Annotated in this window: 58 protein-coding genes and 1 riboswitch (1 of these 59 only partly in view); of the genes, 21 read left to right on the top strand and 37 right to left on the bottom strand. The window is 69.0% G+C overall.

The features are described 5' to 3' along the window. Positions 1-361: the 5' end (the start) of an NAD(P)/FAD-dependent oxidoreductase gene (locus tag AB0E69_RS39870; RefSeq protein WP_360159238.1), read on the bottom strand. The gene continues 707 nt to the left of window position 1, outside the view; 361 of the gene's 1,068 nt are visible here — the first part of the coding sequence; the start codon lies at positions 359-361; its stop codon lies off the left edge, out of view. 42 nt (positions 362-403) lie between these two features. Next, entirely contained in the window at positions 404-955 is a 552-nt protein-coding gene (locus tag AB0E69_RS39865) for a dihydrofolate reductase family protein (RefSeq protein ID WP_360159235.1), read from the bottom strand. A gap of 155 nt (positions 956-1,110) precedes the next feature. On the opposite strand from AB0E69_RS39865, the gene AB0E69_RS39860 reads away from it, so the two are divergent. Then, entirely contained in the window at positions 1,111-1,914 is an 804-nt protein-coding gene (locus tag AB0E69_RS39860) for a maleylpyruvate isomerase family mycothiol-dependent enzyme (protein ID WP_360159232.1), read from the top strand. Between the two features lie 61 nt (positions 1,915-1,975). Here the strand turns inward: AB0E69_RS39860 and AB0E69_RS39855 are convergent, their stop codons facing one another. The 4 genes from AB0E69_RS39855 to AB0E69_RS39840 form a co-directional block, all read right to left on the bottom strand. Further along, positions 1,976-3,313, bottom strand: a complete 1,338-nt coding sequence (locus AB0E69_RS39855) for a discoidin domain-containing protein (RefSeq protein ID WP_360159229.1) — start codon at positions 3,311-3,313, stop codon at positions 1,976-1,978. 62 nt (positions 3,314-3,375) lie between these two features. Then, complete coding sequence (locus AB0E69_RS39850; RefSeq protein ID WP_360159226.1) at positions 3,376-4,287, bottom strand: carbohydrate ABC transporter permease; 912 nt, start codon at positions 4,285-4,287, stop codon at positions 3,376-3,378. Next, positions 4,284-5,162 (bottom strand): sugar ABC transporter permease, encoded by an 879-nt coding sequence (locus AB0E69_RS39845; RefSeq protein WP_360159223.1) that lies wholly within the window; start codon positions 5,160-5,162, stop codon positions 4,284-4,286. The genes AB0E69_RS39850 and AB0E69_RS39845 overlap by 4 nt, the downstream gene beginning before the upstream one ends. A 13-nt stretch (positions 5,163-5,175) precedes the next feature. After that, positions 5,176-6,471 (bottom strand): sugar ABC transporter substrate-binding protein, encoded by a 1,296-nt coding sequence (locus AB0E69_RS39840; RefSeq protein ID WP_360159220.1) that lies wholly within the window; start codon positions 6,469-6,471, stop codon positions 5,176-5,178. Between the two features lie 87 nt (positions 6,472-6,558). Between AB0E69_RS39840 and AB0E69_RS39835 the strand changes: the two genes are divergently transcribed. Further along, the gene (locus tag AB0E69_RS39835; protein ID WP_360159217.1) at positions 6,559-7,575 is read left to right on the top strand and encodes a LacI family DNA-binding transcriptional regulator; all 1,017 of its coding nucleotides are present in this window, start codon (positions 6,559-6,561) and stop codon (positions 7,573-7,575) included. A gap of 60 nt (positions 7,576-7,635) precedes the next feature. Then, entirely contained in the window at positions 7,636-8,811 is a 1,176-nt protein-coding gene (locus AB0E69_RS39830) for a glycosyl hydrolase (RefSeq protein WP_360159214.1), read from the top strand. Here AB0E69_RS39830 and AB0E69_RS39825 read toward each other — a convergent pair. Then, positions 8,802-9,518, bottom strand: a complete 717-nt coding sequence (locus tag AB0E69_RS39825; RefSeq protein ID WP_360159211.1) for a TetR/AcrR family transcriptional regulator — start codon at positions 9,516-9,518, stop codon at positions 8,802-8,804. The genes AB0E69_RS39830 and AB0E69_RS39825 overlap by 10 nt on opposite strands. 163 nt (positions 9,519-9,681) lie before the next feature. On the opposite strand from AB0E69_RS39825, the gene AB0E69_RS39820 reads away from it, so the two are divergent. The 3 genes from AB0E69_RS39820 to AB0E69_RS39810 are packed head-to-tail and all read left to right on the top strand — an operon-like array spanning position 9,682 to position 13,393. Further along, positions 9,682-10,107 (top strand): DUF1707 domain-containing protein, encoded by a 426-nt coding sequence (locus tag AB0E69_RS39820; protein ID WP_360159208.1) that lies wholly within the window; start codon positions 9,682-9,684, stop codon positions 10,105-10,107. Further along, the gene (locus tag AB0E69_RS39815) at positions 10,104-10,880 is read left to right on the top strand and encodes an ABC transporter ATP-binding protein (protein WP_360159205.1); all 777 of its coding nucleotides are present in this window, start codon (positions 10,104-10,106) and stop codon (positions 10,878-10,880) included. The genes AB0E69_RS39820 and AB0E69_RS39815 overlap by 4 nt, the downstream gene beginning before the upstream one ends. 56 nt (positions 10,881-10,936) lie before the next feature. After that, entirely contained in the window at positions 10,937-13,393 is a 2,457-nt protein-coding gene (locus AB0E69_RS39810) for an FtsX-like permease family protein (RefSeq protein ID WP_360159202.1), read from the top strand. Here the strand turns inward: AB0E69_RS39810 and AB0E69_RS39805 are convergent. Then, positions 13,379-13,876 (bottom strand): SseB family protein, encoded by a 498-nt coding sequence (locus AB0E69_RS39805; RefSeq protein WP_360159199.1) that lies wholly within the window; start codon positions 13,874-13,876, stop codon positions 13,379-13,381. The two genes, AB0E69_RS39810 and AB0E69_RS39805, sit on opposite strands and share 15 nt — an antisense overlap. An 87-nt stretch (positions 13,877-13,963) precedes the next feature. Between AB0E69_RS39805 and AB0E69_RS39800 the strand changes: the two genes are divergently transcribed. Both AB0E69_RS39800 and AB0E69_RS39795 read left to right on the top strand, forming a co-directional pair. Then, positions 13,964-14,461, top strand: a complete 498-nt coding sequence (locus tag AB0E69_RS39800) for a hypothetical protein (protein ID WP_360159196.1) — start codon at positions 13,964-13,966, stop codon at positions 14,459-14,461. 19 nt (positions 14,462-14,480) lie between these two features. Next, positions 14,481-15,155, top strand: a complete 675-nt coding sequence (locus AB0E69_RS39795; RefSeq protein ID WP_360159193.1) for a hypothetical protein — start codon at positions 14,481-14,483, stop codon at positions 15,153-15,155. Here AB0E69_RS39795 and AB0E69_RS39790 read toward each other — a convergent pair. Genes AB0E69_RS39790 through AB0E69_RS39775 form a run of 4 tightly spaced genes read right to left on the bottom strand, consistent with a single transcriptional unit; the run spans position 15,141 to position 17,923 of the window. Continuing rightward, positions 15,141-15,890 carry a class I SAM-dependent methyltransferase gene (locus tag AB0E69_RS39790; RefSeq protein WP_360159190.1) on the bottom strand — a complete coding sequence of 250 codons (750 nt, stop codon included), beginning with the start codon at positions 15,888-15,890 and terminating at the stop codon, positions 15,141-15,143. The two genes, AB0E69_RS39795 and AB0E69_RS39790, sit on opposite strands and share 15 nt — an antisense overlap. Further along, the gene (locus AB0E69_RS39785) at positions 15,887-16,327 is read right to left on the bottom strand and encodes a group II truncated hemoglobin (RefSeq protein ID WP_360159187.1); all 441 of its coding nucleotides are present in this window, start codon (positions 16,325-16,327) and stop codon (positions 15,887-15,889) included. The genes AB0E69_RS39790 and AB0E69_RS39785 overlap by 4 nt, the downstream gene beginning before the upstream one ends. A 4-nt stretch (positions 16,328-16,331) precedes the next feature. After that, complete coding sequence (locus AB0E69_RS39780; RefSeq protein WP_360159185.1) at positions 16,332-17,585, bottom strand: RNA polymerase sigma factor; 1,254 nt, start codon at positions 17,583-17,585, stop codon at positions 16,332-16,334. Positions 17,586-17,587: 2 nt separating this feature from the next. Beyond that, on the bottom strand, positions 17,588-17,923 hold the full coding sequence (locus AB0E69_RS39775) for a YciI family protein (RefSeq protein ID WP_360159332.1): 336 nt from the start codon (positions 17,921-17,923) through the stop codon (positions 17,588-17,590). Between the two features lie 95 nt (positions 17,924-18,018). On the opposite strand from AB0E69_RS39775, the gene AB0E69_RS39770 reads away from it, so the two are divergent. Further along, positions 18,019-18,939 (top strand): aldose 1-epimerase family protein, encoded by a 921-nt coding sequence (locus AB0E69_RS39770; RefSeq protein ID WP_360159182.1) that lies wholly within the window; start codon positions 18,019-18,021, stop codon positions 18,937-18,939. On the opposite strand, the gene AB0E69_RS39765 is transcribed toward AB0E69_RS39770, so the two are convergent. From AB0E69_RS39765 to AB0E69_RS39755, 3 genes are read right to left on the bottom strand one after another with little or no spacing between them, the layout of a single operon-like run. Beyond that, a complete protein-coding gene (locus AB0E69_RS39765) occupies positions 18,917-19,381 on the bottom strand; it encodes a PH domain-containing protein (RefSeq protein WP_360159179.1) in 465 nt (154 codons plus the stop codon). The two genes, AB0E69_RS39770 and AB0E69_RS39765, sit on opposite strands and share 23 nt — an antisense overlap. Position 19,382: 1 nt before the next feature. Then, a complete protein-coding gene (gene hisG / locus AB0E69_RS39760) occupies positions 19,383-20,231 on the bottom strand; it encodes an ATP phosphoribosyltransferase (RefSeq protein ID WP_360159176.1) in 849 nt (282 codons plus the stop codon). Positions 20,232-20,279: 48 nt separating this feature from the next. Continuing rightward, positions 20,280-20,543, bottom strand: a complete 264-nt coding sequence (locus AB0E69_RS39755; protein WP_360159173.1) for a phosphoribosyl-ATP diphosphatase — start codon at positions 20,541-20,543, stop codon at positions 20,280-20,282. 183 nt (positions 20,544-20,726) lie between these two features. Between AB0E69_RS39755 and AB0E69_RS39750 the strand changes: the two genes are divergently transcribed. Continuing rightward, the gene (locus AB0E69_RS39750; protein ID WP_360159170.1) at positions 20,727-21,707 is read left to right on the top strand and encodes a P1 family peptidase; all 981 of its coding nucleotides are present in this window, start codon (positions 20,727-20,729) and stop codon (positions 21,705-21,707) included. On the opposite strand, the gene AB0E69_RS39745 is transcribed toward AB0E69_RS39750, so the two are convergent. Together AB0E69_RS39745 and AB0E69_RS39740 are read right to left on the bottom strand one after the other, a co-directional pair. After that, positions 21,647-22,141: an anthrone oxygenase family protein gene (locus AB0E69_RS39745; protein ID WP_360159167.1), complete on the bottom strand. Its 495-nt coding sequence runs from the start codon at positions 22,139-22,141 to the stop codon at positions 21,647-21,649. The genes AB0E69_RS39750 and AB0E69_RS39745 overlap by 61 nt on opposite strands. Next, positions 22,141-22,779 carry an NAD(P)H-binding protein gene (locus tag AB0E69_RS39740; protein ID WP_360159164.1) on the bottom strand — a complete coding sequence of 213 codons (639 nt, stop codon included), beginning with the start codon at positions 22,777-22,779 and terminating at the stop codon, positions 22,141-22,143. The genes AB0E69_RS39745 and AB0E69_RS39740 overlap by 1 nt, the downstream gene beginning before the upstream one ends. 64 nt (positions 22,780-22,843) lie before the next feature. On the opposite strand from AB0E69_RS39740, the gene AB0E69_RS39735 reads away from it, so the two are divergent. Then, positions 22,844-23,326 (top strand): MarR family transcriptional regulator, encoded by a 483-nt coding sequence (locus AB0E69_RS39735; protein WP_360159161.1) that lies wholly within the window; start codon positions 22,844-22,846, stop codon positions 23,324-23,326. Here AB0E69_RS39735 and AB0E69_RS39730 read toward each other — a convergent pair. Then, the gene (locus AB0E69_RS39730) at positions 23,317-24,291 is read right to left on the bottom strand and encodes a transcriptional regulator (RefSeq protein ID WP_360159158.1); all 975 of its coding nucleotides are present in this window, start codon (positions 24,289-24,291) and stop codon (positions 23,317-23,319) included. The two genes, AB0E69_RS39735 and AB0E69_RS39730, sit on opposite strands and share 10 nt — an antisense overlap. 62 nt (positions 24,292-24,353) lie before the next feature. Here AB0E69_RS39730 and AB0E69_RS39725 point away from each other — a divergent pair, with 62 nt between their 5' ends. Continuing rightward, on the top strand, positions 24,354-25,313 hold the full coding sequence (locus AB0E69_RS39725) for a hypothetical protein (RefSeq protein ID WP_360159151.1): 960 nt from the start codon (positions 24,354-24,356) through the stop codon (positions 25,311-25,313). Positions 25,314-26,342: 1,029 nt separating this feature from the next. Continuing rightward, positions 26,343-27,251: an NADP-dependent oxidoreductase gene (locus AB0E69_RS39720; RefSeq protein WP_360159148.1), complete on the top strand. Its 909-nt coding sequence runs from the start codon at positions 26,343-26,345 to the stop codon at positions 27,249-27,251. Between the two features lie 753 nt (positions 27,252-28,004). Here the strand turns inward: AB0E69_RS39720 and ribH are convergent. The 7 genes from ribH to AB0E69_RS39685 all read right to left on the bottom strand — a co-directional run bounded on the left by ribH (position 28,005) and on the right by AB0E69_RS39685 (position 35,861). Continuing rightward, positions 28,005-28,475: a 6,7-dimethyl-8-ribityllumazine synthase gene (gene ribH, locus AB0E69_RS39715; protein WP_360159145.1), complete on the bottom strand. Its 471-nt coding sequence runs from the start codon at positions 28,473-28,475 to the stop codon at positions 28,005-28,007. Then, a complete protein-coding gene (locus tag AB0E69_RS39710) occupies positions 28,475-29,716 on the bottom strand; it encodes a bifunctional 3,4-dihydroxy-2-butanone-4-phosphate synthase/GTP cyclohydrolase II (protein ID WP_360159142.1) in 1,242 nt (413 codons plus the stop codon). The genes ribH and AB0E69_RS39710 overlap by 1 nt, the downstream gene beginning before the upstream one ends. Continuing rightward, on the bottom strand, positions 29,716-30,390 hold the full coding sequence (gene pnuC / locus AB0E69_RS39705) for a nicotinamide riboside transporter PnuC (RefSeq protein ID WP_360159139.1): 675 nt from the start codon (positions 30,388-30,390) through the stop codon (positions 29,716-29,718). The genes AB0E69_RS39710 and pnuC overlap by 1 nt, the downstream gene beginning before the upstream one ends. Continuing rightward, entirely contained in the window at positions 30,387-31,016 is a 630-nt protein-coding gene (locus AB0E69_RS39700; RefSeq protein ID WP_360159136.1) for a riboflavin synthase, read from the bottom strand. Before AB0E69_RS39700 ends, pnuC begins: the two co-directional genes overlap by 4 nt. Beyond that, positions 31,017-32,057: a bifunctional diaminohydroxyphosphoribosylaminopyrimidine deaminase/5-amino-6-(5-phosphoribosylamino)uracil reductase RibD gene (gene ribD, locus AB0E69_RS39695; RefSeq protein WP_360159133.1), complete on the bottom strand. Its 1,041-nt coding sequence runs from the start codon at positions 32,055-32,057 to the stop codon at positions 31,017-31,019. Between the two features lie 133 nt (positions 32,058-32,190). Further along, positions 32,191-32,324, bottom strand: a riboswitch (FMN riboswitch). A 69-nt stretch (positions 32,325-32,393) separates the two neighbouring features. Then, entirely contained in the window at positions 32,394-33,692 is a 1,299-nt protein-coding gene (locus tag AB0E69_RS39690) for a protein kinase (RefSeq protein ID WP_360159130.1), read from the bottom strand. A 96-nt stretch (positions 33,693-33,788) separates the two neighbouring features. Then, positions 33,789-35,861 (bottom strand): VWA domain-containing protein, encoded by a 2,073-nt coding sequence (locus tag AB0E69_RS39685; protein ID WP_360159127.1) that lies wholly within the window; start codon positions 35,859-35,861, stop codon positions 33,789-33,791. 149 nt (positions 35,862-36,010) lie between these two features. Between AB0E69_RS39685 and AB0E69_RS39680 the strand changes: the two genes are divergently transcribed. Beyond that, complete coding sequence (locus tag AB0E69_RS39680; protein WP_360159124.1) at positions 36,011-36,667, top strand: DNA-binding protein; 657 nt, start codon at positions 36,011-36,013, stop codon at positions 36,665-36,667. Positions 36,668-37,042: 375 nt separating this feature from the next. After that, positions 37,043-37,777 (top strand): polysaccharide deacetylase family protein, encoded by a 735-nt coding sequence (locus AB0E69_RS39675; protein WP_360159121.1) that lies wholly within the window; start codon positions 37,043-37,045, stop codon positions 37,775-37,777. 8 nt (positions 37,778-37,785) lie between these two features. Here AB0E69_RS39675 and AB0E69_RS39670 read toward each other — a convergent pair whose 3' ends face one another. Next, complete coding sequence (locus tag AB0E69_RS39670) at positions 37,786-38,538, bottom strand: HAD-IIA family hydrolase (RefSeq protein ID WP_360159329.1); 753 nt, start codon at positions 38,536-38,538, stop codon at positions 37,786-37,788. 81 nt (positions 38,539-38,619) lie between these two features. Between AB0E69_RS39670 and AB0E69_RS39665 the strand changes: the two genes are divergently transcribed. Then, positions 38,620-39,831 carry an MFS transporter gene (locus AB0E69_RS39665; protein ID WP_360159118.1) on the top strand — a complete coding sequence of 404 codons (1,212 nt, stop codon included), beginning with the start codon at positions 38,620-38,622 and terminating at the stop codon, positions 39,829-39,831. Here the strand turns inward: AB0E69_RS39665 and rpe are convergent. The 7 genes from rpe to AB0E69_RS39630 are packed head-to-tail and all read right to left on the bottom strand — an operon-like array spanning position 39,796 to position 46,079. Then, complete coding sequence (rpe, locus tag AB0E69_RS39660) at positions 39,796-40,464, bottom strand: ribulose-phosphate 3-epimerase (protein ID WP_360159115.1); 669 nt, start codon at positions 40,462-40,464, stop codon at positions 39,796-39,798. The two genes, AB0E69_RS39665 and rpe, sit on opposite strands and share 36 nt — an antisense overlap. 10 nt (positions 40,465-40,474) lie before the next feature. Then, a complete protein-coding gene (locus AB0E69_RS39655) occupies positions 40,475-41,197 on the bottom strand; it encodes a cobalt-precorrin-6A reductase (protein ID WP_360159112.1) in 723 nt (240 codons plus the stop codon). Continuing rightward, positions 41,194-41,934, bottom strand: coding sequence for a precorrin-4 C(11)-methyltransferase (gene cobM / locus AB0E69_RS39650; protein WP_360159109.1), 741 nt, complete (start codon positions 41,932-41,934; stop codon positions 41,194-41,196). Before cobM ends, AB0E69_RS39655 begins: the two co-directional genes overlap by 4 nt. Further along, on the bottom strand, positions 41,931-43,154 hold the full coding sequence (gene cbiE / locus AB0E69_RS39645; RefSeq protein ID WP_360159106.1) for a precorrin-6y C5,15-methyltransferase (decarboxylating) subunit CbiE: 1,224 nt from the start codon (positions 43,152-43,154) through the stop codon (positions 41,931-41,933). The genes cobM and cbiE overlap by 4 nt, the downstream gene beginning before the upstream one ends. Then, the gene (locus tag AB0E69_RS39640) at positions 43,144-43,524 is read right to left on the bottom strand and encodes a PPOX class F420-dependent oxidoreductase (RefSeq protein WP_360159103.1); all 381 of its coding nucleotides are present in this window, start codon (positions 43,522-43,524) and stop codon (positions 43,144-43,146) included. The genes cbiE and AB0E69_RS39640 overlap by 11 nt, the downstream gene beginning before the upstream one ends. 60 nt (positions 43,525-43,584) lie before the next feature. After that, positions 43,585-45,177: an ABC transporter permease gene (locus AB0E69_RS39635; RefSeq protein ID WP_360159100.1), complete on the bottom strand. Its 1,593-nt coding sequence runs from the start codon at positions 45,175-45,177 to the stop codon at positions 43,585-43,587. Beyond that, a complete protein-coding gene (locus tag AB0E69_RS39630) occupies positions 45,174-46,079 on the bottom strand; it encodes an ABC transporter ATP-binding protein (RefSeq protein WP_360159097.1) in 906 nt (301 codons plus the stop codon). Before AB0E69_RS39630 ends, AB0E69_RS39635 begins: the two co-directional genes overlap by 4 nt. A gap of 80 nt (positions 46,080-46,159) precedes the next feature. On the opposite strand from AB0E69_RS39630, the gene AB0E69_RS39625 reads away from it, so the two are divergent. Then, positions 46,160-46,669: a MarR family transcriptional regulator gene (locus AB0E69_RS39625; protein WP_360159094.1), complete on the top strand. Its 510-nt coding sequence runs from the start codon at positions 46,160-46,162 to the stop codon at positions 46,667-46,669. Here AB0E69_RS39625 and AB0E69_RS39620 read toward each other — a convergent pair. Beyond that, positions 46,657-47,316 (bottom strand): NBR1-Ig-like domain-containing protein, encoded by a 660-nt coding sequence (locus AB0E69_RS39620; protein WP_360159091.1) that lies wholly within the window; start codon positions 47,314-47,316, stop codon positions 46,657-46,659. The two genes, AB0E69_RS39625 and AB0E69_RS39620, sit on opposite strands and share 13 nt — an antisense overlap. Positions 47,317-47,441: 125 nt before the next feature. Here AB0E69_RS39620 and AB0E69_RS39615 point away from each other — a divergent pair, with 125 nt between their 5' ends. After that, positions 47,442-48,125 carry a CHAP domain-containing protein gene (locus AB0E69_RS39615; RefSeq protein ID WP_360159088.1) on the top strand — a complete coding sequence of 228 codons (684 nt, stop codon included), beginning with the start codon at positions 47,442-47,444 and terminating at the stop codon, positions 48,123-48,125. 63 nt (positions 48,126-48,188) lie between these two features. Here the strand turns inward: AB0E69_RS39615 and AB0E69_RS39610 are convergent, their stop codons facing one another. From AB0E69_RS39610 to AB0E69_RS39600, 3 genes are read right to left on the bottom strand one after another with little or no spacing between them, the layout of a single operon-like run. Then, entirely contained in the window at positions 48,189-48,743 is a 555-nt protein-coding gene (locus AB0E69_RS39610) for a hypothetical protein (protein ID WP_360159086.1), read from the bottom strand. A 7-nt stretch (positions 48,744-48,750) separates the two neighbouring features. Then, positions 48,751-49,509, bottom strand: a complete 759-nt coding sequence (locus tag AB0E69_RS39605) for an alpha/beta hydrolase (RefSeq protein WP_360159083.1) — start codon at positions 49,507-49,509, stop codon at positions 48,751-48,753. 9 nt (positions 49,510-49,518) lie between these two features. Beyond that, positions 49,519-50,496, bottom strand: coding sequence for a LacI family DNA-binding transcriptional regulator (locus tag AB0E69_RS39600; RefSeq protein ID WP_360159080.1), 978 nt, complete (start codon positions 50,494-50,496; stop codon positions 49,519-49,521). Positions 50,497-50,628: 132 nt separating this feature from the next. Here AB0E69_RS39600 and AB0E69_RS39595 point away from each other — a divergent pair, with 132 nt between their 5' ends. From AB0E69_RS39595 to AB0E69_RS39585, 3 genes are read left to right on the top strand one after another with little or no spacing between them, the layout of a single operon-like run. Further along, positions 50,629-51,531 carry a sugar ABC transporter permease gene (locus tag AB0E69_RS39595; protein WP_360159077.1) on the top strand — a complete coding sequence of 301 codons (903 nt, stop codon included), beginning with the start codon at positions 50,629-50,631 and terminating at the stop codon, positions 51,529-51,531. Beyond that, positions 51,512-52,420, top strand: a complete 909-nt coding sequence (locus tag AB0E69_RS39590; RefSeq protein WP_360159074.1) for a carbohydrate ABC transporter permease — start codon at positions 51,512-51,514, stop codon at positions 52,418-52,420. The genes AB0E69_RS39595 and AB0E69_RS39590 overlap by 20 nt, the downstream gene beginning before the upstream one ends. Before the next feature lie 11 nt (positions 52,421-52,431). Next, positions 52,432-53,733 (top strand): extracellular solute-binding protein, encoded by a 1,302-nt coding sequence (locus AB0E69_RS39585; RefSeq protein ID WP_360159071.1) that lies wholly within the window; start codon positions 52,432-52,434, stop codon positions 53,731-53,733. The last annotated feature ends 339 nt before the right edge of the window (positions 53,734-54,072 follow it).

Raw genomic sequence — 54,072 nt, 5'->3', positions numbered from 1 at the left:
AGCCCCAGCGGATCATGCCCGCCGGGAGGCTGTTGATCAGCAGCTCGCGGAGATCGCGCCGGTGGACCTCTGGCCGGCCGCCGGTCCCGTCGTCGTCGGCGTGCCGGAGTACGCCGTACCGGTCGTAGACGCGCATCTCCTCGCCGCCCGGGAGGACCAGGCGGCGGAAATCGTCGTAGAGCCCGGCCGCCTTGAGCGCCGCCTGGCCGGATTCCTCGTGGATATCGAGCATCCCGCCCTGGGTCCGGGCGTCCGGCGACTCGTCGAGCTCGTGGACAACGGCATCCACACCGTTGACCTGCAGGATCCGGGCCAGCGTCAGACCGCCGAGCCCGGCACCGATGATCGCGATATTCGTCATGCTTCGAGACTAACGAACATGTTCGTCACGAACAAGTTCGTCTCAATCGCGAGTGTACTCCAGCTTCACGACGTTGCCGTCGAAGGTTTGGGCGGAGCGCAAGGTGAGGCCCCGCCGGAACGGCAGCATCGGGCGACCGGTGCCGAGGACGACCGGGTGGACGTAGATCTCATAGGTGTCGACCAGGTCGCGCTCGGCCAGCGCGGCGATCGTCCGGGGGCTCCCGAGCAGGTAGAGGTCGCCGCCCGCTGTCCGCCGGTGCTCCTCGAGCTCGTCCACGGTTCGCACGACGGTGGTGTCCCAGCCGGCGGACTCCAGCGTCGTCGAGAGCACCAGCTTCGGCATCGATTTCCAGAGTTTGCTGTACGCGATCAGGAACTTGTCGCCGGCCGGATCCGCGTCCGCCGTCGGCCAGTACGCCGCCATCCCCTCGTACGTACGACGCCCGTACGCGAACATGCCGGCCGTGCGGTGCAGCTCGACGAAGTGCGCGTGCAGCTCGTCCTTCACCTGCAGCCAGTCGAGTCCACCGTCCTCGGCCGCCACTCGACCGTCCACCGATGCCTGCACCGAGACCACGATCCGGTTGCTCATTTCCATCTCCTTCAGCCTCCTTCAGCTCTGTCCGACACCCGGTAGTCGGAGCCGACGCGGAGCGTTTGACACGGTGGTCGGCGAATCGTCGAGGCGGGCGACCCGATGGATCGAGATGATCAGCCGCACAAGCTGACGACCGATAGGACGATCGAATGAGCGAGCTGGACCCGGAATACGCGCGGCGGGCGATCGTCGAGCACACCGAGCGGCTGGCGGAAGCAGCCGGCGCGGCTGGGCCTGACGCCGGCGTGCCGACAGCGCCGGAGTGGACGATGAAGGATCTGGTCGAGCACCTCGGGCAGACCCAGAACTGGGTGGCGGAGATCGTCGAGCGGCGGATCACCGATCCCACTCAGCTGCCCGCGGAGGTGGTTCCGCTCCCGGCCGATTCTGGTGAGTGGTCGGCGTGGCTGGCGGAGTCGTCGCGGCGGGTTGCGGATGCGCTTTCTGATGAAGCGCTCGACGCGGCCGTGTTCAACCCGGCAGCGGATGCGCGGACCGGGGGGCGGTTCTGGTTGTCCAGTTCGCTCAACGAGGCGGTGGTGCATGGGTTCGATGCGGCTAACGCTGCGGGACGGCCGGCCGAGATCGAGGCGGAGATCGCGGCGGCGCTGATTACCAACCACCTGACGATGCTCACGTCTCCTACCTGGGCGATGCAGCGGGCCGAGTCAGCTGACGCCATTCGCGGTGACGGGGAGACCTTGCAATGGGTGGCGACTGATACCGCGGACGGATCGGGTGCGTGGTTCGTCGTACGGCGGCCTGAGGGTGCTACCTGGCAGCCCGGAGCTCAGCCGGCCGACGTGACGGTCAGCGGCCCGGCGCGTTCGCTGCTACTGACCTTCACCCGCCGACTCCCCTTCACTGATCGCGACGCGCTCAACATCACCGTCGACGGTGACACCGCTCTCGCCGAGCACTGGCTGAACAACACCGCCCACGTCGCCGGCTGACCCCACCGACGGGAGTTGCTCGCCACCACCGACGAGCAACTCCCGGGCACCAGCCTTGGTGTTAGAAGGCTTTTAGTTCGTAGATTCGGGTGGCTGGGTCGGTGGTTTGGGTGGGGGTCGTGATGTTGAGGCGGAGGTAGCGGGTGGTGACGCCGGAGAGGGTGTGGGTGGTGACGGCGGCGGTGTTGTTGGTGACTGTGGCTCGGGTGGTCCAGGTGGTGCCGTTGGTGGAGGTTTGCAGGGTGTAGGCGCGGGTGTTGTACGACGCCGACTCGCCGCCGGCCGAGGCGTGGGAGATCTCGACCGAGCTGACCGGGACCGACGAACCCAGGTCCACCTGCAGGAACTTCGAGGCGGCGAGGGAGCAGAACTTGTCGGAGTTCCCGCCGGTGACTGATCCGTTGACGGCTTTGGCGGGGGTTTCGGATGTGTTGCAGGACGCGGAGCCGGTCGCGGGCTTGTTGAGCGCTAGGTCGACGGGCCCGGTCGAGCCGGACATCGCCGACGTCATCTCCCGCGCCCACTGCCACGGCGCCGTCGTACCGCCGGGGTCGGAGTTGAAGTACTCCCAGCCGTCCACGCCGCCGAAGGTCGGGTACTTCGCGACCAGCGAACCCAGCGTCGACTTCAACGTGGACAGCGGCACGTACCCCGAGCAGTTGGCCGAGTTGGTGACCACGCCGGCGACGACCTTGGACGCCGGGAACAGACCGCGGCTGATGATGTTGTCGTAGCCGGTGGTCGACGACATCGAGCCCCACCCGCAGTAGAACTGCGCGTTGTACCAGTCGATCTTCGCGCCGCGGTCGCGCTCCAGGGTCTCGTAGTTGAAGCCGGACAGGTTCCCGCCACCGCTCAACGCGGGAGCCACCGGCGCCAGCGTGATGATGAAGCCGGTGCCGAAGTCGGTCGTCAGCTGGTCGATCAGCCGGTTGATCCCGGCCTGCGACATGCTCTCCTCGACGTCCAGGTCGAGGCCGTCGAGGCCGTACGTCGTGACGAGGTTCTTCAGCCGCGGGTAGTAGGTGTCGAAGTCCGTGTCGAGCCGCTGGAAGGACCCCTGCGCGGCCCCACCGACGAAGGCCGACACCTTCACCCCCACGGCCTGCATCGCGTGCAGGTCCGCCCACATCTGGGTGAACTTCGCGGCGTCCGGCGGGTCGTCGTTCAGGTGGACGACGTCCGGGTCGAGGTGGATCGCCCCGACCAGCACGTTGGTCACACCGGTGTTGTTGTCGGTCAGTGCCTTCGGTGACACATAGACGCCGTTCACGTACTGCGTCTGGTAGTAGACGACGACCCGCTTGCTGTCGGCCGTCGTACCCGCCTGCGCCGGGGCCGCCACGACGGCGGACCCCAGCACCGCGGCGGCAACCAATGCCATTGCCTTACGCAACATCGCACACTCTCCTTCGAACCAAACCGAAATGGGCGGTAGGGCTGGTCGAACAAGCGCAGAGACTATCCCTTCACGGCGCCCTCCTCGACGCCCTTGAAGAAGAAGCGCTGCAGCGTCGCGAACACGATCACGATCGGGATGAACGCGATCATCGTGCCCGCGGCGATCAGGCGGGGGTTGTTCGTGAAGGTGCCGGACAGGTACTGCAGACCGACGGTCAGCGTGTACTTGTTCGGGTCGGTCAGCACGATCAGCGGCCAGAGGAAGTCGTCCCAGGCGCCGATGAACGCGAAGATCGCCACCACACTGATCGTCCCGCGCACCGACGGCAGGCCGATGTAGATCAGCCGCTGCCACGCGTTGGCGCCGTCGACGACCGCGGCCTGGTCGACCTCGACCGGCAGCGACCGGAACGCGTTGTACATCAGCAGCACGTTCAGCGCCCCGATCATGCCGGGCAGCGCGACCCCGAACAGGGTGTTCGCCAGCCCGAACTCCCGGACCGTGACGTACTGCGAAATGATCGTGACCTCACCCGGCAGCACGAGCGTCGCCAGGAACAGCCCGAGCACGATCCGCCGGCCCCGGAACTGCAGCCGCGACAGCGCGAACCCGGCCAGTGACGCACCCACGACGTTGCCGAAGACAACGAAGAAGGCGACCACCAGCGAGTTCCGGGCGTAGTCCCAGACCGGGATGGTGTCGGTCACCTCTTTGTAGTGCGCGAACGTCGGCTGCGACGGCAGCAGCCGCGGGACCTGGCTGTAGACGTCCTCGCCGGCCCCCTTCAGCGACGTCGACAACTGCCACAGGAACGGCCCGATCGTGATCAGCAGCACGAAGGCCAGCAGCACGTACCGCACGACCTTCTCGCGCGGCGAGACCGTGTTGAAGCCAGAAGTCCCACGACGACGGGGCGCCGGACCCGGAGCCTCGACGACGGCCGGCCGGGCCAGATCGGTGACGACGGTCATGCCTCGGCCTCCTGACGGTTCAGCCGGGCCAGCACCAGCATCGGTACGACGGTGACGAAGAACAGCACGATCGACAGCGCCGAGGCGTACCCGAGGTTGCCCTCGAAGCCCTGGCTGTACTGCTGGATCAGCATCACGACCGAGTTGTCCCGGCCGCCCGGACCGCCCTTGCCACCGCTCAGGATGAACAGCTCCGAGAACACCCGCAGCGCCGACACCGAGATCAGGATCGCGATCAGGATCATCGTCCCGCGCACACCCGGGATCGTCACGTACCGGAACCGCCGCAGCGGGCCCGCGCCGTCGACCGCGGCCGCTTCGTGCAGCTCGCGGCCGACGTTCCCGAGGGCGGCCAGGTAGATGATCATGTAATACCCGAGGCCCTTCCAGATCGTCAGACTGATTGCGCTCAGCAACAACAACCACTGGTCGGACAGGAACGGCAGCGGCCCCGCGATCACACCGAGCTTCTCGGCGAGACCGTTGATCAGGCCACGGTCGTCCAGGATCCACTGCCAGATCAGCGCCACCACGACCGCCGACGCCACCACCGGGGTGTAGAACGCGGTCCGGAAGAAGGTGATCCCGGGCAGCTTCTTCTCCACCAGTACGGCGAGCAGCAGCGGCAGGACGGTCAGGAACGGCAGGCAGACCACCATGTAGATGACGCTGTTCAGCAGCGCCCACCGCAGCTGCTCGTCGTGCAGCAGGGTTTCGAAGTTCTTCAGCCCGACGAAGTGGCCGCCGCCGATCGGCCTGGCGTTGGTGAACGACAGGATCACGGTGTTGATCGACGGCCACAGGTTGAAGACGAGCAACCACGTGAGTGCCGGCACGACCAGCACCCACGGGGTGAACCAACGGTTGTAACGCATGCTCCGCTTTCGGTTACTGGGTCAGCAGCTGGTTGGCCTTGGCCACCGCGGCGTCGAGGGCTGCCTGGGAGGTGATCTTGCCGGAGATCGCCAGCGAGATCTGCTGCCCGATGAAGTCGTTGGTCGCGCCACTGATCACCGGCGGCTGCAGGTTCTTCGCCTTGGCCAGCGACTGGAAGGCGAGCACCTTCGCGTCGCTCTCCGGCGTACCGTCGCTCTTCGAGAAGTACGGGTCCTGCGCCGAGGCCTTGGTGGACGGGAAGATGTTGACGATCTTCGCGAACGCGGCCTGGTTCTCGGCGTTGGTGACGAACCGGGCCAGCGCGATCGCGGCCGCCTGGTTCTTGGTCTTCGCCGACACCGACAGGCCCTGCACGTACAGCGGCGGGGTGTCCAGCGCGGGCGACGGGACAACCTTGCCCTTCAGCGACGGGTTGTCCTTGACGAAGTCCTGGATCGCGTTGCCACCGCCGGTGGTCCAGGCGACCTTGCCCTGGGTGAAGAGCTTGGAGTTGCCCAGGTACTCGTTGGTCAGGATGTCGCGCGGCATGTAGCCGGCCTTGTACGCGTCGCGGTACTTGTCCAGCAGCGCGGCGGCCTCGGGGGTGTTGAAGGTGAACTTCTTGCCGTCGTCGGACAGGATCTTCACCCCGGCGTTGGTGAAGTCACCGATGCCCGGCAGCCGCGACATCAGGTACTCCTTGCCGCCGGTCTTGTCGTGCATCGTCTTCGCGGCCGCGAGCAGCTCGTCGAAGGTCTTCGGCGGGTTCTTCACGTCCAGGCCGGCCGCGGCGAACTTGGTCGCGTTCCAGTAGTCGATGTCGGTGTTCAGGTACCACGGGTAGCCGAAGGTGCCGGTCATGCCCTGGTACTGGTACGCCTGCACGCCGCCCTCGACGTACTCGTCGGCGAGCTTGGAGTCGGCCGCGCCGACGTCGAGCAGCATGTTCTGCTTGGCCAGCGAGAGCGCGAAGTCGGGCGGCAGGTTGGTGACGTCCGGCAACTGGCCGGCCGACGCCTGGCTCAGCACCTTCTTGTCGTAGCCGTCGCCGGGCTGGTCCAGCCAGGTCACCTTCGTGCCCGGGTACTTCGCCTCGAAGGCCTTGATCACGCCCTCGACGTACGCCGTGAACTTCGGCTTCAGCGCCCAGGTCTGGAAGCTGACGTCGCCGGTCACCTGCGCGTTCGCGTCGACGGTCGGCTTCGAGCCACCGCTGTCGCTGCCCGAATCGGATCCGAGGCCGCAACCAGCCAGAGTGAGAGCAACGGCGGCAAGGGCGGCCACCGGCGCCAGACGGCGTCTACGCATGGAATCTCCTGGGTTTGATAAACCGGTATAGCTCCTGCACTATCCACATCGTAGAATCCGCTGTCAAGGGTGGAGGGAGGTACGACGATGGCCAGGCCGACGATTGCGGACATCGCGACCCGGGCCGGGGTGTCCAAGGGTGCGGTGTCGTTCGCGCTGAACGGGCGGCCCGGGGTCAGCGACGCGACCCGGGAGCGGATCCTGAAGATCGCCGAACAGATGAGCTGGCGCCCGCACAGCGCCGCGCGGGCGCTCGGGGCGTCCCGGGTGGACTCGGTCGGGATGGTGATCGCGCGCCCGGCCCGCACGCTCGGCGTCGAGCCGTTCTTCGCGCACCTGCTCTCCGGCGTGCAGTCCGGCCTGTCCGCGGAGTCGATCTCGCTGCAGCTGCTGATCGTCGAGGACACCGCCGCCGAGATCGAGGTGTACCGCCGCTGGGCCTCCGAGCACCGGGTCGACGGCGTGATCCTGGTCGACCTGACGGTCAAGGACCCGCGGATCGACGAGCTCAGGGCGCTCGAGCTCCCGGCCGTCGTGATCGGCGGCCGCGGCGGCAAAGGCGCCCTGGCCTCGGTCTGGGCCGACGACCGGGACGCGATGCTGGCCATCGTCGAGTACCTCGCCGCCCTCGGCCACCGCCGGATCGCCCACGTCGCCGGTACGCCGAACTTCCAGCACACCCAGCGCCGGATCCGGGCCGTCCGCGACGCCGCACCCCGGCTCGGGCTGATCGACGCCCCCTCGCTGACCACGGACTTCAGCGACGCCGAAGGCGCCGCGATCACGCGCAAGCTGCTGTCCCAGCCGCAGCGGCCGACCGCGATCGTCTACGACAGCGACGTGATGGCCGTGGCCGGCCTCGGGGTCGCGATGGAGATGGGCGTCGCGGTCCCCGGCGACCTGTCGATCGTGGCCTTCGACGACTCGATCCTGACCCAGCTGATGCACCCGGCGCTGACCGCGCTGTCCCGGGACACCTTCGAGTTCGGCCGGCAGGCGGCCGAGGTGCTGCTCGAGGTGATCGCCGAGCCGGACCGGATGATCAACCGCCGGACCGCCGACCCGGTCCTGACGGTCCGGGAGTCGACCGCACCGCCGTCCTGAGCGGCCTGATCCGGCCAGCCCGGTTGCCGGAAATCCCTAAACCGATTTAGCATCCTCGACATGCCCTCGGATACCGCCACGCCCAGGTTCGGCGCGAACTACGTCCCGTCGGCCGGCTGGTTCTACAGCTGGCTGGACTACGACCGGGACGCAGTACGCCGGGACTTCGCGGACCTGGCCGGGATCGGTCTCGACCATGTGCGGGTGTTCCCCGTCTGGCCGTGGATCCAGCCGAACCGGGCGATCATCCGGGAGCGCGCGATCGCGGACCTGCTGGACACGATCGACGCGGCCGCCGAGCACGGCCTGACCGTCGCGGTCGACCTGATCCAGGGCCACCTGTCCAGCTTCGACTTCCTCCCGTCCTGGGTGCTGACCTGGCACCGGAGCAGCCTGTTCGAGGACCGGACGGTCCGCGACGGACTCACGGCGTACGTCGACACCGTCGCGCGGGCCGTCGCCTCGAAGCCGAACGTCTTCGCGATCACGCTCGGGAACGAGGTCAACAACCTCTGGCCGGACAGCCCGACCACGCCGGCCGCGTCGACGTCCTGGGCGCAGGACCTGCTGACCACGGTCAAGAAGGCGGCTCCCGACGTACTCGCCCTGCACTCGGTGTTCGACGACGCCTGGTACAAGGCGGATCACCCTTTCCACCCCGTTGACGCTGTGGATCTGGGTGAGCTGAGCACTGTCCACTCGTGGGTTTTCAACGGGGTCTCACGGGTGGACGGTCCTCTTGGCCCGGCCACGCTCACACACGCGGACTACCTGGTCGAGCTGGCGAAGGCGACGTCGCTCGACCCGCAACGACGCGTCTGGCTGCAGGAGATCGGCGTACCCGGCCCGGACATCCCCGTCGACCTGCAGGCCGAGTTCACCCGGCGGACGGTCGAGACCGTGCTGTCGAACCCGGCGCTGTACGGCGTGACGTGGTGGTCCTCGCACGACATCGACCGTAAGCTCCTCGACTTCCCGGACCGCGAGTACGACCTCGGGCTCTTCACCGTCGACCACCGGCGCAAGCCGGCAGCGCAAGCGCTGGCGGATCTGATCGCGACCACGCGGGCGAACGGCGTACCGGCGCCGGCAGCCGCGACCACGCTCACGTCGCCGGTCAACCTCCGCACGCAGCCGGACCGCCGGCCGGAAGTTGCCCCCGGCAGCGAATTCCACCTGCGCTGGGTCGCGGCCCGGCAGGACGGCCCGGTCCGGATCCAGCTGCCTCAGGACTGACGGTCGATCAGGGCCTGGATGCCGTCGAGGATGCGGGCCAGGCCGAAGTCGAGGTCGTCGTTGAGCTCGTCCTCGTACTCCTGGTTGAGGTAGAGCGACGTCATCGTCGGGTAGTTGCCCTCGATCAGGCGCGGCACCAGGAAGGCACCGACCTCCTCCGCCTGGACCGGTAGGTCCTCGCGGGCGGTGAGCTGGCGGGCCAGGTTGGCGTAGCTACGGGCGTAGCCGTCGAGAAGCAGCAGGCACCCGAGGTTGTCATGCTGGCTGAGCCCGGTCGCGGCCAGCGCGGTCAGCAGCGCCTCGGCCCAGCGCAGCGCGTTCGGGGTGATCGGCGCGCCACGGATCGGTACGTCGAGGAGCCACGGGCGGTCCTCGAGCAGCTTGACCTCTGCCTGCACCCAGGTGATCGCCGCCTCCCGCCAGCCGGCCGGCAGCTCCGGCGGTGAGCCGAGCGCCTTGTCGTGGACCAGGACGACCAGCTCGTCCTTGGACCGCACATACCGGTACATGGCGTTGGTGGTGACGCCGAGGTGCGCCGCGATCCGCTGCAGCGACACTGCCTCGAACCCGTGGCGGTCGCCGAACTCGATTCCGGTGGCGACGATCTGCTCGACCGTGAGCGCCGGCTTCGGTCCGCGCCGCTGCACCGGTAGCACGCCCCAGGAGAGGGCCAGCCCCGGTGGCAGTTCGCCGCGGTCGTCGGTCATGACTCCCATCCTGACGCAGAACGGCCGCGCGGAGTGAGCGCTCGGCCGAAACAGGGGTGCTAGCACCACCTCGGAAGGGGTTCTGAACACCGGGTGAGCAGAACTGTTCAACCCCTACGCTGTTTCTCGTCAGCAAGCACGAACCCCTCGAAAGGAACCTCCGATGAACGCGATCCTCGACGCTCTCCTGACGCCCGACCAGGTCCGCCTGACCGAGGCCGACCGCAGCGCCACCGTGGCCAAGCTCGACAGCGCCGTCCGGCAAGGCGCCCTCACTCCCCCGCAGGCCGGCGACCGCCAGGACCTGCTGATCGCGGCCCGCACCCGCGGCGAGCTCCGCCAGGTCCTCTCCGGCGTACCGAACGCCCTTCCCTCGCGCGGACTGACCACAGCGCTGCGCGCCTTCACCGGTCTGTGGCTGCTCACCTGCGTGGTGCAGTTCGTGATCTGGGTGGTGCTCGCGGTGTTCGGCCACTTCGACTGGCCGTGGTGGTTGTGGTCGGATCTCGGCCTCGGCGCGGTCGTGGCGATCCTCTGGTGGACCAACGAGTCCTTCCACCGCAAGTCCGACGTACTGGTGACGCTGTGAACGCCCCGGTCCAGCTCACCGACGTCCGTAAGGTCTACGGCACCGGGCCCGGCGCGGTCGACGCGCTGGCCGGTGTCACCTACGGCTTCGCCGCCGGCACCTTCACCGCGGTGATGGGCCCGTCCGGCTCCGGCAAGAGCACCCTGCTGCACTGCGCGGCCGGTCTCGACACCCCGACCTCCGGTGACGTCCAGCTCGCCGGTACGTCGTTGCGCGGCCTGGACGAGACCGCACTCACCGAGCTGCGGCGCGAACAGGTCTCCTTCGTCTTCCAGTCCTTCAACCTGATGCCGGCGCTGACCGTGCGGCAGAACGTCGTTCTCCCGCTGACGCTGGCCGGGAAGTCTCCGGACGACCGCTGGGTGACCGAGGTCATCCAGCGGGTCGGCCTCGGCGAACGCACCAAGCACCGGCCGAGCGAACTGTCCGGCGGCCAGCAGCAGCGGGTCGCCATCGCCAGGGCCCTGGCCGGACGCGCGGCGATCACCTTCGCCGACGAGCCGACCGGCGCCCTCGACACGACCACCGCACTCGAGGTCCTCACGCTCCTCCAGGCGCAGTCGCGCGAGGCCGGCCAGACGATCGTGATGGTCACGCACGACCCGGTGGCAGCCGCCCACGCGGACCGCGTTGTCTTCCTGGTCGACGGTCAGATCGTGTCCGAAGACGACAGCCCCACCGCAGCCTCCGTCGCCGGTCAACTCGCCCACCTGAGCACGCCTGACCGCTCGCCCTCGGTCGGGTGGAGCACAGCCCCGCACCGCCTCATCTGACTCATCATCCGAACAGCGACCGCCCGTCCGCTGCCGAATCCCCTGGGAGAACGATCATGTTCCGCCTTGCCGTCACTACACTGCGGTACCGCACCGCAGCCTTCCTCGCGATCTTCGTCGCGGTCCTGCTCGGCGGCGCTCTGCTCAGCGCGGCAGGCGGCCTGCTCGAGACCGGCCTCCGCCTCAACGCTCCACCCCAGCGCCTCGCCGCCGCCCCCGTCGTCGTCACCGGCGACCCCGCCTACCACCCCCCGAACGGCAACGGCGCCGCCGCCTTCCCCGAACGCCACCGCCTCGACCCCACCCTGGTCAGCAAGCTCTCCACCACCTCGGGTGTCGCGAAGGCGGTTCCCGACCGCTCCTTCCCGACCATGGTCGCCTCGACCCCGGTCGGCGGTCACAACTGGACGGCAGCAACAAACACACCGTACGAACTGACGGCTGGACGCGCGCCGCGGTCCGGGCAGGTTGTGCTGGACGCGCGGCTGGCCGGCTCGGCCAAGCCTGGTGATCGGGTGAGCGTGACGGTTGGCGGCGAACCCAAGACGTATGCGTTGGCGGGGATTGCTGTCGCTCGGCACGCGGTCGACGAGCCGGCGATCTTCTTCGCCGGTTCCGACGTGCCCGCCGGCGTCGACGCGATCGGAGTCTTCCCGGCTGCGGGCGTCTCGGCGCAGGAGTTGGTGAAGCGGCTCCAGCTTCCTGACGGCGTGAAGGCGTACACCGGCGACGACCGCGGGGTCGCCGAGTTCCAGGGGATTGCGACGAGCCTGCCGTTGATCATCATGTCCGGCGTCTTCGGTGGGATGGTGGCCGTGGTGATGGCGCTCGTGGTCTCGGCCACGATCGGGCTGTCGGTCCGGCAGCGGCGGCGCGAGCTCGCCCTGCTGCGGGCGTCCGGCGCGACCCCGCGGCAGGTCGGCAAGATGGTGATCGCCGAGACCATGGTCGTCGGCGTCATCGGCCTGGTCCTCGGCCTGCTGGGCGGCCGTTTCGCCGGGCACCAGATCTTCGGCCTGCTCACCGACGCCGGTGTCGTACCGTCCCAGCTGCGCTTCGACCAGGGCCCGCTCCCCTTCGCCGGTGCGGCCATCCTGACGTACGTCGTCCTCCGCGTCACCGTCGGTTTCGCGGCCGGCCGGGCCGCCCGGATCCGTCCGATCCAGGCGCTCCAGGAGGCCGCCGTACCGACCGTCGCCCTGAGCCGGATCCGCGTGCTGATCGGTCTGGCGTTCGCCGGTGCCACCGTGGCGATCGCCGGGTCGACGCCGTTCATGGGTCCGACCAACGCTGCCGCGATCGGTGGACCGGCCGGCCTGACCGGATCGATCGCCGTCGCCGTCCTCGCCCCGCTCGTGATCCGGCGCGCGCTCATCCCGCGGATCACCGCGCTCGTGGAGAGGCGCGGTACCAGCGGAGTGCTCGCGGTGATCAACCTGCGGGTTCGGGCCGTCCAGTTCGGCGCGATCCTGATCCCGATCACGATCGCCACGGCCATTGCCGTCGGCAACATCTACTCGCAGACCACGCAGCAGCGGGCCGCCATCGAGGCCTACACCAGCAACCTGGCCGCGGACGTCGTCGTCACCAGCACGTCCGGTGGCATCTCGGCCACCCTCACCGACGCAGCGCACAAGCTGCCCGGCGTGACCGCGGTCTCCGAGCTGGTCCGCAGCAAGGGCTGGATCGAGGAGCCGTACGACTCGTCGCACACGAGCGACGCCTGGCCGCTGCTCGGCCTCGACGGCCCCGTCTTCAAGGGCAAGGTGACCAAGGGTTCGCTCGACGACCTGACCGGTCAGACCGTGGCGTTGCCGCCTGGTACGGCGAAGAAGCTCAAGGTCGACGTCGGCTCGGAGCTCGGAGTACGGCTCGGCGACGACTCGCTCGTCAAGGTGAAGGTGGTCGCGCTCGCCGAAGGACCGTCCGGCTACGAGTCGCTCTTGCTGCCCGCACAGTTGCTGGCCGCCCACACCACGACCGGCCTGCCGAGCCAGCTCCTGGTGCGCACCACCGACAAGCACGCAGCGCTCCACGCCGACCTGTCGAAGTGGCCGGGGGCGGCTGTCGGCGGGCGGGACCTGCTCGCTGAGGGACTGGACACCGGGCTCGGCGTGGATGCGTGGATCGCCTACCTGCTGGCCGGGATTGCCGTCGCCTACACCGCGATTGCCTCGGTCAACACGATCGCGGTCGCCGTACTGGACCGCCGCCGCGAGTTCGGCCTGCAGCGCCTGACCGGCTCGACCCGGCGGCAGGTGTCGCGGATGCTGACGCTCGAGGGCCTGCTGATCGCGGCGCTCGGGCTGGTGACCGGACTGATCACGGCGGCCTTCACGGTCTTTCCGATCGCGCTGGCGACCCGCGGCTGGCCGATCCCGTCCGGCCCGGCCTGGATCCTGCTCGCGTGGGTCGCCGTCGTACTCCTCCTGGTCCTGCCGACCACCGCCCTCGCCGGCCGCATCGCGATGCGCGCCAAGCCGATGGACGCGCTGGCATCACCCGTCGGCTGACTCGATCCAGGCGTGGCCGCCGTCCTCCAGACGTACGACGTGGAGGCCGGCGGCCAAACGGCGTACGTCGTCGGTCTCGATGACGCCGGGTGCCGGGCCGGCGATGTCCAGGACGATTGCCGCGGCGCCTTCCTGGATCGCTGCGGTAGCGACCAGCTGAGCCTGGGCCGGCATCGGGCGGGCCTCCGGGCTCCAGCGCGTCAGGCTCTCGGTACCGGTGAAGGCCAGCAGCGCGTTCCGCCCGTCCTGGCCCTGGAGCAGCGCGACGGCCATGTCTGACGTCTTGTCGTGCGCCAGGCCGTTCTCGTCGTACTCGACCTCGCCGAGCATCGCAACGACCGGCACGAGCAGACGCGCCTTGGTCAGCGCGGCCAGCATCGCGCCGTCGTCACCGGCCGCCAGAGCGGCGGCGAGAGCAGGGTCGGCCGACCCGTCGTCGTGGTCGAATCCGGTGAAGGCCAGGCGGCGCTGCGGTGGATGCACCCCACTATCTTCCCTAGCGCCGGTTTCAGGGGTGCGTCAGGGCTCTTCCCCCCTTGGTTCCGGCGCCGTCTGTGCGAGCCTGGGTATGTGCCTACCTACGACGCTTCGACGCTCCTGCCGCTGTGCGCAGGCCTGACGCTGCTCGGACTGATCGGCTCGTGGTTCGCCTGGCGACGCCGCGGGGTCGCGGCGGGGACGCGCGGTCTGGCCTGGTCGCTGCTGCCGGTCTCGCTGTACCTGACCGGTCTGCTGAAGGTGCTCTGGGAGGTGGTCCGCTCGGTGGTGAGCTGGGCCGTCCACCTGATCTTCTCGCCGACCGTCTGGGCCGGGGTCGCGCTGCTCGGTGTGTCGGTGGTGCTGTACGTCGTCTCCGGCGTCGCCCGCGGCCGCCGGGGGGATTCGTCCGCGAAGGAACGGGCACCGAAGAAGCAACCCGCCTCGCCCGCGGGTGAGCTGGTCGCGACCGGTCCCGCACCGGCCTCGGCCAAGCCCGCCAAAGCTGCCAAACCCGCCAAGGGGAAGCAGCAGGAATCGTCGGAGTTCGACGAGATCGAGGACATTCTGAAGCGCCATGGAATCAACTGATCCTGACCGGGGTGGTGGGGTGGGGAAAGCCTCCAATACAGCCGCTGACCACGGCTCGCCCCTGACGATCGACACCCTCCTGGACAACGTCCAGGCCGGCCCGCCGCAGCTTGGCCGGACCTACCTGATCGGCATCGACGGACCGGCCGGATCCGGCAAGACGACCGTCGCCGGCCTCCTGCAGAGCCGCGCCGAGGCACGCGACCTGAACACCTACGTCATCCACATGGACGACCTGTACGACGGCTGGACCGGGGCCGAGCGTGGATTCGGCCTGCTGCGTGACCACGTCCTGCAGCGGCTGGCCGACGGCCGCGAGGGCCGGTACCGACGCTACGACTGGCACGTCGGCGCGTACGCCGAGCTGCACGTCGTACCGAACACCGTCGACCTGCTGATCGTGGAGGGCGTCGCCGCGTGCGACCGGGACGCTGCGCACTGGCAGTCGCTGCGGCTCTGGGTCGAGACGTCCAACGAGGTCCGGCTGGACCGCGGCATCGCACGCGACGGAGAGGCGCTCCGCGACCACTGGCTGGACTGGATGCGGTGGGAGCGCGACCACTTCGCCGAGCAGGCCACCCGCTCCCGCGCGCACGTGATCGTCGACGGCGACCCCGCGATCCCGCACGACCCCGCGCTGGAGATCGTCACCAAGTCGGTGGCGCTCCCGCCGCACGACTCAGCCGCTTCCTGACTTCCGGGCGGAGATCAGCCGGGCGTTCGGTGTGTGGGTCCACTCCCCCTGCGGCGCCTGCTCGAGGTACTTCGCTCGCAGCTCGGCCATGTAGTCGTCGCCGCGAGCCAAGGCTGTTGCGCGGAGCGGGCCGGCGTTGTTGGCGGCGTCGAAGTACGCGGCGGCGCTGGGGTGAGTGATGGGGAAGGCGATGAGCTCGTCCCGGTCGACGTTCTCGAGGGCCGGCACGAGGGCGTCCTCCCAGGACGCATCGACCGGGAGGTCGAGGACCTGGTCGAGCAGGGTGTAGGGGCCCGCTTCCTCGGTGTGCTCGGGCCAGTAGACGACCGTGAGGCGGCCGGCTGGGCGGAGGGCGGCGTACCAGGTCTTGATCGCGGCAGCGGGATCCGGGAGTTGCTGGAGGCCGAAGACAGAGACGACGGCTGCGGCGGACCAGGACGGGTCGAGGATCGCGGCGTCGCCCTGGATGGCCTGCGCCCGGTCGCCGGCGCGCTGCTGGGCGAGCCGGACCATCTCCGCGGAGAGGTCGATGCCGGTGATCCGGCGGTCGGGGAAGCGCGGTGCGAGCAGGTCGACCTCGGGGAACGTGCCGCAGCACGGTACGACGATCGGCCCGTCCGGGAGGTCGGTCAGCTCGTCGACGGCCGCGCGGACCCACGGCGCGAACCGGGGAACGAAGTACTCCTCGTAGCCGCGCGCGGCCTGGTCCCAGCTCTCGGCCAGCCGGTCGCTCACGCCTGCAGCCCGTCCCACGACCAGCGCGGGACGCTCACTCCGTCGACGATGCTGTCGGGACTGTGCTGGTACATCGGGTTGAACGTCGCCCAGGCGAAATAGTCGTGCAGCACCTCGCGAAGGCGCGGATCGGTCAGGCCGCAGTCGGTCATTGCCTCGTCGAAGCAGGCGATCCCCAAGCGGTTCATCTCGTCGTGCTCGCCGTTGCCGCTGTGCAGGCGCTCCACGAACGCCTCGTCGCCGTAGGTCCCGGTGTACGCCACCGGTCCGCCGAGCGCCTCACCCCAGTACGCCGCCAGGCGCTCGGTGTGATCCGGCTTCGCCCCGCCGTGAAACGCGTGGCTGACGACCTCGTCGGCCATCACCCGCTCATGCCAGGCCGCCGCCAGCCGTAGCATTCCGTCCGCCCCACCCGCCGCGTCATAAACCGTCTGCATGCCCTCATGCTTCCCCGGGCGGGCGCGGCTGGCAATGGGCACGACTGGCAATGGCTCTGAGCCGGCGCCGGACGTGCTCTCGCTCCGGCTCAGAGCCCGCCAGGGCGAGCGCCCGCTCGTAGGCGGTGGTTGCTTCGGGCAAACGGCCGAGGCGGTGCACCAGGTCGGCGCGGGCCAGCGCGTACGGGTGGTAGTCGCGCAGGCGGGGTTCGTCGGCGAGCTCGTCGAGAAGGGCCAGGCCGGCCTCGGCGCCGTCTCGCATGGCGATCGCGGCGGCCCGGTTGAGGGCGATCACCGGGGACGGGTCGAGCTCGCGGAGTACGTTGTACAGCCGGACGATCTGGGACCAGTCGGTGCCGGCGAAGTCGGGGGCCTCGTCGTGGAGGGCGGCGATCGCGGCCTGCACGCCGTAGGGCCCGGCGGGTCCGCTCAGCGCGAGGAGGACGAGCTCCCGGCCTTCAATGATCAGGGCACGGTCCCAGCGGCGGCGGTCCTGGTCCTCCAGCAGCACAATCGAGCCGTCCGGTCCGGTGCGAGCGTCGCGGCGGGCGTGGACCAGCAGCATGAGCGCGAGCAGGCCGGTGACCTCGCGTTCGTCGGGCAGCAGGCGGTGCAGGATGCGGCCGAGGCGGATCGCTTCCTCGGCCAGGTCGAGGCGCTGCAGGTACGGCCCGGAGCTCGCGGCGTACCCCTCGGTGAAGACCGACGAGATCACCTGCAGTACGCCGGGCAGCCGCCCCGGCAGCTCGTCCGGGTCGGGGACGCGGAACGGGATCCGCGCCTCGCGGATCTTGCGCTTCGCCCGGACAATCCGCTTGGCCATCGTCGCCGCCGGGACCAGGAACGCCCGCGCGACCTCGGGCGTGGTCAGGCCGGCCAGGCAGCGCAGCGTCAACGCGCCGCGGTCCTCGGCGGCGAGGGCCGGGTGGGCGCAGGTGAAGAACAGTTGCAGGCGCTCGTCGGGCAGTTCGTTGCGGGTGGCCGGCGGCTCGGCGCGGTCGGCATCGACCTGCAGGATCGCGAGCTTGGCGGCGTACACCTGGTCGCGCCGGAGCCGGTCGACCGCCTTGCGCCGGGCGGTCGTCATCAGCCAGCCGCCCGGGTTCGGCGGTACGCCGTCGACCGGCCAGCGGACCAGCGCCGCCTCGATCGCGTCCGAGGTGACCTCCTCGGCCAGGTCGAGATCGCCGAACCGCCGGGCCAGCCCGGCCAGCAGCCGGCCGCGCTCCTCCCGGAAGACCTCGGCAATCTGGTCCACCTTTAGAACTCCGCGACCGGGCGGACGTCGACCGAGCCGCCGGCTCGCGAGCCGGGGCACCTGGCGGCCCAGTCGAGGGCGACGTCCAGGTCGGGTACGTCGATCACGTAGAACCCGCCGAGCACCTCACGGCTCTCGGCGAACGGACCGTCGGTCACCACCCGGGTACCGTCGTTGCCGACCCGGACCCGGGTTGCGGTGACGAGGTCGCCCAGCGACTCGGACGCGACGACCACACCGGCGTCGGTGATCTCCTTGTCGAACCGCATCCAGTCCTCAGGCTCGCACCCGACCGGCGTACCCGCCGTGTCGAGCTCCTCGGCGTTGATCAGCAGCATGTACTTCACGTCGTACCTCCTGTGTGCGTGTCTACAGCATCTCCACGAATGGGATCAGCCCCGATGGACACCGGAAGTTTGTGAGTATTGGGGACATGAGCGTTCTGCCTTCGGGTGAGCAGTGGGTCCTCCGCAGCGGCGGCTACGAGGCGACGGTGGTGAGCGTCGGCGGCGGGCTACGGGGGCTGACGTACGGCGACCGGCCGGTGCTGCTCGGGTACGACGCCTCAGAGCCGGCCCACGCGGGCATCGGCCAGCACCTGTTCCCGTGGCCGAACCGCATCTCAGGCGGGAAGTACACGTTCCAGGGCACCGACCAGCAGCTCTACCTGACCGAGCCGGCCCGCGGCAACGCCATCCACGGGCTGACCCGCTGGGCCAACTGGATCCGCCTGGACGCCGACGGACCGAGTTCCGACGCCGCAGGGCAACCGGGCTCTGACGTCGACCTGCTGGTCGTCGGACACCGGTTGCACGGCCAGCCCGGCTACCCGCACCAACTGGACCTCCGCGTGACCTACCGACTGGGTGAGGACGGGTTGGTGGTAACTGCTTCTGCCACCAACGTTGGCAGGACTGCGGCGCCGTACGGCTACGGAGCCCATCCGTACCTCAGCGTCGGCCGGTCCGTCGACGACTGCGTACTGGAGTTCACCGCCACCGACTGGCTGGAGGTCTCCCCGGAGAACATGGTCCCGATCGGCCTGGCCCCCGTCGCCGGCTCCGCCTTCGACTTCAGCACCCCGCACGCGATCGGCAAGGCATCCATCGACAACGCCTTCACCGGCCTCGGCAACGCGTGGTCCGTCTCCCTGACCGACCCCGACTCCGGCGCGCGCTCGATCCTGACGAGTGACACTCCGTGGATGCAGCTCTTCACTGGCGAACCGGTCGGCCGCACCGCACTCGCCGTCGAGCCGATGACCTGCCCGCCGGACGCCTTCATCACCGGTCAGAACCTGATCGTCCTCGAGCCCGGCGACGTCCACACGACTAGCTTTCAGGTGTCCGTCTAGGCCCGGCGCCGTGCTCGCGGGCCACCTTGGCGAGTTCCTTCGCCGCCCGCGAGGCCCGGGCGCCTTCGGCCGCCTGGACCGCGAGGATCCCGAGCCGATCGCCCTCGACGTCGAACAGCTGCAGCCAGGCGTCGCCCGACTTGAACCGCAGCGCCGAGATCCGCTCCCAGGGCAGCGTGTACGACTTGAACACGTTCCGCACGTACAGCCGGTCGGCGTACGCCGTCACCCGCAGCGTCGTCATCCGGTACAGGATCCACAGCACCGCCCCGAAGAACGCGAGCAGCGTCAGCCGCTGGAACCAGCTGAACGTGTCCCGCGACTCCGGGGACAGGCGGATCCAGACCACACCGAAGACCGCGATCAGCGACAGCCCCATCACGCCGGCCATCAGCGCCAGCGCGCGCGGATGGAACGTGAACAACCGCTCCTCCGCGCTCATCTCAGATCCGGCAGGCGTGGATGTCGGTGGTGAGGATGGCACGGGCTCCGACCTCCCAGAGTTGGTCCATCAGGCGCTGGGCCTCGGCGCGCTGCACCATCACGCGGACGGCGACCCAGCCCTGGCGGTGCAGCGGGGAGATCGTCGGCGACTCGAGCCCGGGTGCCACCGCGGTGGCGGCGTCGACGTCCTCGGCGCGGATGTCGTAGTCCATCATCACGTAGTTGCGCGCGATCAGGACGCCTTCGAGCCGGCGGATCAGCTGGTGCATGCCGTTCGGCTTGGTCTCGGAGTCGTGCCGCTTGATCAGGACGGCCTCGGACCTGAGGATCGGCTCGCCGAACACCTCGAGCCCGGCCTGGCGCAACGTCGTACCGGTCTCGACGACGTCCGCGATCACGTCGGCGACGCCGAGCTGGACGGCGGACTCGACGGCGCCGTCCAGGCGGACGACGGCGGCCTCGATGCCGTGCTCGGCGAGGTGGTCCTGGAGGATCCCGGCGTACGACGTGGCGATCCGCTTGCCGGCCAGGTCCTTGACCGAGTCGGCCACGCCCGGGCGGCCGGCGAACCGAAAGGTGGAGGAGCCGAAGCCGAGGCCCATCACCACCTCCGCGTCGGCGTGCGAGTCGAGCACGAGGTCGCGGCCGGAGATGCCGACGTCGAGGGTGCCTTCACCGACGTACACGGCGATGTCGCGCGGGCGGAGGTAGTAGAACTCCACCTCGTTCGCGGTGTCGGTGAGGGTGAGGTCCTTGGTGGTCCGGCGCTGCTTGTAGCCGGCCTCGGTGAGCATCTCGGTAGCGGCTTCGCTGAGCGAGCCCTTGTTGGGTACTGCGACGCGCAGCATGGCACTGCCCTTTCTGGGGAGGTGAACCGGTGTCTGGGAGGTGCGCTCCTACAGATGTCGGTACACGTCGTCCAGCTCCAGGCCGAGCGCGTGCATCATCACCTGGGCGTGGTAGATCAGCTGCGAGAGCTCCTCGGCAGCCCGCTCCTTGCCCTCGTACTCGGCGGCCATCCACGATTCGGCGGCCTCCTCGACCAGCTTCTTCCCGATCGAGTGCACGCCCGCATCCAGCGCCGCCACGGTCCCGGATCCCTCCGGCCGCGTCCGCGCCTTCTCCCCCAGCTCCGCAAACAACTCCTCAAAACTCTTCATCGCCCGCCCAGCCTACGGGTCGCCCACCCACCAACCATCCCCAGGTCCGCCGATCGGACCGTCACCGAGAGCGCCTGGACGACCCGGACGGGTTCGTTCAGCGGGCGGCGGACGCTGGAGCCGACGACCCGGTCCGGTCTCCGCTTGGGCCCGCCGAACGGGGCTGACCGGCACGATGGGGGTATGCAAACTCCCCGGCGAGTCCGTGAACTCGGTGTAGTGGTCGGCGCCCTTCCGACCGGGCCGCTCAACGCGATCACCGATGTACCGGGGGTGCTGGTCGGCCAGACGACCATCGCGACCGACGAGCTGAACACCGGCGTGACCGCGATCGTGCCGGAGGGTTATGCCCTCGGTCTGCCGGCTGCGGTTGCGGTCGGCAATGGCTACGGCAAGCTGATCGGCACCACCCAGGTCGACGAGCTCGGCGTCCTCGAGACGCCGATCCTCCTCACCGGCACGCTGAGCACGTTCCGCGTGGCCGACGCGCTCCTGACCTGGCTCCTCGAACGCAATCCCACAGCGACCAGCCTCAACCCGATCGTCGGCGAGACCAACGACGGCCACCTCTCCGACATCCGCGCCCGCCCCATCACCCCCGCCGACGTCCACGCTGCCTTGAACACCGTCACTTCCGCCCTTCCGTCCGAGGGCTGTCATGGAGCCGGCACCGGCACGACCGCCTTGGGCTTCAAAGCAGGCATCGGCACGGCATCCCGCACCCTTCCCACCGGCACCGTTGGGGTGCTGGTGCAGGCAAACTTCTCCGGCTTGCTGACTGTGTCGGGGGTTCCGGTGCCGGCTGAGCCGATAGATGCTGAGGGCAACTCGTGCATGATCGTGGTCGCGACCGACTTGCCCTTGGATGCTCGGCAGTTGGGGCGGGTCGCTCGGCGAGCGATGTTTGCTTTGGGACGGGTTGGGTCGGACTTCGCGCCGGGGAGCGGGGACTATGCGATTGCCTTCAGCACCAACCGGACCCCGGCGTACGCCGACCGCGACCTGCGCGGGCCGTTCCAGGCCGTGACCGAGGCGACCGAGGAAGCGCTGCTCAACTCATTGACGATGGCTCGGACCACTACGGGGTACCGAGGGCGGACAGCTCACGCGGTCTCCCACTCGCGCATTCGCGACCTGCTCACCACCGCCGGCGTACTCCGCTGACAACCAACAATCAGCACCACGAACGCAACCAACGCCGCCGCGGTCCGCACCGCGTGCGCCACCTGCCACCGGTCTCGCACCGACGCCCAGTCGGTCGGCGGTGACTGCACCGACCACGAGGCCTGATCGCCGTTGATCGGCAGGTTGACCACGAGCGTCACCACGAACACAACCACCAGCAACGCCAGGGCCGACAGTACGAACCGCCGATCGACCCTGCGGGTTCGGAGCGCCAGCACCACAGTCGTGACGATCGCGGGAAGCAGTGTCACCGACGCCAGCTTGTCGAGCGAGTCCAGCTCGACCAGACGCACCTGCGTATAGACAGTCGCGCCGTACCCACGCAAGGACCCCTCCAGCACCAGCACACAGACCAGAAACCCCGCGAAGAGTCCGCTGAACAGCAAGCTCGCCCCGCGCACGATCCGCGTCATCAGTACGCCACTCCGACCGGCTGGTCGACGGTCTTCGCGTCGTTCAGCGCGGCGAGCATCAGGTGTGCGACGTCCGCCCGCGAGATCGTGTAGCCGCGCGTCACCGTCCCACCGACAACCGTGCGGTACTTCCCAGTCAGCGCACCGCCCGTCAGCTTCGGCGGCCGGACGATGGTCCACTCGGTCGCGCTGCTCATGATCTCCGCCTCCATCACGCGCAGATCGGCGTACACGTCCGCCGCGAACGCATTCATCGCCGGGTAGACCACCCGCCGGTTGAAGAAGCTCTCGTCAGCCGGGATCGGCCCCAGCGGCGCAGCGCTCACCGCGACGAACCGCCGTATGCCGACGTCGTTCATCCCGGTCAGGATCGAGCGCGTGCTCGTCGCCGCGACCGGCCCGACCTTCCGTCCGCGCGGCCCGACGCCGGAGATCACCGCCTCGGCGCCGTCCACCGCCTCCCGCAACGGCGCCGCCTCGTCCAGCCCACGCACCCGTACGACGTCCAGCGACGCGTGCTCCACCTCGAACTCGGACGACGTCCGTACTACCGCCGTCACCTTGTGACCAGCTTCGAGCGCCTGTCGGACGACGTGACCGCCGATCCCACCCGTCGCGCCGAACACCGTGATCCTCATCGTGCGCCTCCTGCATTATCGTGAAATCTGCTCCGCAACTCATATGATACGGAAACCATAAGATATGGAACAGACACAATCGAGTGACGCACGCCACCGTCGCCGGGCCGGCAATGAGATCAAGGCCGCCCTCCGCGACCTGCGCATCCAGCTCGCCCTGCTGAACCACCAGGTCGGCGGCAGGCTGGCGCTGAAGGACGTCGATCTGGACTGTCTCGACGTCCTCGCCCGCAGCGGCCCGCTGACGCCGAGCGCCCTAGCGCGACAGGCCGGCCTGCACCCCGCGACGCTGACCGGCATCCTCGACCGGCTCGAACGCAGCGGCTGGATCACCCGCGACCGCGCGCCGTCGGACCGGCGCAGCGTCACGATCCGCCTGCTGCCGGATCGTGGGATCGAGGTGCTCCGCCTGTACCAGCCGATGATCGGTGCGATGGACGACGTACTCGCGGAGTACAGCTCCCAGGAACTCGAGCTCATTGCCGGGTTCCTCCGCCGCAGCGCTGCCGCCGGCCGGACCGCGACGGAGCAGATCTCTCAGGCGTGACCGTCGTACAGCTCGGTGAGTTTGCGGCCGAGGTCGGCGAGGGCCTGCCGGAGTTCGGGCGGTCCGAGGACCTCGAGGGAGCGGCCGAAGCGGGACAGGCTCGCGGCGGCGTTCGGGACGGACTCGATCGGGATCGTCACGACGACGCTGCCGTCCGCGTCGGCCGCAGTCTCGGCGACGGCCTTGGTGAGGACCGGGTACGACACGTCGTACATCTGGCCGGCCAGCGCGGCCGAGACGCGGATCGTCGCCTCGGCGGTGAAGCGGACCTGGTCGAAGCCGACAAGATGCTCCTGCCAGAAGCGTTGGAGTTCGAAGTCCTTGGTTCGCTCGAAGATCTCGTCGGTCGGGGTGAGCTCGAGGATGCTCGAGACGCGGTACGTGCGCATCCCGCCGGGCGTCGCGGCGACGACGTACCAGCTGCCGTTCTTGAGAACGAGTCCGTGCGGCTCGAGGGTGCGTTCGACCTCGCGAGGTGCTTCCCAGCGGCGATAGAGGACGTTGACGCGGCGGTCGTGGAGTACGGCGTCGGCGATGGCGGAGAGGTGTGGTGAGTCCTCTGCGTCCTGGTACCAGGCGGGCAGGTCGAGGTGGAAGCGGTTCTTCAGGCGGCCGGCACGGTCGCGCTGGTCCGGGGCAAGGGCGGCGAGCAGCTTGAGCTCGGCGGCGCTGGTCTCCGCAGTGAGGCCGAGCGCCGCGGCGGCGGCTGGCATACCGACCAGGAAGAGTGCGGCGGACTCTTGCTCGGTCAGGCCGGTCAGGCGGGTGCGGTACCCCTCGACGAGGCGATAGCCACCGGCGCGCCCCTGGTCGGCGTACACCGGGACGCCGGCCGCGGCGAGTGCCTCGACGTCGCGGTAGATGGTCCGGAGCGAGACCTCGAGCTCCTCGGCGAGCTCGCGCGCGGTCAACTGCCGACGGGTCTGCAGCAAGAGCAGGATCGAGAGCAGCCGGCTGGAACGCATGAACCGAGGTTAGCCGCGAACACTGTCACGAGTTGTCAGGTTTCACCGGCACGCTGATCGGCATGACGACTTGGACCAAGGTGACCGGCGACTTCGACTTCCTCAACGGGTACTTCGACGTCCGGCACCGCACCCTGAAGAAGGCGTTCGCCGGCTGCGACGAGTGGCAGGAGTTCGACGGGACCACGACCGCGCACACGTACTTCGACGGCGCGATCAGCGTCGACGAGATGCGCTTCCCCACGAAGGGCTCGTACGGGCTGTCGGTCCGGGTGTTCAACCCGGTCGCGAAGGACTGGAGCATCTGGTGGATCAGCAGCACCACGATGGAGCTGTACCCGCCGGTGCACGGCAGGTGGGCGGAGGACGGTAAGAGCTGCCGGCTGGTCGGCGACGACGAGCTCGACGGGGAGCCGATCCTCTGCAGCTACGCCTGGTCGGACATCACCGAGACGACGGCACACTGGGAGCAGGCGTACTCCAACGACGGCGGTGAGACCTGGGAAGTCAACTGGATCATGGACTTCACCCGCCGCTCCACACCACCGCCCGCCCTGGACGTCCCCAAGCTCACGGACGATTTCGACTTCCTCGTCGGCCGCTGGAACTTCCACAACCGCCGCCGCCGTCCGGTTCTCGGCGAGCCCGCCACCTGGCACTCCTTCGACGCGACCATGGAGGTCACCAGCTACTTCGACGGCGCGATCAGCTTCGACGAAGGCTGGTTCCCAACCGAAGACTTCCGCGGCGCCACCCTCCGCATCTACAACCCAGAATCCAAAACCTGGAACATCCACTGGATCAACAGCACCCGCGGCCAACTGGAGACCCCCGTCACCGGCTCCTTCGACTCCGGCACCGGCATCTTCGAAGGCCCCGACGAGTGGAACGGCGTACCCATCGACGTCCGCTTCGAATGGACCCCGGGGAAGGACAAAGCCGCCTGGACCCAATCCTTCTCCACCGACCACGGCCAAACCTGGACCCCCAACTGGTACATGGAACACAGTCGGGTGAAGTAAACGGATGTGGTTCGCCCTACGCGGTGCTACGCAGGCGCTCGTCGCTCCGCTCCTCTTCCGCGCCAGCTCCGCGCCGCCCCACCCACCCGTCTTCTTCCGGGCTGCCGCCCGGGGTTTCCGGCTGGCGCCGGGGTGTTGCTCGCTACCGCTCGCGGGGTGACTACCCGGGCCGGGGCCGTGAGCAAACGGACGAGTGGTGACGGGGTGGGTGTGGTTCACCCCACGCGGTGCTACGCGCCGCCCCACCCACCCGTCGTTTCCGGGCTGCCGCCCGGGCGCTCCCGGCTAACGCCGGGGTGTTGCTCGCTACCGCTCGCGAGCGACTACCCGGACCGGCGCCCGTGAGTAAACGGACAGGTGATGACGAGGTGAAGGTGGTTCACCCCATGCACTTGTTTCCGGCGAATGCCGGGAGCTTCCGGCGAGCGCGGGGTGTGGGGTCGCCCGCGGGTAGCTTTCCAGACGGACGTGAGTCGACGGACTGTGGTGACAGGCCGAGGTGAGCTGCCCCGCGGCGTGCTCGACCGTTCAGATGTCCTCATCCCACCGTCGGACCTCCGCCCCGACTACATCATCCGTCCCCTTCGACACCCGCGTCGCCCCAGCCGTCGCAGCCGCAGTAGCAACCGCCGCCCAAACCGACGGCGTAGTCCGCCCCTAACCACCAGCCCACCCCGCAAAGCGGAAAGAAAGTGCCACTCCGCGGCACTTAATTTCCGGAGACTGAGCGTGGTCCGCCCGCAGAAGCTCAGCCACCGGAAGCCAAGCCGCGGAAAGCCAAGCCGCCGAACCCAGCCCGAGGAAGCTGAGTCCGCGGAGCAGCCCAGCCACCGGGGAACGGGCTTGCTCGGCCACCTCCGAAGGCCTGGCCTTCGGCCGCGGGAGCCGAGGCCACGAGAAGCTGAGCCCGCGGGGAGCCCAGCCACCCACCGAAGTGGCTCGTCGAAGTCACCACCGAATGGCCCAGCGATCATGGGCCACGGCTGCGTATGGTCGAGATAAATCACAACGACCACAGCTAGGACCCTCATGCGTGCCATCACTGTCCAGGACCGAGAGGCCGGCGACTACGGGCTGTCCCTGGCCGAGCTGCCCCACCCGTACGCCGCCGAGAACGACGTCATCGTCGAGGTGCACGCCGCCGGCTTCCTCCGAACCGAGCCGGAGTGGCCCGTCACCTGGACCGACCGCACCGGCCGCGACCGCACGCCAAGCGTCCTCGGCCACGAACTGTCCGGCGTCGTCGTCGAACTCGGCTCCGGCACCACCGGTCTCACCCTCGGCCAGCGCGTCTTCGGCCTGACCGACTGGGCGCGCAACGGCTCGCTCGCCGAGTACGCCGCTGTCGAGGCCCGCAACCTCGCTCCGCTCCCCGCCGACGTCGACCACGTGAACGCGGCCGCCCTGCCGATGCCCGGTCTGACGGCCTGGCAAGCGCTCTACGACCACGCGCACCTGCAGGCAGGCCAAAGCGTCCTGATCCACGGCGTGGGCGGCTCCGTCGGCTCCGTCGCCGTACAACTGGCCCGCGAAACCGGAGCCCACATCATCGGCACCGGCCGCTCCGCCGACCGCGACCTGGCCGGCACTCTTGGCGTCCACGACTTCCTCGACCTGGACAACGACCACCTCGAGGACGCCGGCGAAGTCGACGTCGTCTTCGACGTGATCGGCGGCGAGATCCTCGACCGCTCCACCGCCCTCGTCCGCTCCGGCGGCACCCTCGTCACTGTCGCCGCCCCACCAACCATCCAGCCCGCGGGCGCCCGCGCAATCTTCTTCGTCGTCGAACCCAACCGCGACCAACTAACCCAACTACTCCCCCTCCTCCGCGACGGCCGCCTCAAACCCCAAGTCACCACCGTCCAAGACCTCTCCGCCGTCCCCACCACCTTCAAACAACACACCCGCGGCAGAACCATCATCACCCTGAAATAACAGGCGCGCCGGACACCCGGCACACAGATGACCCTCGTCCAATCTGCGCTGCGACTGCTCGTTCGCTGTTCTTCCGAAGCGGTGCATCGTCCAGCCCCGGGCTCACCGCCACGAATGGCCAACCACCCCGCCCGTCGCCACGCCCCCACACACGACCGACACTCCAGGCAGCCACCCAGCAGGTAGCGCACTAGGAACGAACCACCCCAGCCCGTCACCCCAGCCCGTCACCGCCGTCCGCTTCACGCACGGGTGGCGCCCCGAGCAGTCACCGCGGGCGGCAGCCCGCGCCCCGGGGCGGCAGCCGCAAACAGCGAGCGCAGCGAGCAACACCCGGCGCCAGCCGGAAACACCCGGGCGCCAGCCCGGAAACAACGGGTGGGTGGGGCGGCGCGTAGCGGGCGCGGAGGAGGAGCGCGGCGACGACGGGCGCCCGCCTAGCACCGCGAGGGGTAACCACCCCAGCCCGTCACCACGACCCGCCTCACACACCAGCCCCACCCCGAGCAGTCACCCGCCGGCAGCAGCCCGGCAGCCCGCGGCGGCAGCCGCGAAACCGCGAGCGCAGCGAGCAACACCGGGCGCCAGCCCGGACACCCCCGGCGCCAGCCGGAAACCCCAGGGCGGCAGCCCGGAGGCCCGGGCGCCAGCCCGGAAGAAGACGGGTGGGTGGGGCGGCGCGTAGCGGGCGCGGAGGAGGAGCGGAGCGACGACGTGCGCCTGCGTAGCACCGCGCGGGGCTGACCCCGTGAGCTAAAGGTTGCGGATGGCTAGGAGGGTGGACAGGGCGGCTTGGGTTGCTTCGTAGCCTTTGTCTTCTCGGCTGTCGGGGAGGCCGGCTCGGTCGAGGGCTTGGGGGTCGTTGTCGCAGGTGAGGACGCCGAAGCCGACGGGTACGCCGGTTGACATGCAGACCTGCATCAGGCCTTCGGTCGTTGCCTGGCAGACGTATTCGAAGTGGGGGGTGTCGCCGCGGATCACCACGCCGAGTGCGACGACGGCGTCGTACCCGGACTTGGCCGCCTGCAGCGCGGCGACGGGCAGTTCGAAGGAGCCGGGTACGCGGACGATGGTGTGGGACGCGACGCCGGAGTCCTCCAGTGCGCGGAGGGCGCCGGCCAGTAGGCCGTCGGTGACCTTCGGGTGCCACTGGGCCGCGATGACGGCGACTCGGGCGTCCGACACCTGTGGGACCTCGAGGGTGGGGGCTCCGCTGCCTGACATCAGACGGCTCCGTTCTCTTCGGGCAGGAGGCCGCCGAGGAGGTGGTGGCCCATTCGGTCGCGTTTGGTGCGCAGGTACCGCAGGTTGTGCTCGGTCGGGTCGATCGAGATCGGCAGCCGCTCGGCCACCTCGATGCCGTACCCCTGCACCCCTGCCAGCTTCGAAGGATTGTTGGTCAGCAACCGCACCGACTTCACCCCGAGGTCGGCGAGGATCTGCGCCCCGGTCCCGTAGTCGCGAGCGTCCGCGGGCAACCCGAGATCCAGGTTTGCGTCGACGGTGTCCCGGCCGGCGTCCTGCAGCTCATAGGCCTGCAGCTTGTGCAGCAGCCCGATACCGCGCCCCTCGTGACCGCGCAGGTACACCACCACACCGCCCTCGGCAGCGACCTGCCGAAGCGCCTCGTCCAGCTGCGGTCCGCAGTCGCACCGCAAGGATCCGAAGACGTCCCCGGTCAGGCACTCCGAGTGCAGCCGCACCAACGTCGGCCCGTCACCGATCTCGCCCCGGACCAGCGCGAGCTGCTCCGACCCGTCCACGGTGTTTCGGTAGCCGTGGGCAACGAAATCGCCGTACCGCGTCGGCAGCGTCGTCGTCGCCACCCGCTCGATCTGCGACTCGGTCTGCCGCCGGTACCGGATCAGGTCGTCGATCGAGACGAGCACCAGGCCGTGCTCGTCCGCGAACTCCCGCAGCTCCTGACCGCGCTTCATCGTCCCGTCGTCGTTCACCATCTCCGAGATGACCGCGGCCGGCGTCAGCCCGGCCATCCGCGCCAGGTCGATCGACGCCTCGGTGTGCCCGGGCCGGACCAGTACGCCGCCGTCCCGGCCGCGCAACGGGAACACGTGCCCCGGCTGCACCAGGTCGTACGACTCCGATGCCGAGTCCGTGAGTACCCGGATCGTCCGCGCCCTGTCCGCCGCCGAGATGCCGGTGCTGATCCCGTCGCGCGCGTCGACGGAGATCGTGTACGCCGTCCGCATCCGCTCGCGGTTGTGCGGTGTCATCAGCGGGATCCCGAGCCGGTCCAGCTCGGTACCCTCCATCGGCACGCACACCACACCCGAGCTGTACCGGATCAGGAACGCCAGCAGCTCCGGCGTCGCCTTGGACGCGGCGAAGATCAGGTCGCCCTCGTTCTCCCGGTCCTCGTCGTCGACCACGATCACCGCGCGGCCCGCGCGGATCTCATGGATGGCGTCCTCGATCGAGTCGAGTCTCAACGTCTCCGAAGACATCAGCCCACCACCACCGGCTCCGGCGGGGCGACCCGCTCACGGTTCTGGATCTTCCACCACGACGCGAACCCGACCACGCAGAACAGTCCGTACACCACGTACATCGTCGCCGACGGGTAGAACCTCGCCTGCACCAACAGCGGTACGCCGACCACGTCGACGGCAATCCAGATCAGCCAGAACTCGACGAACCCGCGCGCCATCCCGTACGTCGCCAGGATCGACCCGGTCAGGATCCACGCGTCCCACTGCGGGCCCCACGAGCCGAGCGCCTTCAGCACGAAGTACGCGATCGCGTACAGCACGACGCCGATGCCGAGCAGCTCGAGCCGCTGCCGCGCCGTCGCCCACTTGGGCTGGACTGCGGCCGAGGCACCGCCGTGGCGGGTCTGGTACCAGCGGTACCACCCGTACAGGCTGATCAGCGCGAAGAACACCTGGCGGCCGGCCTGGCCCCAGAGGTCCTTGTCCTGCGGGGTGTCGAAGATGCCGCCGACGAAGACCGTGAACAGCAGCACGTTGCCGACGATGCCGACCGGCCACGCCGCGACCAGCCGGCGCATGCCGAACAGCGCGCTGGCCAGGCCGAACACGTTCCCGACGATCTCCCGGACCAGTACCGGCGAGCCGGCGATGGTCACCTGCGAGGTCAACAGCCAGTCGACCGGGTTCATTTGCTGCCTCCATCGTTGGCCGGGACGTTGCTGCCGGCAAGAAGTCTTTCCACGTACTTGGCGATCACGTCGACCTCGAGGTTGACCGTGTCGCCGACCGCGTTGCGGCCGAAGACGGTGAGCTCGAGGGTGGTCGGGATCAGGCTGACCCCGAAGGTTCCGGTGGCGTCGTCGACGTCGGTGACGGTCAGCGAGACGCCGTCGACCGCGATCGAGCCCTTCTCGGCGATGTAGCGGAGGATCTCCGGCGCGGTGGCGATCCGGATGTCCTCCCAGTGCTCCCCCGGCGACCGGCTCGCGATGGTGCCGACGCCGTCGACGTGCCCCTGCACGATGTGCCCGCCGAGCCGCTCGTGCGCCTGGACCGCGCGCTCGAGGTTGACGGTCGAGCCCTTCTCCAGGTCGCCGAGGCTGGTACGGCGGAGCGTCTCGCGCATCACGTCGGCAGTGAACGTGCCGCCGCCGTACTCCGTGACGGTCAGACAGCAGCCATTCACCGCGATTGAGGCGCCGTGAGCGGCGTCTTCAGTCACCTTCGGCCCGCGAATGGTGAGCCTCGCGGCGTCACCCTCGAGCAGGTCCAGGGACTCGACGGTGCCGAGTTCTTCGATGATGCCGGTGAACATCTACTTGCCTCCCAGAGGTACCAGGGTCAACCGGACGTCGTCGCCGAGGCGGGTGACGTCCGCTAGCTTGAACCGCCGCAGGTGCTCGATCGATTCCGCACCCAGGTCGCCGACCGCGGCGTACCCCGAGCCGAGCACGGCGGGTGCGACGTACGCGACGATCTGGTCGACCAGACCGGCGCGTACGAACGCGGCGGCGAGCGTCGGGCCGCCTTCGAGCCACAGGTGCCGGATGTGCCGGTCGTGCAACTGCCGGAGCACCTCGGCGGGGTCGTGAGTCGGCAGCATGAGGGTTTGCGCGCGGTCGTTGCGGATGCGCGCGGTCGGTGGGATGTCGCGGTCGCCGACGACGACCCGGAGTGGCTGGCGCGCGGCGGGTACGTCGTTCTCGTCGCGGACCGTCAGCTCCGGGTCGTCGACCAGCACGGTCTGGGTGCCGACGGCGACCGCGTCACACTCGGCGCGATGCCGGTGGACGTCGGCGCGCGCGATCGGGCCGGTGATCCACTTGCTGGAGCGGTCAGGCGCGGCCGACCGGCCGTCGAGGGTGGTGGCGAACTTCCAGGTGACGAACGGCCGGCCGGTCCGGACGCTGTGCAGCCAGACGTGGTTGACGGCCTCGGCGTCCTCCTGCAGGACGCCCTGCTCGACCTCGATGTTCTTGCTGGCCAGCTTCTCGGCGCCGCCGGCGGCGGTCTTGTTCGGGTCGGGTACGGCGTACACGACCCGGGCGACGCCGGCCTCGATCAGCGCGTCGGCGCACGGCCCGGTGCGGCCGGTGTGGTTGCAGGGCTCGAGCGTCACGTACGCCGTACCGCCGCGGGCTCGCGGACCGGCCATCCGCAGCGCCTCGACCTCGGCATGCGGGCCACCGGCAACGGCATGGAAGCCCTCGCCGACCGGCTGCCCGTCGCGGCCGGTAATGACACAGCCGACGACCGGGTTCGGATGGGTGCTGCCGACACCTTTCGCGGCCAGTTCGACCGCGCGTCGCATCCACGCGACATCAATCGGCGACGCGTTCGTCACTGCGTCCTTCACCGGTGCCCTTCGTCGTCACGGACGCACTCCGGGGGTCGCGTGACGACCGGCGGCCATGCTCCGCAGCCCGGGCCTCGCCGTACGCCGTGTGCACGCCGCACCGCCCGACCGGACGCCGGAGCTCACCCGCCGACCGCGTGCTGCCTCCCATCCGGACTTTCACCGTCGGTCCTGGAGTTCCACCAGGTCAACCGGCCGCCGAACTGCACGACCGGGTCGCGGACTGTCACCGCCGGCTCGGAATTACACCGACCCCGGAGCACGCGAGTGGGTTCCACTCGTGCTTCAAGTATGCACCGCCCGCCAACCAACACCACGACCCAGGTCACATCTCGGTCACCGCACCAACAACCACACCGCGGCCCCCAACAATCCGCCCGCCCCCACAAAACAGGCCCCAGCAACCACCCACAACAGCCGCCGCCTGTTCCCGTCAGGTGAGGGCGCGGGCGCCGTACCGGCCGACTGATCGGTGGTTGGCAGGACGACGGCAGGCTCGGCGGTCGGTGAGGTTGTAGCCAGGTCAGCGCTGGGCGGCGAGGCTTCAACCGGCCGGGCAGCATTCGGTGAGGCAGGAGCCAACCGGGTGATTGATGCGCTCGGCGTGGGAGCAGCTGTCGGGGCTGCAGGCCTGGAAGCAGCTGGCGCGGATGAGGTTGGGCCGGGACTCGGGACGGCGGACGGGGAAGCAGGCGGTCCGGCTGAGGTGGGCGCGGGGAGGTGGTCGGCGGGCGTGGGTGCGGCCGACCAAGCTGAGGTGGCGGCGGATGGGGGCGGGGGTAGCTGGGGGTTTGTGGGCGGCCAGTGGGGTGGGAAGGGTGGGAGTTGGTCGAAGACTTCGGGAGGGTCGGGCGACTTGGTCCAGGGGGTGGTTGGTGAGGGTGGGACGGCGCCGGTGGCGGCTAGGAGGCGGCCGGCCGTGGTGGCTGAGTCGGGGCGGGCGGTGGGGTCGGGGGCGGTGCAGTGGTGGATGAAGTCGGCCAGGCGGCCGGTGACGGGGGGAAGGGTGCCGCTGGTTGTGGGGCGTTCGCCGGTGAGTAGTTCGGCGGCGAGTGCACCTACGGAGTAGAGGTCTTGGCGAGGGTCCGGGTCTGCGCCGGCCAGTTGCTCTGGTGCTAGGTAGCCGGGGGTGCCGAGGATGGTGCTGTGGCGGGTCATCCGGGGTTCGTCGAGCAGGCCAGCGACTCCGAAGTCGGACAGCCGGAGGTGCGGTCGGCCGGTCCCGGTGACGTCGAGCAGGAGGTTGGCTGGCTTCACATCCCGGTGTACGACGCGGGCCGCGTGCACCGCGGACAGACCGTGGAGCAGTTGGTCCAGCAGCACCGCGACGTACGACTCCGGCAGCGGGCCGTGATCACCGAGCAACGTGGCGACCGATCCACCGCCGACCAGGTCCATCGCGAACACGACCTTGTCGTCATCCGCGGCCCATCCGTGCGGCGCCACCACGTGCGGATGCTGGATCCTCAGCGACTGCTCCCGCACGAACCGCAGCAACGTCGTCGCACCGTGCTGCCCGAGCACCTTCGCCGCCACGTACGTCGACCGCCGCAGATCCCAAGCCCGCCAGACCGACCCCATCCCTCCGGTCCCGACGAGGTCGACCAATAGGTACCGCCCAGCAAACGCCTCCACCGCCCAGAACCTACCCTCCCCGAACCATCGAGTGGTCTTGCGGAGGGTGTAGCGATCGCACGGTCTACTGTGGGCGGACCGTGCGATCCGGGCAGGTTAGCGAGCCGGTGGCTGTGGATGACCTGGATTGCCGGAGTTGGGGTGTGGTGGACCACTCTGGTGGTTGGGGTAGTTGGGATGGCTGTACTGCGGGCCCTGTTGGGGACCGGGATGCCAGCCAGTGGTACCGGCCGGTTGCGGGGTGGCGGGCTTCTGGCGAAGGCGGAACACGGTGAAAATGCCGGCCAGGAGCAACACCACGCCGGCTCCGGACAACCCGGCGATGAGCGCCACTGGAGTGCTCTTGCCGCCCGAGTTGGGCGTTCTGCCCTGGATCGGTCCGCCGGCCTCGGTCTTCTCGCCGCCAGGCGTGGATGCGGTGGTGGTCGGCGTAGGGGTCGGAGTCGAGCTGGAGCCGTCGACCGGGGTGGCCCCGTTGGTGTACTGCGGAGTGCCGGTGCCGGCCTTGCCCATCAGGTCGACGGTCAGCGTCATCGGGACGGCGAAGGCTCGATCCTCGGGCTGGCGGGTGAGGGAAACGGCGATGTAGTAGTCGCCGGCCAGCGACGTGCCGGTGTCCATCGTGTTCGGCCCCTCGCGGTTGAGGTAGCGAATCTCCTTGGTGGTGTTGGCCTTGACGCCGCCGTCCTTGGTGATGACACCGCGGCGGCCGGCGTTGCCGGGGACCTGCTTCGCGAAGATCGCGATGACGTCCTCACCGATCGGCGAGATCAGTCCCATGTCGAGGTACCGGATGCCGCCCAACGCCTTCGCGGTTGCGGCACCGAGCTTCGGCACCGTCACCTGGGCCTGAAGCCGCTGTCCCCACTCGGCCTTCACCTTGTAGAGCTGCACCTCACCCGGCATCAGGGTGGTCTTGTAGCTGCCCGAGGTGATCGTCGGTGCATCGGCGAAGCTCGAGCCCGGCACGATCTCCTTCGGCGTGCTGCCCGGCATCGTCGTCCACACTGGGTCGTCGGCCTGCGTCGGGAGGTTGGCGGTGGAGTCGACCGGTGGCTCCTCGTCGATCCGCAACTCGTACGGCACGTTCGTCATCTCGCGGTAGGCATCACCGGGTGACACGGTCAGCACCAACTCGTCCGCGTCCAGGCAGTCCTTCGGGTACTGCGTCCAGCTCGACGCGGCCCCGGTCGCGATCCCCTGGTCACCGTCGAACGCGAGCGGATAGCTCCAGCCGCAGTTCTCACCGCCAAGGGTCTTCAGGAACACCTCGGCCTTCAGCACGAAGCTCCCGCCTGACGGCCGGCGGAAGCTCACTCCGGCGCGCAGCGTCGACTTCGCCATCGTCCGCTTGATCACGTAGTACTTCGCGGTCCTGTCGTTGCCGAACGTGTCCGAGTAGTGGCCGGGGGCAAGGACAGGCGCGCCCTCCGGCTGCGGTCCGCCGTGCACCGGCGTCCCGGAGATGCGGAACGGCCGGAACGCCCGGACCGACAATCGATCCAACCCCGCCTCGAGGTCGATCGTCGAGTCGGCGTCGTAGTAGTCGCCGCGTCCCTCCCGGGCGACGCACTGCAGCTGGCTCCGCGCCGCTCCACCGACCCGGAACCCGACCACGTCGATCTTCAGATCGATGCCCTGGTTCGCGATCGACTTCGCCACCACACACGGATCCGGTGCGCAGGTCGCCTCCCCGTCCGAGACGAGCACAATCGTCCGCTGTCCGGTCGGCCCGAGATCCTTGGCCGCTTGCTGGAGCGAGTACCCGATCGGAGTCTCGCCGTACGGCTTGTACTTCGCGATCGCGGACTGGAGCTGTGGCCGGTTGCCCGTCCCGATCGGAACGGTCAGCTGGGTGTCCGTGCAGGCGCCGGCCTGGGTGCGTTTGAAGACGGTCGCGCCGTAGACCCGCAGCCCGACCTGGGCCTCGGCCGGAAGCTTCGTCACCACGCTCGACAAGGCAGAACGGGCGGCGGCGATCTTGGTGTGCCCGTCGCCGGCCGGCTCCGCCATCGAGCCGGAGGAGTCGAGCACCAGGACCAGCTTGCCGCCGCCGGGATCGGGGTCGGCGAGCGCCGCCGGTGCCGTCAGGCCGCCGAGCACCGCGGTCAGGGTGATGGCGAGGAGCGCCCAGACCGCTGGGCGGCGGCGTCCCTGGTGATTCGTCATCTTTGCCTCCGAGTGAGATTCGCTGTCGCAAACCTTGACAGTTTGCGATTGCAAAAGTCAAGCCGGTTCTGGGTTGAAAGTTGGCGTTCGCAAGTGCGAAGATCTTTGCAGTCGCGACGCAGCGGCCGGCGCAAGGAGACGAGACCCCGATGGACCAGACAGCGCAGAACCTCCAGCAGCAGATCGAGCTGTACGGCGAGCCGCTCGGCGACACCGTGCGCCGCATCGTCGGGCCGCTGATGCTGACCCAGGGCGGACTGGCCCAGTTGCTCGGCCTGTCCGCGCCGATGCTGTCACAGCTCGTCAACGGGCAACGCGTCAAGATCGGGAACCCGGGAGTCCTGGCCCGGTTGCGGGCCGCCTCGGAGCTGGCCGACCTCGCGATCCAGGGCGAGATCGACCCGGAGGACATCGCCGACGATCTCGAGCGGATCCGAGTCAGGACCGGCGCGCTGACCTCTGGCCCCACGACATCCTTGTCGAGACCGGCCGCGGCACCGGGCATGGGAGCGCCCGGTGACGCCGACGGGTGGCTCGGCAGCGGAGCCGGCCGGGAGCATCCGCGCCCGAATGCAGGGACAGTGAGCGGCGGGCAACCAAACCTCGAGGCAGGCGACGGGGTCAGTGCACGGACAGTCGTGCGGGCGATCCAGGACCTGCTGAGAGATGTCTCGTCCGCCGACGAGATCCAGCGGGCCGCTGCGATGGTGGCGGAGGAATCACCGGACCTGGCCGAGTTGCTGCTGGTCTACGGCACAGGCAAGACCGCGGACGCGCTTGCCCACTATAAGCGGCACCATGCTTGACGGATCGGGAGGGTGTGACAAGGCTCGCACGTAGGCGTTCCAGCAACTGGAGTTGGTTGGCCTCACCCACAAGGCAGCACGGTCGGGCAACCTGTTCCTGGGTCAGCAGCAACGCCTCGCGATCGCGCGTGCGCCGGCGATGCAGCCGAGGTGATGCTGTGGGCGTTCGACCTGGACGTACCGATCAGCAACCCGCACCCGACCACCGCCGTCGTGGACCAGGTGGCGTTCATGGGCCAGGGCGTCGTGGTGGAGTTCGGGTAGGCGAGCAGATCTTCGGCGACGCCGAGTCGCTGAGGTTACGTCAATTCCTGTCACAAGTGCTTTAGCGTGGGAGAGGTGAGGTAGTGAGGCACCCACCGCCCAGGGGGATGCATGGCTGTTCGCTTGACCCGCACCGGAAATCGCATCGTCGGACTGGCCCTGATGATGCTGGTGAGCGCGCTGATCGGGTCGGTCGTGGTCGCGGCCGCCCGGACGCCCGCCAAACCACCCACGCCCACTCCACCGGCCCCGGCCGCGGCGGCTCCCGCCAGAGCGCCGCTGCCGACAAAGTACGTCGTGCTGACCTTCGACGACGGTCCGGATCTCGAGTACACGCCGAAGATCCTCGCGATCCTGAAGCAGTACGAGGCCAAGGCGACGTTCTTCGAGGTCGGGCAGAACGTCCGCAAGCACCCCGAGCTGACCAAACTGGTCCACGCCGCCGGCCACAGCGTCGAGAACCACACCTGGACGCACACGGACCTCCGCACACTGGGTGCGGCCGCGTTCCGGCAGGAGGTCACGTCCACGGATCAGGCGATCCGGACCGCGATCGGCGGTACGCCGGGCTGCCTGCGGCCGCCGTACGGCGGGGTGAACGCGGCCGTACGGCAACGCGCGAAGGCTCTCGGTAAGGATCTGGTCGTGTGGACGGTCGACTCGCGTGACTGGACCAAGCCGGGCGCGACGGCGATCGTGCAGCGCGTGCTGAAGAACGTGCGGAACGGCTCGGTGATCCTGATGCACGACGGCGGCGGCAATCGCGCCGAGACCGTGGCTGCGCTGCCGACGATCCTCAAGTCGCTGAAGGCGCAGGGCTACGGCTTCCGCATCCTGACCTGTTAGGCCTCGACTCAGGAGAGCGCACTCACCAGCGGTACGACGTCCGCGATCGAGGAGACCACGCGGGTCGGACGGTACGGGAACCGCTCGATCTCGTGCTCGCCGGTCGAACCGGTCAGCACCAGCATCGTCCGCAGGCCCGCCTCGAGACCGCTGATGATGTCGGTGTCCATCCGGTCTCCGATCATCACCGTCGTCTCGGAGTGCGCCTCGATCCGGTTCAGCGCGCTGCGCATCATCAGCGGGTTCGGTTTGCCGACGAAGTACGGCGCGACGCCGGTGGCACGGGTGATCAGCGCCGCCACCGAGCCGGTGGCCGGGAGCGGACCCTCCTGCGACGGTCCGGTCGGGTCCGGGTTGGTGGCGATGAATCGGGCGCCGTCCGCGATCAGCCGGATCGCCCTCGTGATCGCCTCGAACGAGTACGTCCGGGTCTCACCGAGAACCACGTAGTCGGGGTCGCGCTCGGTCAGCACATACCCGATCTCGTGCAGCGCGGTGGTCATGCCGGCCTCACCGATCACGTACGCCGTGCCGCCCGGGCGCTGGTCGTCGAGGAACTGGGCAGTGGCGAGCGCGCTCGTCCAGATCGACATCTCCGGGATGTCGATGCCCGCGGCCAGCAGACGGGCGCGGAGGTCGCGCGGGGTGAAGATCGAGTTGTTGGTCAGGACCAGGAACTTGCGCCCTGACGTCTGAAGAGCCGCGATGAAGTCGCTCGCCCCGGGGATTGCGCGCTCTTCGTGGACGAGCACGCCGTCCATGTCGGTCAGCCAGCTCTCCACCGGTTTGTGCTCGGTCACCGGCCTATCGTAATTGTCGGTGGCGGGCGGAAGACTGCGGGTATGGAGCTTGCCGGTTACCGAGAGCTGTGGCGAACACACGGCGTAGTGGCGCTGTTGGCGTCGTCACTGCTCGCCCGGCTGCCGGTGCTCGCGACGATGGTGCCGGTGACTTTCCTCGCCAAGGACGCCAGCGGATCGTTCCGGTGGGCTGGTGTGGTGGCTGGCGCCTACTCGGTCGGGATGGCTGTGGCAGGTCCGGTGTGGTCGCGCGCGGCCGACCGACGAGGGGCACGCGGAGTGCTGCTGATCACCGGGATTGCCTGGAGCGCCGTGCTGCTAGCGCTCGCCCTGTTGCCCGCGAGTCTCCATCGGGTGATGCCGGCGTTCACGGCACTTGCCGGCGCTTTGGTGCCGCCGGTGATGCAGACGTTGCGGGCGGCGTGGCCGCGGGTTGTGGAGGGGTCTGCCCTGCGGACGGCGTACGCGGTGGATGCGACGGCTCAGGAGCTGTTGTTCATGGTCGGGCCGATGCTCGGCGCAACTGCGGTCAGCGTGGCGAGCCCGCGACTCGGTGTGCTGCTGGCGGCGGCGATGTCGGCGGTCTTCATCTGGTGGTACGCGCTTCGACAACCGGGGGCGGTGCCGCGAGACTCAGCTGCTGATCGGCCCCTGACTGCCAGACTGTTGCTGTGGCACCGGCATCGGCTGCCCTTGATTCTGTCGTTCGGGCTGTGGGTGATGGCGTTCAACAGCATCTCGCTCGGCATCGTCGCGTTCGCCGACGAGCACGGTAACCGGCTGATCGCGGGCATCTTCGAGACGGTCTGGGCGTTCGGCAGTCTGGTGGGTGGCGCGGTCGCGGGGGCGCTGCCCGGTCGGCGTACGTCGTACGTGTGGCGGCGGGCTGCGCTCGTCGCGGCCGGGATGGTGCTGTGCGTGTTCGCGACCTGGTCGTCGCTGTCGCTCGGGGTGGCGCTGACGGTGTCAGGCCTGACGTTGGCGCCGGCGATCGGCGCGCTGTACGAGCGGCTCGGTGCGTTGACGCCTGATGTGGCGCGGACCGAGGCGTTCGGGTGGATGGGCAGCGCGGCGATGGGCGGTGCTGCGATCGGGTCGGCGGTGTCGGGCGCGGTGATCGAGACGTTCGGCGTGCGGTACGTGTGGTTGATGGCCGCCGTACTCGCCGGGATTTCGTCTGTCGTGCTGTTGCGGGTGCCGCCCGAGGTACAGCAGGAGCTACCGGCCGGCGGCCTGCTCGGCGAGACCGCGTAGCTGGTCGATCATCGTGTTCGGGTCGTCGGCCGCGGCGTAGACGGCCGATCCGGCGACGAACACGTCCGCGCCGGCGTCGGCGCAACGCTCGATCGTGTCGGCCGAGACGCCGCCGTCGATCTCGATCCAGAGGTCGAGGCCGTGCTTGTCCAGGAGCTGGCGGGTCCGGCGGATCTTCGGGATGCAGACGTCGAGGAACTTCTGGCCGCCGAAGCCGGGCTCGACGGTCATGATCAGGATCATGTCGAGCTCGGAGAGCAGGTCCTCGTACGGCTCGATCGGAGTGGCCGGCTTGAGCGCCATCGCGGCGCGGGCGCCCTTGGCGCGGATCTCGCGGGCGGTACGGATCGGCGCTTTGCAGGCCTCGACGTGGAAGGTGACGCTGGACGCGCCGGCTTCGACGTACCCGGGGGCCCAGCGGTCGGGATCCTCGATCATCAGGTGGCAGTCGAGCGGGGTGTCGGTCGCCTTCGCGAGCGCCTCGACGACGGGCTGGCCGATGGTGAGGTTGGGGACGAAGTGGTTGTCCATGACGTCCACGTGCAGCCAGTCCGCGTTCGAGACCGCGGCCGCCTCATCGGCCAGGCGGGCGAAGTCGGCGGACAGGATGCTCGGCGCGATCTGAATCCCCATGGGCGGCAATCTACCGGGGCTGGCTGCCGAGCCAGACCAGGACGTCGTCGATCGAGTCGACGGCGGTGGTGCCTGGCGGGAGGGCTGGGCGTCGGATCAGGACCACTGGGATCTCGCGCCTACGGGCGGCGGTGAGTTTTGCTGCTGTTGCTCCGCCCCCGCTGTCCTTCGTGACCAGGAGGTCTATGTGGTGCTGGTCGAGGAGGGCAAGCTCGTCGGCTTCGGCGAACGGACCACGGGCGAGGAGGAGGGTGCACCAGGTCGGGCGGGGTTCTGGCGGGTCGACGCAGCGGGCGAGGGTCCAGAGGCCAGTGTTCTTGAACGCGGACAGGCCTTGGCGGCCGATGGTGAGGAAGACGCGCTTGCCCAGGGTTGGGAGAAGGGCGGCGGCTTCTTGCGTCGAATCGGTCCAGTGCCAGGTGTCGCCCGGCGCGGCAGTCCAGCCTGGGCGACGGAGGACGAGATGCGGTACGCCGGTCTCGCGCGCGGCGGCGGCTGCGTTGGCGGTGATCTGCGCGGCGAACGGGTGGGTGGCGTCGATCACCGCGTCCACGGGATTCAACCGAAGCCAGGCAGCCAGTCCCTCGGCACCACCAAAACCACCAACCCGCACTTGTCCGACTGGCTTTCGTAGGTCGGCAGTGCGGCCGGCCAGGGAGGTGATGACTTCGGTTCCGGTCAAAGCCTCCGCGAGTTGGCGGGATTCGGTGGTGCCGCCTAGGACGAGGATCATCGGGGGCGGGTGGTGGAGTAGAGGTGGCTGTCTCGGAAGGTGGTGGCGGTGAGGACCTTGCCGATGATGATGACGGCGGTGCGGCGGATCTCGGCGGACTTCACCTGGGCGGCGATGGTGGTGAGAGTGCCGCGGAGGATTTGTTCGTCGGAGCGGGAGGCTCGGGCGACGACCGCGACCGGGCAGTTAGGGCCGTAGAGCGGGACTAGCTCGTCGACCACCCGGTCTATTTGCTGGACGGCCAGGTGGAGGACGAGGGTTGCTTGGCCGGCGCCGAGGGTGGCCAGGTCCTCGCCCGGGGGCATCGCGGAGGCGCGGCCGCTGATTCGGGTCAGGATGACGGTTTGGCCTACCTCGGGCACGGTGAGTTCGCGATGCAGGGAGGCGGCGGCCGCGGCGTACGCGGGGACTCCGGGAGTGACGTCGTACGGGATGTTCAGGGCGTCGAGGCGACGCAGCTGCTCGGCCATTGCGCTGAAGACGGAAGGGTCGCCGGAGTGCAGGCGGGCTACGTCGAGGCCCGCCGCGTGGGCGGTGGCGAGTTCTTCGATGATCTGGTCGAGGTTCAGGTCCGCGGTGTCGACCTTGTGGGCGTCGGGTGGGCAGTGGTCGAGGAGCTCGACGGGCACCAGAGCACCGGCGTACAGGCAGACGGGTGAGGAGGCGATCAGGTCTCGGCCGCGGACGGTGATCAGGTCGGCGGCGCCCGGTCCGGCGCCGATGAAGTGGACCGTCACTTGGTCACGCTCCAGATGGCGACGGGCATGGCGGGACGCCAGCCGGTCATGGTGCCGACGGGTGCGGCGCGCTGGACTTCGAGGCGGATGAGATCGCCGCCGACCGCCTTGTACCACTGGGAGATCAAGGCTTCGGTCTCCAGCGTGACGCCGTTGGTGACCAGGCGGCCGCCGGGGCGGAGGGCGTTCCAGCAGGCGTCGAACATGCCGGGGGTGGTGGCTCCCCCGCCGATGAAGATCGCGTCCGGGGACTCCAGTCCAGCGAGTGCGGTGGGTGCGGGGCCGACGACGGTGGTGACGTCGACGCCGAGGTTGGTGGAGTTGCGGTCGAGCCGTTTGGCGCGGTCGGGGTCGCGTTCGATCGCGATGGCGCGGCAGGACGGGTGGTGGCGGGACCATTCGATCGCGATGCTGCCGGCGCCGCCGCCGATGTCCCAGAGCAGTTGGCCGGGGACGGGCGCCAAGCGGGAGAGCGTGACGGCGCGGACCTCGCGTTTGGTGAGCTGGCCGTCGTGCTCGTAGGCGTCGTCGGGGAGGCCGGGGCTGGTGGACTGGATCGGTGCGGCGGGGTCGCAGCGTACGGCGATGACGTTGAGCGCGGGTACGTCGGTGGACCAGTCGGCGGCGCGGGCGGTGTGGATCGTCTCCTGCGGACCGCCCAGGTGTGACAGGACGGCGAACTCGCTGGCGCCGTACTCGCGGCTGACCAGCAGAGCGGCGACCTCGGCGGGGGTTTGTGAGCCTCGGCTGAGGATGAGGAGACGGCGGCCTGGTTGGAGGTGCGGGTGGAGGCGCTCGACCGGTTGGTTCACCAGGCTCACCACGTCTACCTGATCCTGGGGCCAGCCGAGGCGGGCGCAGGCGAGGGAGATGCTGGACGGGTGCGGGATCACGCGTACGGCGTCGGCTCCGAGCAGGCGGACCAGCGTCGTACCGATCCCGTGGAAGGTCGGGTCACCGCTCGCCAGCACGCAGATCCGCTTCCCGCTGTACTCCGCCAGCAGCCGGGGCAGCGCCTCCGACAGCGGAGAAGGCCAGGCGAGGCGCACAACACCCGACGGATCGAGGGCGGGACCGGGGATCGGGGTCGGGATCAGGGCCAGCTGGCGGGGGCTGCCCATGAGGACTTCGGCCGATTGGATGGCTGCTTGCGCCGTGGGGGTGAGGCCGGGCCAGCCGTCGGTGCCTAGGCCGACGACTGTGATCGGGTCAGCCGGCATTGCCCAGGACCTTGGTGATGGTGATTTCTATGACTACCCGACGGGGGTTCGGGCGGGGTTCTTTGTAGCGCTTGGCGTAGCGGCGTTCGGCGTCTCGGATGCGTTCGGGGTCGTCGCTGATCACTGCGCGGCCTTCCAGGGTGCTCCAGTGGCGGCCGTCTACCTGGGTGACGGCGACGGCGGCTACGCCCGCCCGGCGGATGGTGCGGGCCTTGTACGACGTACCGCTGCAGATGACTCGGACCAGGCCCGCCTCCATGTCCAGCGTCGCGCCTACGGGCGTGGCGTGGACGGTGCCGTCGGGGCGGACTGTGCTCAGCACACACAGGTGCCGCTCGGTCCAGAAGTCTGCTAGGCGCTCACTCAACACCTAGCGATCGTAGACAAGCCGCCCCGCCCGGCTGCTTGCCGGGCGGGCAGCAAGCGACGGTTAGCCGATGTCGCGGCGGCGGAAGGTGGTGAAGCCCGCCAGCGCGAGGACGGCAGTGATTGCGAGCAGCCAGATGACAGGCACGGCCGAGAAGTCGCCGCCAGGCAGCCTCGGCGTGTGGCCGTACGGGCTGACCTTGATCAGCCACGACGGGAGGTTGAAGACCTCGCCGAACTGGCCGATCAAGAGGAAGGCGCCGAACAGGAACCACCCCGCGGTCACCGCCTTCGGTGCGACGCCGAACAGGATCACGACCAGTGCGGTGACCAACCAGATCGCCGGGAGTTGGACAGCAGCAGCGGCCAGCATCCGCGGGACCTGCCGGCCCACGTTGCCCAGCGAAGCGCCGCTCGAGATCCCGGAGCCCAAGCCGGCGACGACTATCAATGCGCCAGTGCCGAGCATCGCCATCAGCACGTGGCTGGCGAGCCAGCGAGAGCGAGTCACGCCGGTGGCCAGCAGCGGCTCAGCGCGGAGCGCGGTCTCCTCGGAGCGGAGCCGCAGCGCCGCCTGGATGCCGTACGCCGAGGCAAGGAGGCCGATGACCCCCATCTCCGTGGCCAGGAAGGCGTCGGTGATCCCCTCGACCCCGCCCATCTTCTGCACCAGCTCACGAGCGCTGTCCGACGTCACGAAGCCGTCCACGTTGCTGGCGATGTTGCCGACCAGCAGCCCGAGCAGCAGGAACGCAAAGCCCCAGCCGAACAGGGACCCCCGATGCAGCCGCCAAGCCAGTGCCAGCGGCGACCGGAGTGACGAAGCGGCCCGAGCCGGCCCCGGTCGCGGCCGCACCAGACCCGCTCCCAGATCGCGCCGCCGGACCAGCGCGGTCGCCGCAGCGACCAACACCACCAGCAATACCAACGGCAGCAGCAGGACCACGAACCGATCGCCGACATAAGCACGCACCTGCTGCGACCACCCGATCGGCGACAGCCAAGAGACCCACGCCGTGTGCGAAGAGGAGTCGCCGACAGCCCGCAGTACATAAGACACCCCGAGCACGACCGCTGTGAGCCCGTTAGCCGCCCGCGCGCTCTCGGTCACCTGTGCAGTGACCGCACCGACCCCCGCAAACGCCAGACCAGCCCCAGCCCACATCAGCCCGAACGCAAACGACCCAGTCGTAGGCAACCCAGTCCCGATTAGGGACAGCGCCGTCAGCAGACCCAGAAGTACGACGGTGCCGCCCGCCACGATCAGCGCGGCGGTCAGAGCGGCGTACCGACCGAGGACGCCGGCGCTCAGCAGCTCGAGCCGCCCGGACTCCTCCTCGGTCCGGGTGTGCCGAACCACGAGGATGCCGGCCAGCAGACCGACCAGCACTGCACCGAAGGCGGTGAACTTGAACAGCGAGACCTCCCCCAGCGAGGTCTCGTCGAAGATGCGCCCGTACAACGAGACCAGCGCCGGCGACGCGTTCGCCGTCCGAGCGGCCTCGACCAGCGCGTGCTGGTCGGAGTACAGGTCCATCGACGCCTTGGCCGACCCCGCCGCGGCCATGACGAACACCACGATCCAGATGGGGATCTGCAGACGGTCCCGGCGCAGCGCGAGGCGCACCAGGGTCCAGGTGCCGACGAAGTCGCTCATACCGTCACCGGCTCAGCGTTGTCTTCCTCGTAGTGCCGCAGGAACAGCTCCTCCAGCGTCGGCGGCTGCGCGACGAGGCTCTTGATCCCGCCCGCGGACAGCTGCCGCATCACCGCGTCGAGCTGAGCGGTGTCCACCTCGCAGCGGACCCGGTTGCCCTGGACATCCAGGTCGTGTACGCCAGGCAGCTGGGCCAGGCCGTTCACCGCACCGGTCAGCTCCGCCTGGATCGACGTACGCGTCAGGTGGCGCAGGTCCGACAGCGTGCCGGTCTCGACCACCTTGCCGCGGCGGATGATGCTGACCCGGTCACACAGCGCCTCGACCTCAGAGAGGATGTGGCTGGACAGCAGGACTGTCCGGTCGCGCTGACGCTCGTCCTCGATGCACTGCCGGAACACCTCCTCCATCAGCGGGTCCAGACCGGAGGTCGGCTCGTCCAGGATGAGGAGCTCGACGTCCGAGGACAGAGCCGCGACCAGCGCGACCTTCTGCCGGTTGCCCTTGGAGTAGGTCCGGCCCTTCTTGGTGGGGTCCAGGTCGAAGCGGCGGAGCAGGTCGTCGCGCTTCTTCTCGTCCACGCCGCCGCGGAGGCGGCCGAGCAGGTCGATGACCTCTCCACCGGTCAGGTTCGGCCAGAGGTTGACGTCTCCGGGGACATAGGCGAGCCGCCGGTGCAGCTTGGCGGCGTCGTGCCACGGGTCGCCGCCGAGCAGCGAGACATCGCCGGCGTCACCGCGCAGCAGGCCCAGCAGGACCCGGATGGTGGTGGACTTCCCGGCGCCGTTCGGGCCGAGGAACCCGTGCACCTCACCGGTCCTGACCTCGAGGTCGAGGCCGTCGAGGGCATGCGTACTTCCGTACGACTTGTGCAGTCCGGAGACCACGATGGCTGAAGTCATGTTTCATAACGTACACTGCATTCAGAAGTTTGTGAATGTTCCTAACAGCTTTCTGGCGCGGCAGAGGAGATGATGGGTCGGTGAGTGCACAACGAGACGACGACGCCGTCCGGCGGTACACCGAGCAGTTCGGCAACCTGCTCGCCGACACCGGCTGGCCGCGGATGGCGGGGCGGGTCTTCGCCGCCATCCTGTCCAGCGTGTCGGGCCGGATGACCGCCGCCGAGCTGTCCGAGCAACTGCAGGCCAGCCCGGCCGCCGTCTCCGGCGCGGTGAACTACCTGCTCCAGTTGAGGCTGGCGACGCGGGAGCGGGAGCCCGGCACCCGCCGCGACGTGTACGTCGTGCAGGACGACGCCTGGTACCAGACGATGATGACCGAGGACGCCTCGCTCACCCGCTGGTCCGACTCGCTCCGCAAGGTCCTGGACGCCTCCGGCGAAGGCACCGACGCGTACTACCGGATCCGGGTCTCGCTGGCCTTCATCGACTTCATCAGTGGCGAGGTGAAGGGCCTCAGCGAGCGCTGGATCAAGCGCAAGGCAGAGCTCGACGCCGAGATCGTCGCGGAGCAGGCTCAGGGCTCGTAGGTCGTGAAGATCGTGCAGTAGATCGGGGGCGACTCCAGGCCGGGGTAGTACAGCCGCCCGGCGTCGTCGGTGATCTTGAAGTACGCCGTCGACGCGCCGACCTGCGACGGCGCCTGCAGTGTCATCGACACGGTCACGATGTCGCCCGGCTCCGCGTCCGGCACCCGCTCCCGAGCCGGCGACCGCAGCCAGCCCGGCGCGGCGGCAGCGCCCTGGCGGGTCAGCCAGCGGTCCCGCCACGGTCGTACGCCGCTGTTCCGGATCTCCCACGTCTTCTCGAAGGACTGGTCCCGGCACACCCGCGTCCCGTCCGGCACGGTCTCCCCCACCAGCTCGGCCCGGTCCTCCGGGTGGTGGTCGATGGGTACCGACCCACCGAGCAGCACAGGCTGCACGTGTCTCCGTAGGTCCCGCTGCGACATGTCCCGTCCAGCGCGTACTGCGGCGTCCAGCTCGATCAGCTGGTTCACAAGGGACTGACCGGCGCCGTACGAGGCGTCGTACCACTCGATGAGCTCGCGGCTCGGCTTGGTGTGGCCGCGCTCGACCCGGGACAGGTGTCCCTTGTCCCAGCCCGACGCCACGGCCGCACGACTCAGCGGTACGCCGGCGGCCTCCCGGAGCTCACGCATCCGGGACCCGATCACCAAGCGAAGCTGCGCTGGCCGCACAGGAGTCTCCGATCGTTGCCCACTGCGACAACACGGTAACCCTCTGATTCTCTGGAAATCAGTGTCACTTCGCCAGTCGCCCAGCGAAAAGGACAAACCTCATGCGTACCGCCCTCTTGCGCATCACCGTCACCACCCTGCTAGCCGGCGCCACCGCCCTGGGCGCCGGAACCCTGCCCGCCAGCGCCGCCACCGGGACCGTCGTCACCGACAGCGGCCAAGGCGTCGCCATCCGGTCCGGCAACGCGACGAACTTCGCGTCCGTCGGCACCCAGCCGAACGGATCGGTCGAGATCGACTGCCAGCTCTACGGCGAACCGGTCACCGGGAAGTTCGGTCGCAGCCTGGTCTGGGACCACGTGCCCGGCAAGGGCTTCATCACCGACGCATACGTCAACACGGGCAGCACCGGGCTGATCGCGCCGCTCTGCGCGAGCAACCCACGCGCCGACGCCGCCATCAGCTGGTACGCCGCACGCAACGGATCAACGGCGTACCAGGGGTACTGCGAGATGGCGGCCGAGAACTCCTACGGCAAGACCGCCATCTGGGCCTCCGCCAAGGCCGACTGGAACGACGCCGTGGCCCGCGGAGTCGCGCACCCCGGCAACCTGAACCCGCCGAAGGGCGCGCTGGTGTTCTGGGACCTCGCGGCGCCGTACGGCCACGTCGGTGTCGCCAATGGAGACGGCACATTCTGGGCCACCAGCGTCGGCGGCGCCATCGGCACCCGCACGTTGCCTTACTTCAACAGCTACCTCGGCTGGGCCTACCCGAACTTCTGAGCTCGCCCCGAGGCCGGGTACCCGGACGCGCACCGCCCAACACGCGTCCGAGTACCCGGCAGTTCAGCGGAAGATCTCGGGAACCATCCGCCACAGCAGCGCACCGGTCACCATGCCCTCGACGAAACCAAGCCCGGCGCCGAGGCCCACACACCACCAGAACGACAGCCCCGGATACCCGGCGGCCAGCAGCGGAACCGCCGCGGCGTAGACCGCCGCTCCGACCAGCCCGGCCAGCACCGGCACCAGGAAGTGCCGAACGAGTCGATCCATCGATGCCGTCACGCACCGGAACAGGACGTACGGGCCGAACGCCGTCACCAGGAACCGGCCCCAGGACGCAGTTTCCGAGCCCAACCCGACCTGGACGCCGATGCAGCCGACCGCGACCACAGCGGCCGCCACCCATGCTGAGCTCCGCGTCACCGGGGAGATCAGGGAGAACGCGAGGGAAATCGCGAAGGCCGCAACCGCCGCGACCACGACGGCGATCAGGATCAGCTTCCAGTTCAACCCGACCAGCGGCCCGGCCAGCCCGGCGACCGTCATCGCCAGCATCACACCGATCCACGGAACGGTCGTCGTCGGGTACTGGTCGAAGGGCGAGCTGGGCGGCATACCGACGTTATAGCGACCGCACGGTCCCACCGGCCGGGCGTGTCCGGATCATGTCATCGATCCTGTCCAGCCAGTCCGACACCAGCGCGCGGTAGACAGTGAGGGACCCGACTGGCAGGTCGTGGTCCTCGCCGTCCAGTGCGACGTAGGTCGCGCGCGGGTAGTCGTCGAGGATGGACCAGGCATCCGCGTAACCGGTCATCGTGTCCTCGCGGCCGGTGACGATCAGCGTCGGGCGTTCGAACCTGGTGGCCGGGTCCTCGCGCAGCGAGTACGTCGCGACGTCGGCCTGGATCCGGCCCAGGAACTCCAGATCGGCCTGCTCCTCGGCGGGGTCGTAGTACAGCCGTTGCTTCTCCCGCCAGGCCGGCGACTCGACGAAGTAGTCACCGCTCGGCAGCGTCCGCTCCGAGCGGTCCACGACGATACCGGGCACTCGGAGCAGCAGCCCGAGGACCCGCGCCCGATCGCGTTTGACGATGCCGCGGGCGTGCAGGGCGCCGGCCGACGTACCGGCCAGCGCGAACGGCTCGGCACCGACCAGCTCGTCGATCAGGCCGGCGATCGCGGCCAGCATGCCGTCCTGGTCGGTGATCGACGGATTGACGGGCGACCGACCGGTTCCGGGTGGGTCGACGTAGATCCGCCGCCAGCCCGGGCGGTCGGAGAACACTGGCTCATGGACGTCGCGGCCCTCGCCGTTCGCGCCGCCCCAACCGGGCAGGAAGACGACGGGCCGGCCCGTTCCGAAGGATTCGTAGTGCATGCACCGACTCTAGGCAGGGCGCTCCCCGGATCCGCGTTCAATTAGCGCACAGGATAAAACGATGCGCTGGGGTGGCCGGGTGTCCTTGCCGGCCGCGCGGTCCAGCAACAGCCGGGCCGCACTCCGGCCGAGCTCGGCGATGTCGGAGGCAACGACCGTGACCGGGGTGGGCAGCATGTCGGCCATCCGGAAGTCGTCGAAGCCGACCACGGCCGGCTCCCGGCCGAGCTCGCCGAGAGCACGCAGTACACCCTCGCTGAGGAAGTTGGTGGAGGCGAAGATCGCGGTGGGTGGGTCGGGACGGAGCATCACCTCGCGGGTCGCCTTCTCCGCGGCCTCCGCGTTGCCCTCAGGCAACTGAATGACCAGCGACTCGTCGACCTCGATCCCGGCGGCGCGGTGGGCCCGGCGGTACCCGCGGAGGCGGCGGCCGATCGTGTAGTACGACGGCGCCAGCAGGATCGCGATCCGCCGATGCCCCTGCGCCATCAGGTGCTCCGTCGCCAGCCGGCCACCACCCTCGTTGTCGACCATCACGATGTCCGCGTCGATCCCGGTCGCCGGCCGGTCGACGAACACCACCGGCACGCCCGCGGTCTGCAGGAACGCGTGATCGCCCTGGTCCGGCACGATCATCAACCCGGCGACCTGACGGCTGACCAGCTCCTGGATGGCCCGCTTCTCGCCTTCCGGGTCCTCGTCCACACTCCCCAGCACGACCGCGAACCCGGACTGCCCGGCCACCTCGAGCGCGGCCTTCGCGATCGTCGCGTAGAACGGGTTCGTCAGGTCGCCCAGCACCAGCGCGAGGCTCGACGACTTCTTCCCCGGCCGCAGCGCGCGAGCGACCTCGTTGCGCTGGAAACCGAGCTCGTCGATCGCGGCGCGGACCCGCTGCGCGGTCTCGTCCCGGACCCCGTGGCCGCCGTTCACCACCCGCGAGACGGTACCGAGGCCGACCCCGGCCCGGCGTGCGACGTCGATCATCGTCGGGCTCTTTGGAAACGTTTCGGACACGGGGTTGACTTCCTTTTCCTGACACGGCATCGTCCAGCCAACAGTAAAACTTGGAAACGTTACCGTCCAGGAGGTGGAGTGAAACGGCCCTCCCGCGGGAATATGAGCCGCAACGCCGGATCCGACATCAAGGCGGCGTACCTGTTCATCGCCCCGGCGATGATCGGGTTCTTCGTCTTCGTGGGCTATCCGCTGATCCGCTCGTTCTACCTCGCGCTGACCAAGTACAACGGGCTGACCGACCCGATCTTCGTTGGGCTCGGCAACTTTCGGCGGCTGTTCACGACCGACCCGGCGTTCTGGCCGGCGTTGCGGGCGACCGGGTACCTGGTCGTCCTCTATGTGCCGCTGTCGCTGGTCATCGGGCTCGCGCTGGCGATGTTCTGCAACCAACGGTTCGCCGGCGTCCGCGTCGTACGGACCCTGGCGTACCTGCCCGTCGTGCTGCCGGCAGTCGCGACGATCACGCTGTGGAAGTTCATGCTCGACCCGCAGGTCGGGCTGCTGAACACGGTCCTCGACCGGATCGGCCTGCCGACCAGCCTGTGGCTGCAGAGCCCGAAGATGGCGATGCCGTCGGTGGTGCTCGTGATGCTGTGGGGCGTCGGCGGGACGATGATCATCTTCCTGGCCGCGCTGCAGGCCGTGCCGACCGAGCTGTACGAGGCGGCCCGCGTCGACGGCGCCGGACCGTGGGCGGTGTTCTTCCGGATCACGCTGCCGATGATCAGCCCGATCATGCTGCTGCAGGTGATCCTGCAGACCACGGCCGCGCTGCAGACGTTCAACCAGCCGAAGATCCTGACCAACGGCGGGCCCGGGTTCAGCACCAACGTGCTGATGCTCTCGATCTACAACAACGGGTTCCCGAACCTCGGCCGGATCCCACAGCTCGGCTACGCCTCGGCCCAGGTCTGGGTGCTGTTCGTGATCATCATCGCGGTGATCGCGCTGACCGCGAAGTTCTCCTCGCTCTGGACGTACAGTGACAATACTTCCGACTGAAGCTCCCACCGCGACCACAGCCCCGGCCGTCGTCTCGTCGAAGAAGAAGCCCCGCCTGGTGGGGACGACGTCCTGGTACGTCGTCGCGCTCTTCATCTGCGCGGTGATGGTCGTCCCGCTGCTCTGGATGATCACGATCGGGCTGAAGAGCCGGACCGCGGTGTTCGACATCCCGCCGAAGCTGCTGCCGCACGAGTTCCACTGGAGCAACTTCGTCAAGGGTCCGGAGGTGATCCACTTCCCGCGGCTGTTCCTGAACTCGATGGTGATCACCTCGCTCAGCGTGCTCGGTGGCGTGATGACCGCGATGATGGCCGGCTACGCGCTGGCCCGGTTGCGGTTCCCCGGCCGCAAGGTGTGGTTCTACCTGTTCGTCGGCAGCATGCTGCTGCCGGGCGTGGTCGGCCTGATCCCGTTGTTCCAGCTGTACAAGAGCATCGGCTGGTACGACACCTGGCTGCCGCTGATCGTGCCGGCGTTCCTGGGTGGGAACCCGTTGTTCATCTTCCTGGCCCGCCAGTACTTCATGGCGATCCCGTACTCGATCGACGAGGCGGCGAAGATCGACGGCGCCGGGCACTTCCGGATCTTCACCCAGGTGATGCTGCCGCTGACCCGGCCGGCCTGGCTGACGATGGCGATCCTCGCGTTCCAGGCGTCCTGGAACGACTTCCTGAACCCGTTGGTCTACCTGTACTCGTCCGGCAAGTGGCCGTTGTCGGTCGGGATGGCGTCGTTCATCTCGCCGTTCGCCGGGAAGACGCCGGACTGGAGCTTCTACATGGCCACCAACCTGCTCTACATGCTGCCGCCGCTGATCATCTTCTTCGCCGCGCAGCGCTACTTCATCCAGGGCCTCGGCGCTCTCGGCAGCACGAACCAGAAATGAGGAGAATCCTAGTGAAGCGGACATCGATCGTCGCCGCGCTGGCGTGCGCGGGGTTGCTGACGGCAACGGCCTGCAGCGGCGGGTCGGACTCGGGCGGCTCGAGCAAGGGGCCGGTCACCGTGACCGTGATGACGTGGGAGTCGGCGGAGACCAATGCCGCGATCAAGAAGGCGCTGGCGGACTTCAAGGACGACAACATCACCGTCCAGCTGCTCGACACCCCGGCCGGCAACTTCGGCGACAAGCTCGCATCGTTGACCCAGGCGAAGAAGCTGCCGGACCTGTTCTGGTGCGGTAACGACACCGAGCAGCAGTACACCTCCCAGGGTCTGCTGGTCGACTGGGCCGACAAGATCAAGGACGGCAACGGCGACTTCAAGGCGGACAAGTTTGTCCCGTCGGCGATGGAGAACTGGAAGACCGCCGACGGCCAGATGGGCGGGCTGCCGTCGCTGATGAACACGTACGGCATCTGGTACAACGCCGACGCGTTCGCCGGGGCCGGGCTGCAGGTGCCGAAGGCCGGCTGGACGTGGGACGAGATGTACTCCGACGCCGCGAAGCTGGCCGGCAAGAACGGAGCGAAGTACGGCCTGGTCGCGGATCAGCTGACCGGTCCGGACGGGCCGTTCACGATGAGCATGTACGCCGTCTCGGCCGGCGGGGCGCCGTTCACCGACAACGTGAACCACCCGACGAAGGCCGAGGCCGACGACAAGTACAAGGAAGGCGTCGAGAAGCTGACCGCCGCGATCAAGAACGGCTCGGTCGCGCCGCCCGGGTACGACGCGTCGAACGTGCAGTCGCTGTTCGCGGCCGGCAAGGTGCCGATGACGTTCGGCGGGCAGTGGCTGGCGGCCGGGTTCCAGACCGACAAGCCGAAGGTGAAGTACGGGTTCGCGCCGTTCCCGCAGGTGCAGACGCCGGCGACGCTGTACGACTCGGTCGGTATCTGCACACCGCAGTACACGAAGGATCAGGACGCGACGTTCAAGGTGCTCGAGTACATCAACACGAAGGTGTGGGACGCCGTACTCCCGGCCTCACCGGTGGCGCCGCCGGCGTACACCCCGGCGCAGGCCAGCTACTTCGACGCGCTCACCAAGGCGCAGCAGCCAACCGTCGTGGACACGGTGAAGGCGGACCTCGGTGCCGAGAAGACGGTCGGCGTCCGCTTCACCACGCAGTGGGCGCAGCAGGTCGGTGACCTCACGACGGCGAACTACCAGCCCATCCTGAGCGGGAAGAAGCCGATCACCGACCTGCCGGCGTACATCGACAAGATCAACGGACTGATCAAACAGGGCAGCTGAGAAGAGCAAACAAACAGAGGAAAGCAAAAGAGAGAACAAGGAAAAATTAGAGTGGTGGCAGCCCCCGGTGATCAACCGGGGGTTTGCCGCAACAGCAGAATCTGACATTCGGCGCAAGAGAGGGCCATTCAGAAGTCCCGGGCCTTCAAGGAAGAGATCAAAGGAAAGATCAGGGTCCGCCCGGCAGCTCGGACGTTCTGGGCCTGCCTTCGAGGACCTGGACGACCCGGCCGACCAGCGGTGGGTCGCTTGGCTGGATTGGTGGTTGGTGGGGAATACGCAGACCGTGGATGTCGAGCTGGCGGTGGTGCCGGAGTTTCGGCGGCGAGGGGTGGCCAG

It is taken from the genome of Kribbella sp. NPDC026611 (genome assembly GCF_040638345.1).
GTDB lineage: Bacteria > Actinomycetota > Actinomycetes > Propionibacteriales > Kribbellaceae > Kribbella.
Note: the sequence above shows the minus strand (reverse complement) of the source record. Positions and strands in the feature narration are given on the sequence as shown.

What these genes read in the sequence shown, in the direction of transcription:
- AB0E69_RS39865 (WP_360159235.1), bottom strand. Translation starts at nt 955, where the DNA reads ATGAGCAACCGGATCGTGGTCTCGGTGCAGGCATCGGTGGACGGTCGA.
- AB0E69_RS39860 (WP_360159232.1), top strand. Translation starts at nt 1,111, where the DNA reads ATGAGCGAGCTGGACCCGGAATACGCGCGGCGGGCGATCGTCGAGCAC.
- AB0E69_RS39855 (WP_360159229.1), bottom strand. Translation starts at nt 3,313, where the DNA reads ATGTTGCGTAAGGCAATGGCATTGGTTGCCGCCGCGGTGCTGGGGTCC.
- AB0E69_RS39850 (WP_360159226.1), bottom strand. Translation starts at nt 4,287, where the DNA reads ATGACCGTCGTCACCGATCTGGCCCGGCCGGCCGTCGTCGAGGCTCCG.
- AB0E69_RS39845 (WP_360159223.1), bottom strand. Translation starts at nt 5,162, where the DNA reads ATGCGTTACAACCGTTGGTTCACCCCGTGGGTGCTGGTCGTGCCGGCA.
- AB0E69_RS39840 (WP_360159220.1), bottom strand. Translation starts at nt 6,471, where the DNA reads ATGCGTAGACGCCGTCTGGCGCCGGTGGCCGCCCTTGCCGCCGTTGCT.
- AB0E69_RS39835 (WP_360159217.1), top strand. Translation starts at nt 6,559, where the DNA reads ATGGCCAGGCCGACGATTGCGGACATCGCGACCCGGGCCGGGGTGTCC.
- AB0E69_RS39830 (WP_360159214.1), top strand. Translation starts at nt 7,636, where the DNA reads ATGCCCTCGGATACCGCCACGCCCAGGTTCGGCGCGAACTACGTCCCG.
- AB0E69_RS39825 (WP_360159211.1), bottom strand. Translation starts at nt 9,518, where the DNA reads ATGACCGACGACCGCGGCGAACTGCCACCGGGGCTGGCCCTCTCCTGG.
- AB0E69_RS39820 (WP_360159208.1), top strand. Translation starts at nt 9,682, where the DNA reads ATGAACGCGATCCTCGACGCTCTCCTGACGCCCGACCAGGTCCGCCTG.
- AB0E69_RS39810 (WP_360159202.1), top strand. Translation starts at nt 10,937, where the DNA reads ATGTTCCGCCTTGCCGTCACTACACTGCGGTACCGCACCGCAGCCTTC.
- AB0E69_RS39785 (WP_360159187.1), bottom strand. Translation starts at nt 16,327, where the DNA reads ATGCAGACGGTTTATGACGCGGCGGGTGGGGCGGACGGAATGCTACGG.
- AB0E69_RS39775 (WP_360159332.1), bottom strand. Translation starts at nt 17,923, where the DNA reads ATGCTGCTGATCAACGCCGAGGAGCTCGACACGGCGGGTACGCCGGTC.
- AB0E69_RS39770 (WP_360159182.1), top strand. Translation starts at nt 18,019, where the DNA reads ATGAGCGTTCTGCCTTCGGGTGAGCAGTGGGTCCTCCGCAGCGGCGGC.
- AB0E69_RS39765 (WP_360159179.1), bottom strand. Translation starts at nt 19,381, where the DNA reads ATGAGCGCGGAGGAGCGGTTGTTCACGTTCCATCCGCGCGCGCTGGCG.
- hisG (WP_360159176.1), bottom strand. Translation starts at nt 20,231, where the DNA reads ATGCTGCGCGTCGCAGTACCCAACAAGGGCTCGCTCAGCGAAGCCGCT.
- AB0E69_RS39755 (WP_360159173.1), bottom strand. Translation starts at nt 20,543, where the DNA reads ATGAAGAGTTTTGAGGAGTTGTTTGCGGAGCTGGGGGAGAAGGCGCGG.
- AB0E69_RS39750 (WP_360159170.1), top strand. Translation starts at nt 20,727, where the DNA reads ATGCAAACTCCCCGGCGAGTCCGTGAACTCGGTGTAGTGGTCGGCGCC.
- AB0E69_RS39745 (WP_360159167.1), bottom strand. Translation starts at nt 22,141, where the DNA reads ATGACGCGGATCGTGCGCGGGGCGAGCTTGCTGTTCAGCGGACTCTTC.
- AB0E69_RS39740 (WP_360159164.1), bottom strand. Translation starts at nt 22,779, where the DNA reads ATGAGGATCACGGTGTTCGGCGCGACGGGTGGGATCGGCGGTCACGTC.
- AB0E69_RS39735 (WP_360159161.1), top strand. Translation starts at nt 22,844, where the DNA reads ATGGAACAGACACAATCGAGTGACGCACGCCACCGTCGCCGGGCCGGC.
- AB0E69_RS39730 (WP_360159158.1), bottom strand. Translation starts at nt 24,291, where the DNA reads ATGCGTTCCAGCCGGCTGCTCTCGATCCTGCTCTTGCTGCAGACCCGT.
- AB0E69_RS39725 (WP_360159151.1), top strand. Translation starts at nt 24,354, where the DNA reads ATGACGACTTGGACCAAGGTGACCGGCGACTTCGACTTCCTCAACGGG.
- AB0E69_RS39720 (WP_360159148.1), top strand. Translation starts at nt 26,343, where the DNA reads ATGCGTGCCATCACTGTCCAGGACCGAGAGGCCGGCGACTACGGGCTG.
- ribH (WP_360159145.1), bottom strand. Translation starts at nt 28,475, where the DNA reads ATGTCAGGCAGCGGAGCCCCCACCCTCGAGGTCCCACAGGTGTCGGAC.
- AB0E69_RS39710 (WP_360159142.1), bottom strand. Translation starts at nt 29,716, where the DNA reads ATGTCTTCGGAGACGTTGAGACTCGACTCGATCGAGGACGCCATCCAT.
- pnuC (WP_360159139.1), bottom strand. Translation starts at nt 30,390, where the DNA reads ATGAACCCGGTCGACTGGCTGTTGACCTCGCAGGTGACCATCGCCGGC.
- AB0E69_RS39700 (WP_360159136.1), bottom strand. Translation starts at nt 31,016, where the DNA reads ATGTTCACCGGCATCATCGAAGAACTCGGCACCGTCGAGTCCCTGGAC.
- AB0E69_RS39685 (WP_360159127.1), bottom strand. Translation starts at nt 35,861, where the DNA reads ATGACGAATCACCAGGGACGCCGCCGCCCAGCGGTCTGGGCGCTCCTC.
- AB0E69_RS39680 (WP_360159124.1), top strand. Translation starts at nt 36,011, where the DNA reads ATGGACCAGACAGCGCAGAACCTCCAGCAGCAGATCGAGCTGTACGGC.
- AB0E69_RS39675 (WP_360159121.1), top strand. Translation starts at nt 37,043, where the DNA reads ATGGCTGTTCGCTTGACCCGCACCGGAAATCGCATCGTCGGACTGGCC.
- AB0E69_RS39670 (WP_360159329.1), bottom strand. Translation starts at nt 38,538, where the DNA reads ATGGACGGCGTGCTCGTCCACGAAGAGCGCGCAATCCCCGGGGCGAGC.
- AB0E69_RS39665 (WP_360159118.1), top strand. Translation starts at nt 38,620, where the DNA reads ATGGAGCTTGCCGGTTACCGAGAGCTGTGGCGAACACACGGCGTAGTG.
- rpe (WP_360159115.1), bottom strand. Translation starts at nt 40,464, where the DNA reads ATGGGGATTCAGATCGCGCCGAGCATCCTGTCCGCCGACTTCGCCCGC.
- AB0E69_RS39655 (WP_360159112.1), bottom strand. Translation starts at nt 41,197, where the DNA reads ATGATCCTCGTCCTAGGCGGCACCACCGAATCCCGCCAACTCGCGGAG.
- cbiE (WP_360159106.1), bottom strand. Translation starts at nt 43,154, where the DNA reads ATGCCGGCTGACCCGATCACAGTCGTCGGCCTAGGCACCGACGGCTGG.
- AB0E69_RS39635 (WP_360159100.1), bottom strand. Translation starts at nt 45,177, where the DNA reads ATGAGCGACTTCGTCGGCACCTGGACCCTGGTGCGCCTCGCGCTGCGC.
- AB0E69_RS39630 (WP_360159097.1), bottom strand. Translation starts at nt 46,079, where the DNA reads ATGACTTCAGCCATCGTGGTCTCCGGACTGCACAAGTCGTACGGAAGT.
- AB0E69_RS39615 (WP_360159088.1), top strand. Translation starts at nt 47,442, where the DNA reads ATGCGTACCGCCCTCTTGCGCATCACCGTCACCACCCTGCTAGCCGGC.
- AB0E69_RS39610 (WP_360159086.1), bottom strand. Translation starts at nt 48,743, where the DNA reads ATGCCGCCCAGCTCGCCCTTCGACCAGTACCCGACGACGACCGTTCCG.
- AB0E69_RS39605 (WP_360159083.1), bottom strand. Translation starts at nt 49,509, where the DNA reads ATGCACTACGAATCCTTCGGAACGGGCCGGCCCGTCGTCTTCCTGCCC.
- AB0E69_RS39600 (WP_360159080.1), bottom strand. Translation starts at nt 50,496, where the DNA reads ATGATCGACGTCGCACGCCGGGCCGGGGTCGGCCTCGGTACCGTCTCG.
- AB0E69_RS39595 (WP_360159077.1), top strand. Translation starts at nt 50,629, where the DNA reads ATGAGCCGCAACGCCGGATCCGACATCAAGGCGGCGTACCTGTTCATC.